The 56,180-nt window shown below is 72.5% G+C and carries 52 protein-coding genes, 2 rRNA genes and 1 pseudogene (2 of these 55 only partly in view); 16 read left to right on the forward strand and 39 right to left on the reverse strand.

The features are described from left to right. From AF335_RS10770 to AF335_RS10790, 4 genes are all read right to left on the reverse strand, one after another. A 23S ribosomal RNA gene (locus AF335_RS10770) occupies positions 1–470 on the reverse strand (it extends 2,654 nt beyond the left edge of the window). 274 nt (positions 471–744) lie between these two features. After that, positions 745–2,268, reverse strand: a 16S ribosomal RNA gene (locus tag AF335_RS10775). Together the 16S and 23S rRNA genes form the textbook arrangement of a ribosomal RNA operon. Before the next feature lie 691 nt (positions 2,269–2,959). Beyond that, a complete protein-coding gene (locus AF335_RS10785) occupies positions 2,960–3,460 on the reverse strand; it encodes a hypothetical protein (RefSeq protein WP_102918126.1) in 501 nt (166 codons plus the stop codon). A 96-nt stretch (positions 3,461–3,556) separates the two neighbouring features. After that, positions 3,557–3,904 carry an SH3 domain-containing protein gene (locus AF335_RS10790; protein WP_228773321.1) on the reverse strand — a complete coding sequence of 116 codons (348 nt, stop codon included), beginning with the start codon at positions 3,902–3,904 and terminating at the stop codon, positions 3,557–3,559. Between the two features lie 134 nt (positions 3,905–4,038). Here AF335_RS10790 and AF335_RS10795 point away from each other — a divergent pair, with 134 nt between their 5' ends. After that, complete coding sequence (locus AF335_RS10795; RefSeq protein ID WP_102918127.1) at positions 4,039–6,303, forward strand: serine/threonine-protein kinase; 2,265 nt, start codon at positions 4,039–4,041, stop codon at positions 6,301–6,303. A 127-nt stretch (positions 6,304–6,430) separates the two neighbouring features. Here the strand turns inward: AF335_RS10795 and ilvD are convergent, their stop codons facing one another. The 4 genes from ilvD to AF335_RS10815 form a co-directional block, all read right to left on the reverse strand. Beyond that, complete coding sequence (gene ilvD, locus AF335_RS10800) at positions 6,431–8,284, reverse strand: dihydroxy-acid dehydratase (RefSeq protein ID WP_102918128.1); 1,854 nt, start codon at positions 8,282–8,284, stop codon at positions 6,431–6,433. 289 nt (positions 8,285–8,573) lie between these two features. Continuing rightward, a complete protein-coding gene (locus AF335_RS10805; RefSeq protein ID WP_102918129.1) occupies positions 8,574–9,221 on the reverse strand; it encodes a TetR/AcrR family transcriptional regulator in 648 nt (215 codons plus the stop codon). After that, positions 9,218–10,042 (reverse strand): sugar phosphate isomerase/epimerase family protein, encoded by an 825-nt coding sequence (locus AF335_RS10810; protein ID WP_102918130.1) that lies wholly within the window; start codon positions 10,040–10,042, stop codon positions 9,218–9,220. Before AF335_RS10810 ends, AF335_RS10805 begins: the two co-directional genes overlap by 4 nt. A 178-nt stretch (positions 10,043–10,220) precedes the next feature. Further along, a complete protein-coding gene (locus AF335_RS10815) occupies positions 10,221–11,153 on the reverse strand; it encodes a Ppx/GppA family phosphatase (protein WP_102918131.1) in 933 nt (310 codons plus the stop codon). Positions 11,154–11,198: 45 nt separating this feature from the next. On the opposite strand from AF335_RS10815, the gene AF335_RS10820 reads away from it, so the two are divergent. Then, positions 11,199–12,035, forward strand: a complete 837-nt coding sequence (locus AF335_RS10820) for a DUF3109 family protein (RefSeq protein WP_102918132.1) — start codon at positions 11,199–11,201, stop codon at positions 12,033–12,035. A gap of 268 nt (positions 12,036–12,303) precedes the next feature. Here the strand turns inward: AF335_RS10820 and AF335_RS10825 are convergent, their stop codons facing one another. Further along, positions 12,304–13,923, reverse strand: coding sequence for a BACON domain-containing protein (locus tag AF335_RS10825; protein ID WP_102918133.1), 1,620 nt, complete (start codon positions 13,921–13,923; stop codon positions 12,304–12,306). A gap of 747 nt (positions 13,924–14,670) precedes the next feature. Here AF335_RS10825 and radA point away from each other — a divergent pair. Both radA and disA read left to right on the forward strand, forming a co-directional pair. Beyond that, positions 14,671–16,104: a DNA repair protein RadA gene (gene radA, locus AF335_RS10830; RefSeq protein ID WP_102918134.1), complete on the forward strand. Its 1,434-nt coding sequence runs from the start codon at positions 14,671–14,673 to the stop codon at positions 16,102–16,104. Between the two features lie 129 nt (positions 16,105–16,233). Beyond that, the gene (gene disA, locus AF335_RS10835; RefSeq protein ID WP_102918135.1) at positions 16,234–17,367 is read left to right on the forward strand and encodes a DNA integrity scanning diadenylate cyclase DisA; all 1,134 of its coding nucleotides are present in this window, start codon (positions 16,234–16,236) and stop codon (positions 17,365–17,367) included. A gap of 131 nt (positions 17,368–17,498) precedes the next feature. On the opposite strand, the gene AF335_RS34565 is transcribed toward disA, so the two are convergent. Beyond that, positions 17,499–18,182: a hypothetical protein gene (locus AF335_RS34565; RefSeq protein WP_170127662.1), complete on the reverse strand. Its 684-nt coding sequence runs from the start codon at positions 18,180–18,182 to the stop codon at positions 17,499–17,501. Between the two features lie 292 nt (positions 18,183–18,474). Between AF335_RS34565 and AF335_RS10845 the strand changes: the two genes are divergently transcribed. Further along, positions 18,475–19,056: a phosphatase PAP2 family protein gene (locus AF335_RS10845; RefSeq protein WP_102918137.1), complete on the forward strand. Its 582-nt coding sequence runs from the start codon at positions 18,475–18,477 to the stop codon at positions 19,054–19,056. 68 nt (positions 19,057–19,124) lie between these two features. Here AF335_RS10845 and AF335_RS10850 read toward each other — a convergent pair whose 3' ends face one another. The 3 genes from AF335_RS10850 to AF335_RS10860 are packed head-to-tail and all read right to left on the reverse strand — an operon-like array spanning position 19,125 to position 22,114. Continuing rightward, positions 19,125–19,706 (reverse strand): pyridoxamine 5'-phosphate oxidase, encoded by a 582-nt coding sequence (locus tag AF335_RS10850; RefSeq protein WP_102918138.1) that lies wholly within the window; start codon positions 19,704–19,706, stop codon positions 19,125–19,127. Positions 19,707–19,724: 18 nt separating this feature from the next. Beyond that, positions 19,725–20,381, reverse strand: coding sequence for a response regulator (locus tag AF335_RS10855; RefSeq protein WP_102918718.1), 657 nt, complete (start codon positions 20,379–20,381; stop codon positions 19,725–19,727). Continuing rightward, a complete protein-coding gene (locus tag AF335_RS10860; RefSeq protein ID WP_244926987.1) occupies positions 20,378–22,114 on the reverse strand; it encodes a sensor histidine kinase in 1,737 nt (578 codons plus the stop codon). Before AF335_RS10860 ends, AF335_RS10855 begins: the two co-directional genes overlap by 4 nt. Positions 22,115–22,394: 280 nt before the next feature. On the opposite strand from AF335_RS10860, the gene AF335_RS10870 reads away from it, so the two are divergent. The 5 genes from AF335_RS10870 (at position 22,395) to cseC (ending at position 26,908) form a co-directional block, all read left to right on the forward strand. Next, entirely contained in the window at positions 22,395–23,318 is a 924-nt protein-coding gene (locus AF335_RS10870; protein ID WP_102918140.1) for an HhH-GPD family protein, read from the forward strand. Between the two features lie 350 nt (positions 23,319–23,668). Beyond that, the gene (locus AF335_RS10875) at positions 23,669–24,217 is read left to right on the forward strand and encodes a SigE family RNA polymerase sigma factor (protein WP_102918141.1); all 549 of its coding nucleotides are present in this window, start codon (positions 23,669–23,671) and stop codon (positions 24,215–24,217) included. Next, entirely contained in the window at positions 24,205–24,861 is a 657-nt protein-coding gene (locus AF335_RS10880) for an LppP/LprE family lipoprotein (RefSeq protein WP_244926988.1), read from the forward strand. The genes AF335_RS10875 and AF335_RS10880 overlap by 13 nt, the downstream gene beginning before the upstream one ends. A gap of 7 nt (positions 24,862–24,868) precedes the next feature. Next, positions 24,869–25,576, forward strand: coding sequence for a two-component system response regulator CseB (cseB, locus tag AF335_RS10885; protein ID WP_102918142.1), 708 nt, complete (start codon positions 24,869–24,871; stop codon positions 25,574–25,576). A 30-nt stretch (positions 25,577–25,606) separates the two neighbouring features. Continuing rightward, on the forward strand, positions 25,607–26,908 hold the full coding sequence (gene cseC / locus AF335_RS10890) for a two-component system sensor histidine kinase CseC (protein WP_102918143.1): 1,302 nt from the start codon (positions 25,607–25,609) through the stop codon (positions 26,906–26,908). A 122-nt stretch (positions 26,909–27,030) separates the two neighbouring features. Here the strand turns inward: cseC and AF335_RS10895 are convergent, their stop codons facing one another. Together AF335_RS10895 and AF335_RS10900 are read right to left on the reverse strand one after the other, a co-directional pair. Beyond that, entirely contained in the window at positions 27,031–27,492 is a 462-nt protein-coding gene (locus tag AF335_RS10895; RefSeq protein ID WP_102918144.1) for a VOC family protein, read from the reverse strand. 152 nt (positions 27,493–27,644) lie between these two features. Next, complete coding sequence (locus AF335_RS10900) at positions 27,645–28,376, reverse strand: M23 family metallopeptidase (protein ID WP_102918145.1); 732 nt, start codon at positions 28,374–28,376, stop codon at positions 27,645–27,647. Positions 28,377–28,752: 376 nt separating this feature from the next. Between AF335_RS10900 and AF335_RS10905 the strand changes: the two genes are divergently transcribed. Continuing rightward, a complete protein-coding gene (locus AF335_RS10905; RefSeq protein ID WP_102918146.1) occupies positions 28,753–29,106 on the forward strand; it encodes a trypco2 family protein in 354 nt (117 codons plus the stop codon). 145 nt (positions 29,107–29,251) lie between these two features. On the opposite strand, the gene AF335_RS10910 is transcribed toward AF335_RS10905, so the two are convergent. Then, complete coding sequence (locus tag AF335_RS10910) at positions 29,252–31,777, reverse strand: ATP-dependent Clp protease ATP-binding subunit (protein ID WP_102918147.1); 2,526 nt, start codon at positions 31,775–31,777, stop codon at positions 29,252–29,254. A gap of 490 nt (positions 31,778–32,267) precedes the next feature. Between AF335_RS10910 and AF335_RS10920 the strand changes: the two genes are divergently transcribed. Next, positions 32,268–32,939, forward strand: a complete 672-nt coding sequence (locus AF335_RS10920; protein ID WP_102918148.1) for an SCO3374 family protein — start codon at positions 32,268–32,270, stop codon at positions 32,937–32,939. Here AF335_RS10920 and AF335_RS10925 read toward each other — a convergent pair. The 12 genes and pseudogenes from AF335_RS10925 to AF335_RS10975 form a co-directional block, all read right to left on the reverse strand. After that, on the reverse strand, positions 32,870–33,208 hold the full coding sequence (locus AF335_RS10925) for a histone-like nucleoid-structuring protein Lsr2 (RefSeq protein ID WP_102918149.1): 339 nt from the start codon (positions 33,206–33,208) through the stop codon (positions 32,870–32,872). The two genes, AF335_RS10920 and AF335_RS10925, sit on opposite strands and share 70 nt — an antisense overlap. Before the next feature lie 172 nt (positions 33,209–33,380). Continuing rightward, a complete protein-coding gene (locus AF335_RS10930; RefSeq protein WP_102918150.1) occupies positions 33,381–33,899 on the reverse strand; it encodes an amino-acid N-acetyltransferase in 519 nt (172 codons plus the stop codon). A 9-nt stretch (positions 33,900–33,908) separates the two neighbouring features. Then, positions 33,909–34,304 carry a BlaI/MecI/CopY family transcriptional regulator gene (locus tag AF335_RS10935; protein WP_087926917.1) on the reverse strand — a complete coding sequence of 132 codons (396 nt, stop codon included), beginning with the start codon at positions 34,302–34,304 and terminating at the stop codon, positions 33,909–33,911. Between the two features lie 151 nt (positions 34,305–34,455). Then, positions 34,456–34,635: a hypothetical protein gene (locus AF335_RS10940; RefSeq protein WP_102918151.1), complete on the reverse strand. Its 180-nt coding sequence runs from the start codon at positions 34,633–34,635 to the stop codon at positions 34,456–34,458. Positions 34,636–34,701: 66 nt separating this feature from the next. Beyond that, entirely contained in the window at positions 34,702–35,418 is a 717-nt protein-coding gene (locus AF335_RS10945) for a hypothetical protein (protein ID WP_102918152.1), read from the reverse strand. Positions 35,419–35,507: 89 nt separating this feature from the next. Then, positions 35,508–36,191, reverse strand: a complete 684-nt coding sequence (locus AF335_RS10950) for a hypothetical protein (protein WP_102918153.1) — start codon at positions 36,189–36,191, stop codon at positions 35,508–35,510. Between the two features lie 100 nt (positions 36,192–36,291). Continuing rightward, complete coding sequence (locus AF335_RS10955; RefSeq protein ID WP_102918154.1) at positions 36,292–37,089, reverse strand: type III pantothenate kinase; 798 nt, start codon at positions 37,087–37,089, stop codon at positions 36,292–36,294. Then, a complete protein-coding gene (gene nadC / locus AF335_RS35540; protein WP_170127689.1) occupies positions 37,089–37,985 on the reverse strand; it encodes a carboxylating nicotinate-nucleotide diphosphorylase in 897 nt (298 codons plus the stop codon). Before nadC ends, AF335_RS10955 begins: the two co-directional genes overlap by 1 nt. A gap of 185 nt (positions 37,986–38,170) precedes the next feature. Next, positions 38,171–39,821, reverse strand: a pseudogene (locus tag AF335_RS35545) (L-aspartate oxidase); the annotation flags it as partial. Continuing rightward, complete coding sequence (panC, locus tag AF335_RS10965; RefSeq protein ID WP_102918156.1) at positions 39,818–40,684, reverse strand: pantoate--beta-alanine ligase; 867 nt, start codon at positions 40,682–40,684, stop codon at positions 39,818–39,820. The pseudogene AF335_RS35545 and the gene panC, both read right to left, overlap by 4 nt. Next, on the reverse strand, positions 40,681–41,601 hold the full coding sequence (locus AF335_RS10970; protein ID WP_102918157.1) for a Rossmann-like and DUF2520 domain-containing protein: 921 nt from the start codon (positions 41,599–41,601) through the stop codon (positions 40,681–40,683). The genes panC and AF335_RS10970 overlap by 4 nt, the downstream gene beginning before the upstream one ends. 167 nt (positions 41,602–41,768) lie before the next feature. Continuing rightward, positions 41,769–42,107, reverse strand: coding sequence for a hypothetical protein (locus tag AF335_RS10975; RefSeq protein WP_102918158.1), 339 nt, complete (start codon positions 42,105–42,107; stop codon positions 41,769–41,771). Positions 42,108–42,206: 99 nt separating this feature from the next. Between AF335_RS10975 and AF335_RS10980 the strand changes: the two genes are divergently transcribed. Further along, on the forward strand, positions 42,207–43,289 hold the full coding sequence (locus AF335_RS10980) for a DUF5937 family protein (protein ID WP_102918159.1): 1,083 nt from the start codon (positions 42,207–42,209) through the stop codon (positions 43,287–43,289). Positions 43,290–43,547: 258 nt separating this feature from the next. Here the strand turns inward: AF335_RS10980 and AF335_RS10985 are convergent, their stop codons facing one another. Both AF335_RS10985 and AF335_RS10990 read right to left on the reverse strand, forming a co-directional pair. Continuing rightward, the gene (locus tag AF335_RS10985) at positions 43,548–44,225 is read right to left on the reverse strand and encodes a response regulator (RefSeq protein WP_087926925.1); all 678 of its coding nucleotides are present in this window, start codon (positions 44,223–44,225) and stop codon (positions 43,548–43,550) included. 185 nt (positions 44,226–44,410) lie between these two features. Then, positions 44,411–45,604 carry a sensor histidine kinase gene (locus tag AF335_RS10990; RefSeq protein ID WP_102918160.1) on the reverse strand — a complete coding sequence of 398 codons (1,194 nt, stop codon included), beginning with the start codon at positions 45,602–45,604 and terminating at the stop codon, positions 44,411–44,413. A 121-nt stretch (positions 45,605–45,725) separates the two neighbouring features. Between AF335_RS10990 and AF335_RS10995 the strand changes: the two genes are divergently transcribed. Together AF335_RS10995 and AF335_RS11000 are read left to right on the forward strand one after the other, a co-directional pair. Further along, positions 45,726–46,742, forward strand: coding sequence for an SAM-dependent methyltransferase (locus AF335_RS10995; protein WP_102918161.1), 1,017 nt, complete (start codon positions 45,726–45,728; stop codon positions 46,740–46,742). Positions 46,743–46,866: 124 nt separating this feature from the next. Beyond that, on the forward strand, positions 46,867–47,961 hold the full coding sequence (locus tag AF335_RS11000; protein ID WP_102918721.1) for an NADH-quinone oxidoreductase subunit D: 1,095 nt from the start codon (positions 46,867–46,869) through the stop codon (positions 47,959–47,961). A gap of 171 nt (positions 47,962–48,132) precedes the next feature. Here AF335_RS11000 and AF335_RS11005 read toward each other — a convergent pair whose 3' ends face one another. The 4 genes from AF335_RS11005 to AF335_RS11020 form a co-directional block, all read right to left on the reverse strand. Continuing rightward, positions 48,133–49,125 (reverse strand): hypothetical protein, encoded by a 993-nt coding sequence (locus tag AF335_RS11005; RefSeq protein ID WP_425329112.1) that lies wholly within the window; start codon positions 49,123–49,125, stop codon positions 48,133–48,135. A gap of 218 nt (positions 49,126–49,343) precedes the next feature. Further along, entirely contained in the window at positions 49,344–50,327 is a 984-nt protein-coding gene (locus AF335_RS11010) for an ABC transporter substrate-binding protein (protein ID WP_102918162.1), read from the reverse strand. 52 nt (positions 50,328–50,379) lie between these two features. Beyond that, entirely contained in the window at positions 50,380–51,093 is a 714-nt protein-coding gene (locus AF335_RS11015; protein ID WP_102918163.1) for an ABC transporter permease, read from the reverse strand. Beyond that, complete coding sequence (locus tag AF335_RS11020) at positions 51,093–51,818, reverse strand: ABC transporter permease (protein WP_102918164.1); 726 nt, start codon at positions 51,816–51,818, stop codon at positions 51,093–51,095. The genes AF335_RS11015 and AF335_RS11020 overlap by 1 nt, the downstream gene beginning before the upstream one ends. 128 nt (positions 51,819–51,946) lie before the next feature. Here AF335_RS11020 and AF335_RS11025 point away from each other — a divergent pair, with 128 nt between their 5' ends. Beyond that, positions 51,947–53,140 carry an ABC transporter ATP-binding protein gene (locus AF335_RS11025; RefSeq protein WP_102918165.1) on the forward strand — a complete coding sequence of 398 codons (1,194 nt, stop codon included), beginning with the start codon at positions 51,947–51,949 and terminating at the stop codon, positions 53,138–53,140. Positions 53,141–53,216: 76 nt separating this feature from the next. Here the strand turns inward: AF335_RS11025 and AF335_RS11030 are convergent, their stop codons facing one another. The 5 genes from AF335_RS11030 to folP form a co-directional block, all read right to left on the reverse strand. Beyond that, complete coding sequence (locus AF335_RS11030) at positions 53,217–53,711, reverse strand: DUF3180 domain-containing protein (RefSeq protein ID WP_102918722.1); 495 nt, start codon at positions 53,709–53,711, stop codon at positions 53,217–53,219. A 71-nt stretch (positions 53,712–53,782) separates the two neighbouring features. Continuing rightward, positions 53,783–54,376 carry a 2-amino-4-hydroxy-6-hydroxymethyldihydropteridine diphosphokinase gene (folK, locus tag AF335_RS11035; RefSeq protein WP_095578726.1) on the reverse strand — a complete coding sequence of 198 codons (594 nt, stop codon included), beginning with the start codon at positions 54,374–54,376 and terminating at the stop codon, positions 53,783–53,785. After that, positions 54,373–54,732, reverse strand: a complete 360-nt coding sequence (gene folB / locus AF335_RS11040) for a dihydroneopterin aldolase (protein ID WP_244926990.1) — start codon at positions 54,730–54,732, stop codon at positions 54,373–54,375. Before folB ends, folK begins: the two co-directional genes overlap by 4 nt. Positions 54,733–55,160: 428 nt before the next feature. Next, complete coding sequence (locus AF335_RS11045; protein ID WP_102918167.1) at positions 55,161–55,634, reverse strand: nuclear transport factor 2 family protein; 474 nt, start codon at positions 55,632–55,634, stop codon at positions 55,161–55,163. Beyond that, positions 55,631–56,180, reverse strand: the 3' portion of a protein-coding gene (gene folP / locus AF335_RS11050) for a dihydropteroate synthase (RefSeq protein ID WP_102918168.1). It continues 362 nt past the right edge of the window; the window shows 550 of its 912 coding nt (coding positions 363–912); its start codon lies beyond the right edge, outside the window; the stop codon is at positions 55,631–55,633. The genes AF335_RS11045 and folP overlap by 4 nt, the downstream gene beginning before the upstream one ends.

Below are 56,180 nucleotides of genomic sequence, written 5' to 3' on the forward strand. Positions count from 1 at the left end.
CCCCGTGCTACTTGGGTGTCTCTTAAACGAGCCGTTGATGTTTCAGCTACGGGGGTCTTACCCTCTACGCCGGACCTTTCGCATGTCCTTCGCCTACACCAACGGTTTCTGACTCGTCCTGTCGCCGGCAGACGACAGCAAAGAGATCCCACAACCCCGCATGCGCAACCCCTGCCGGGTATCACACACATACGGTTTGGCCTCATCCGGTTTCGCTCGCCACTACTCCCGGAATCACGGTTGTTTTCTCTTCCTGCGGGTACTGAGATGTTTCACTTCCCCGCGTTCCCTCCACACTGCCTATGTGTTCAGCAGCGGGTGACAGCCCATGACGACTGCCGGGTTTCCCCATTCGGACACCCCCGGATCAAAGCTTGGTTGACAGCTCCCCGGGGCCTATCGTGGCCTCCCACGTCCTTCATCGGTTCCTGGTGCCAAGGCATCCACCGTGCGCCCTTAAAAACTTGGCCACAGATGCTCGCGTCCACTGTGCAGTTCTCAAGCAACGACCAGCCACCCGTCACACCCTGCCAGAAGCAGACCTATACCGGGGCCGGCGCTAGAAGGTCAGACCGAAGTCCATACCCTCAGACACCCAACAGCGTGCCCGGCCCAGTCATTCAGGACCCACGTTCCACGCCGAAGCAGTACTAGTGATCCCTCACAACTGTGCCGAATAGTCAACGTTCCACCCATGAGCAACCGTGCGAGTCATTCGCTCGCAGTCGGCCATATGCTCCTTAGAAAGGAGGTGATCCAGCCGCACCTTCCGGTACGGCTACCTTGTTACGACTTCGTCCCAATCGCCAGTCCCACCTTCGACGGCTCCCTCCACAAGGGTTGGGCCACCGGCTTCGGGTGTTACCGACTTTCGTGACGTGACGGGCGGTGTGTACAAGGCCCGGGAACGTATTCACCGCAGCAATGCTGATCTGCGATTACTAGCAACTCCAACTTCATGGGGTCGAGTTGCAGACCCCAATCCGAACTGAGACCGGCTTTTTGAGATTCGCTCCACCTCACGGTATCGCAGCTCATTGTACCGGCCATTGTAGCACGTGTGCAGCCCAAGACATAAGGGGCATGATGACTTGACGTCGTCCCCACCTTCCTCCGAGTTGACCCCGGCAGTCTCCTGTGAGTCCCCATCACCCCGAAGGGCATGCTGGCAACACAGAACAAGGGTTGCGCTCGTTGCGGGACTTAACCCAACATCTCACGACACGAGCTGACGACAGCCATGCACCACCTGTATACCGACCACAAGGGGGCGACCATCTCTGGCCGTTTCCGGTATATGTCAAGCCTTGGTAAGGTTCTTCGCGTTGCGTCGAATTAAGCCACATGCTCCGCTGCTTGTGCGGGCCCCCGTCAATTCCTTTGAGTTTTAGCCTTGCGGCCGTACTCCCCAGGCGGGGAACTTAATGCGTTAGCTGCGGCACCGACGACGTGGAATGTCGCCAACACCTAGTTCCCAACGTTTACGGCGTGGACTACCAGGGTATCTAATCCTGTTCGCTCCCCACGCTTTCGCTCCTCAGCGTCAGTAATGGCCCAGAGATCCGCCTTCGCCACCGGTGTTCCTCCTGATATCTGCGCATTTCACCGCTACACCAGGAATTCCGATCTCCCCTACCACACTCTAGCCTGCCCGTATCGAATGCAGACCCGGGGTTAAGCCCCGGGCTTTCACATCCGACGCAACAAGCCGCCTACGAGCTCTTTACGCCCAATAATTCCGGACAACGCTTGCGCCCTACGTATTACCGCGGCTGCTGGCACGTAGTTAGCCGGCGCTTCTTCTGCAGGTACCGTCACTCTCGCTTCTTCCCTGCTGAAAGAGGTTTACAACCCGAAGGCCGTCATCCCTCACGCGGCGTCGCTGCATCAGGCTTTCGCCCATTGTGCAATATTCCCCACTGCTGCCTCCCGTAGGAGTCTGGGCCGTGTCTCAGTCCCAGTGTGGCCGGTCGCCCTCTCAGGCCGGCTACCCGTCGTCGCCTTGGTAGGCCATCACCCCACCAACAAGCTGATAGGCCGCGGGCTCATCCTGCACCGCCGGAGCTTTTAACCCACCGAGATGCCTCGGCAGGTATTATCCGGTATTAGACCCCGTTTCCAGGGCTTGTCCCAGAGTGCAGGGCAGATTGCCCACGTGTTACTCACCCGTTCGCCACTAATCCACCCCGAAAGGCTTCATCGTTCGACTTGCATGTGTTAAGCACGCCGCCAGCGTTCGTCCTGAGCCAGGATCAAACTCTCCGTGAATGTTTACCCGTAATCGGGTGCACACACACGAGAGCGGCACAACCGGTCGGAATAGGACCAGTCGTGCACAGCGTCCTCGCTGTGTTGTTGCCTGCCAGCCCCGAAAGGCTCACAGGACTTTTCAAAGGAACCGCGTCCCGGCCAGAAGGCCGGAGACGGGGTATTTTATAGTCTGGCGTTGACTTTTGGCACGCTGTTGAGTTCTCAAGGAACGGACGCTTCCTTTGTACTCACCCTCTCGGGCTTTCCTCCGGGCGCTTCCCTTCGTTGTTTCCAACCTTACCAGATCCGTTTCCGGCCCTGGCCCCCTGCTGGAGCGGGGTCCCACCGTCTCGCTTTCGCTTTCCGGCGGTTCCGACTCTATCAGATCCTTTTCCGTACCGTTTCCGGCCCGAATTCGTTTCCGATTCCCCGTCGGCGGGGATTTGTTTCGCGCCTTTCGGCGTGATCACTACTTTACCGGATTTCCCTCGCGACTCCTAATCGGAGTCCGTTCCGAATTCCGGACACGCCGAAATCCATCCCGTTCAAGGGCCGTGCAGTAGAGAGTGCCGCCAGTGAGGCGTGAAGTGCCGCCTCACCGTCCTCGCGGACGCCGTGGCAACTCGGAGAACTCTACACGACCCCCAGGGGTGCTCCGCCCCGGGTGGGCCCGGCTCCTGAGCCTGTCTCTTGGGCCTGTCTCTTGGGCCTAGCCCTTGCGCTTCTTCTTCCGGGCCGCCGGGTTTCCCGTACGAGTGGTCCGGCGACGCTCGTAGCGTGCGGTGGCCTCCTCGTACTCCTCGCGGCGCAGCTTCTCCCCAGGAGCCTCGGAGAGGATGCGGAGGGCGTACGCGAGCAGGGACCCGATGAAGCCGATCATCATCATGCTCTGCGTCGACCGCTCGGCCGCGGCGTCCGCCGGGCCGGCCGTGCGGCTGCCGAACCGCTCCCACGTGCGGCGGAACGCCAGCGCGCTGCACACGGCGAAGGCCACGACCACCAGCATGTTGACGAGGTTGCCGACCTCCGCGACCGCCAGGCCCTCGTAACCGAAGCGCAGGACGAACGCTCCCGCCGCCGCGGCGACCAGTGCGCCGAGCCCCGCGCCGACCCGGCGCAGCGCGTATCCGCCGTCGTGGTTCACCCAGGTCGTGCCGAAGAACCTGATCGGTTCCGGCTGCGGCCCGGCTGCCTCGTGCTCATCGCTCATACGTCGATTATCGTCACCGGCCCCGGACCGACCGGGCCGTATCCGCAGCCGCGGACGCCGCCGCAGCCACAGGCGCCGCCGTACAAGAACAGCGGATCAGGAGCAGCGGATGGCCACGAAGCCGTCGCTGCCGGTCTTCACATACGCGTCCGACACGTACTGCCCGGGCGCGATGCTGTCCCAGACGTCGGTGGTGCCGTACGGGCCGGAGATCGTCTCGCCGCGGGTCTGGCAGCGGATCGCCACCCGGGAGTTCTCGCCGAGCACCTTGACGATCTGGCTGCCGGTGTTCGGGCCGCGCCGGACGTTGACCTGGACGCCGGGGGCGACCGGGTAATAGATGGTGCCGGCGGACTGTACGGAGAGCGCGGCGGGCTGCTGCGCCTCGGCCGTCCCGGCGGACTCGCTGGACTCGTTCATCTCGTTGTTCTCGCCGACGGCCATCAGGCCCTCCCCCGCGCTTGGTCAATGTCATGTGCAGGCTAGCAAGGCACGGCATGCCTCCCCGGTTTCGACAGGCCCATCGATTAGGCTCCGGAAGCCGCCGCACGCGGCCGAAAACACACGGGGGTGGGGGAATGCCGCCGCTGCGCAGGACCGGGGCGGACCCGGAAGCGGAGGATCCGGGGCAGGCCGGCCAGTACCGGCTGGAGGGGCGGCTCGGCTCCGGCGGCATGGGCGTGGTGCACCTGGCCCGTTCCGCTTCCGGACTCCCCCTCGCGGTCAAGGTCGTACACGCCGAATACGCGGTGGACCCCGAGTTCAGGGCGCGTTTCCGGCAGGAGGTGGCGGCCGCCCGACTGGTCAGCGGGGCGTTCACCGCTCCTGTCGTGGACGCGGATCCGGACGGCGAGCGGCCCTGGATGGCGACGCTCTACATTCCCGGCCCCACCCTCTCCGAGCGAGTGAAGCGGAACGGTCCTCTCAGCGCGGACGAGGTGCGGCGGCTGGCGGCCGGGCTGGCCGAGGCCCTGCGGGACATCCACCGGGCCGGCGTGGTGCACCGGGACCTCAAGCCGAGCAATGTGCTGCTCGCCGAGGACGGCCCGAAGGTCATCGACTTCGGCATCTCCCGCCCTTACGACAGCGAGCTGCGCACCGAGACCGGGAAGCTGATCGGCACTCCGCCGTTCATGGCCCCCGAGCAGTTCCAGCGCCCGCGCGAGGTGGGTCCCGCGGCGGACGTGTTCGCGCTGGCGTCGCTGCTGGTGCACGCGGCGACGGGGCGCGGACCGTTCGAGTCGGAGAGCCCGTACATCGTGGCGTACCAGGTGGTGCACAACGAGCCGGATCTGACCGGGGTGCCCGAGGACCTCGTACCGCTGATCCGTGCCTGTCTGGCGAAGGACCCCGCGGAGCGGCCCACGCCGGACGCGATCATGGCGCGGCTGCCGTACGCCGCCCACGGCGTCGCCGGGGGTGCCGATACGTTCCCCCACGCCTCTCTTCTCTCTCCCCCTTCCCTCTCCCCTTCCTCTTCCTCTCCCGCGCCGCGTGACTCCGACCCCACTCACGTACGCGCCGCCTCCTCCCCCGTCCCGGCAGCCCCCGGGTCCGGCGGGCCCGCTCCGGCCGCCGGCCGGGCCCGGCGCCGTCGCGCGCCCTGGATCGTCGCGGCGGCCGTGGCCCTCTCCGCCCTGGGTGCCGGCGGGTACTGGCTGCTGCGCGGGGGCGACGACCCGCACGCGCCGCTGCGGACGCGTCCCACCGCGGCGGGCTCGGACTGGAGGCCGTGGGAGACCTCCGTCCCCGGGGACGGAGCGGGCGACGGCAGGGTGCGGGCCGGGTTCTGCGCGTACGGGGAGGCCGCGCTGTACTGCTCGGCGCCCGGGGTCCAGGCGGCCCGTATCGACACGGCGGGCGGCAAGGTCGCCTGGCGGCGGCCGGCCGAGGACGGGAAGCCCGGTCAGGGCGCCGCTCCGGCCGACGCCGAGCGGGCCGGCGGGCTCGCGCCGCCCGCCCCCGTCGTGTCGGGCGGCCTCGTGCACGTCACGACACCGGACGGCAGCCGGCTCACGGCGCTCGACCCGGCGACGGGCGAGCCGCGCTGGACACGGAACGTGTCGGTCTACGGCGGGCGGGTCTACCACGCGGGCGACACCGTGCTGCTGGTCTCCGCGGACGGCACCGTGACCGCCGTAGACGGCGCCACCGACCGGCAGCTCTGGAGCCATCGCCTGCCGGGCCATGCCAAGCCCGTCTTCTCCTCCTACGGCGGCGGGACCGCCTACGCCGTCTCCCCCGCGGGCGGCGGCGGGCACCGGACGCAGGTCCTCGCCCTCGACGCGCGGCGCGGTACGACGCTGTGGCAGCGGACGGTGGACGGTGATCTGACCGCCGTCGGCGCGGGCCCGCGCGACGCGCTGTATCTGACGGCCGCCGACTCCGACAACCGCGTCTCGGCCGTCGTCCGGTACGACCCGGCGGACCGGAGCGAGCGGCGGGTTCCGCTGGGCACGCCGCTGAACGCCACGAGCGCCGTCGCGTACGGGGACTCGGTCTATCTGCTGTCCACGGACGGCGGGCTCACGGCGGTGGGGACCGCGAAGGGCGCGAAGAGCCCCGGGCAGCTGTGGCGGCTGGACACGGCGGTGGCGAACGGTTCGGCGCTCGTCGCCACCGACCGGCGGCTGTACTTCTCCGCCGCCGACGGCCGGCTGCTGGCCGTGGACACGGGCCGCGGGGCGCTGCTCGGTCAGACGGCGCCCCGCCTGACCAAGGCCGGGCGTGGCTATCTCGATCTGCTGCCGGCGCCGGTCGCGGCGGACGGGAAGGTGTTCGGGGCGGCGCCGGACGGGACCGTGTTCGCGGTGAGCGACCACGATCCGGGCGCGTGGCGCTGACTCCAGCGCGGGTCCGGGGCCGGGCGCGGGCGCGGGTCCAAGCCCGGGTCCGAGCCCAGGCCCAGGCCCAGGTCCGAGTACGGGTCCGGGTCCAGGCCCGGGTCCCCGCTCCGGCCCCTCGGGCCTGTCAGCCGTCCAGGCGGCTGACGTCGCGCACCGCGCCCTTGTCCGCGCTGGTCGCCATCGCCGCGTAGGCCCGCAGCGCCGCCGAGACCTTGCGGTCGCGGTCGCGCGGCGCGTACGTACCGCCGAGCGCCTCGCGGCGGGCCGCCAGCTCCTCGTCGGGGACCAGGAGCTCGATGGAGCGGGCCGGGATGTCGATACGGATCCGGTCGCCGTCGTGGACCAGCGCGATCGTGCCGCCCGAGGCCGCCTCGGGCGAGGCGTGGCCGATGGAGAGGCCCGAGGTGCCGCCGGAGAACCGGCCGTCGGTGACCAGGGCGCAGGACTTGCCGAGGCCGCGGCCCTTCAGGAAGGACGTCGGGTAGAGCATCTCCTGCATGCCGGGGCCGCCCTTGGGGCCCTCGTAGCGGATGACGACGACATCGCCCTCCTTGATCTCCTTGCGGAGGATCTTGTCGACGGCCTCCTCCTGCGACTCGCAGACGACGGCCGGGCCCTCGAAGGTCCAGATCGACTCGTCGACGCCGGCCGTCTTCACGACGCAGCCGTCGACCGCCAGATTGCCCTTGAGGACGGCGAGGCCGCCGTCCTTGGAGTAGGCGTGGGCGGCGTCGCGGATGCAGCCGCCGGCGGCGTCCGTGTCCAGGGAGTCCCAGCGCTCGGACTGCGAGAAGGCGGTGGCGGAGCGGACGCAGCCGGGCGCCGCGTGCCACAGCTCGACGGCCTCGGCCGACGGCGAGCCGCCGCGCACGTCCCAGGTGCCCAGCCAGTCCTTGATGCCCCGCGAGTGGACGGTGTGCACATCCTCGTCGAGCAGCCCGGCGCGGTAGAGCTCGCCGAGGATCGCGGGGATGCCGCCGGCCCGGTGCACGTCCTCCATGTAGTACGTGCCGCCGGGGGCGACGTTGGGGGCGACCTTGGCCAGGCAGGGCACACGGCGCGAGACCGCGTCGATGTCCTTGAGGTCGTAGTCGAGCCCGGCCTCCTGGGCGGCGGCGAGGAGGTGGAGGATCGTGTTGGTCGAGCCGCCCATGGCGATGTCGAGGGCCATGGCGTTGTCGAAGGCGGCGCGGGTGGCGATGTTGCGCGGCAGGACCGACGCGTCGTCCTGCTCGTAGTAGCGCTTGGTGATCTCGACGACCGTGCGGGCCGCGTTCTCGTACAGCGCCTTGCGGGCGGTGTGGGTGGCGAGGACGGAGCCGTTGCCCGGGAGGGAGAGGCCGATGGCCTCGGTCAGGCAGTTCATGGAGTTGGCCGTGAACATGCCGGAGCAGGAGCCGCAGGTCGGGCAGGCGTTCTCCTCGATGCGGAGGACGTCCTCGTCCGAGACGTTCTCGTCGACCGCGTCCACGATGGCGTTGATCAGGTCGAGCTTGCGGACGGTGCCGTCGACGAGGGTGGCCTGGCCGGCCTCCATCGGGCCGCCGGAGACGAAGACGACGGGGATGTTGAGGCGCAGGGCGGCCATCAGCATGCCCGGGGTGATCTTGTCGCAGTTGGAGATGCAGATCAGGGCGTCCGCGCAGTGGGCCTCGACCATGTACTCGACGGAGTCGGCGATCAGGTCGCGGGAGGGCAGGCTGTAGAGCATGCCGGCGTGGCCCATGGCGATGCCGTCGTCGACCGCGATGGTGTTGAACTCGCGGGGCACCGCGCCCGCCGCCAGGATCGCTTCGGAGACGATCCGGCCGACCGGGGCGAGGTGGGTGTGGCCGGGGACGAACTCGGTGAAGGAGTTGGCGACCGCGATGATCGGCTTGCCGATGTCGCCGCTCGCTACGCCCGAGGCGCGCATCAGGGCGCGGGCGCCCGCCATGTTGCGGCCGTGGGTGACGGTGCGGGACCTCAGCTCGGGCATCCTGCTCGACTCCTCGAAGTGTGTCGGCGCCGTGTATGGCGTCTTTCGAGCCTACGCCCGTGACTCAGGGGGCGGACGGAATTTCCGCGATGTGAGACGTGGGGGTGCGGGCGGTGCCGCTGCGCGGGGCTTTGTCCCCGCCCCGCCCCGCCGCTTCCCGAACCGGGGCGCCGGACGGGCTGAATTGTCGCCCCGAAGCCGACATCGGACGGGCGGAAAATGCAGACCGTCCGGCGCTTGAGGACACCGCGCGGAGCGCGGAAAGGGGGCCCGGGGGCGCGGCCCCCGGTTACGGGAAGGGGCGGGTAGGGGAAGGATCCGCCCCCGCCAGATGCCGCTGCACCGCCGGCGCCACTATCCCCACCACCCGCTCCAGATCCGCCGACGCCAGCGGCTCCACCTTGATCACGTGCCGCAGCATCGCGACGCCGACCAGATGCGCCGCCGCCAGCTCGGCCCGCAGCCGCGGATCCGGCAGTTCGAGCTCGTCGGCGATGCGGGCCACCAGCTGGGCGGTGACGAGTTCGCGGAAGACCGTCGCGGCGGTGTCGTTGGCGACGGCGGAGCGGACGATCGCGAGGAGGGGTTCGCGGGTGGCCGGGTTCTCCCAGATGCCGAGCGTGAAGCGGGTGAGCCGCTCGCCCAGGGTGTCGTGTTCGCCCTTACGGAGGATGTCGGCCGCTTCGAGCGCGGGCGCGAAGTCCGTCTCGACGGCGGCGGCGAAGATCTTCTCCTTGGGGCCGTAGTAGTGGTGGACGAGCGCCGGGTCGACGTCCGCGCCCCTGGCGATGGCGCGGATGGACGCCTTGTCGTAGCCGCGCTCGGCGAATTCCGCGCGGGCCGCCGTAAGGATGCGCTCACGGGCGCCGGGGCCGCCGGTGTCCTTACGGACGGGACGGCCGCGCTTCTTCGGGGCGCCGGCGGCGGGGGCGGTCATGCGCGCGGCACACCGGTCGGGGAAGCGAGGTGCAGACGGGTGAAGGCCAGGGCCTCGGCCAGATCGGCCTCGCGCTCCGCGGTGGACATCGCGCGGCGGGTGTTGACCTCGATGACCACATGACCGTCGAAGCCGCTGACCGCGAGGCGCTCCAGCAGCTCGGCGCACGGCTGCCGGCCCCGGCCGGGCACGAGGTGCTCGTCCTTGGCGGAGCCGTTGCCGTCGGCGAGGTGGATGTGGGCGAGCCGGTCGCCCATCCGGTCGATCATCTGGAGGGCGTCCGTGCGGGCGGTCGCCGTGTGCGAGAGGTCGACGGTGAAGTGGCGGTAGTCGTCCTTGGTGACGTCCCAGTCGGGGGCGTAGGCGAGCATCTCGCGGTCGCGGTAGCGCCAGGGGTACATGTTCTCGACGGCGAAGCGGACGTCGGTCTCGTCGGCCATCCGCCACAGGCCGCGGACGAACTCCCGCGCGTACCCCCGCTGCCAGCGGAAGGGCGGGTGGACGACGACGGTGCTCGCGCCGAGCTTCTCGGCGGCCGCGCGGGCGCGCTGGAGCTTGACCCAGGGGTCCGTGGACCAGACCCGCTGGGTGATCAGCAGGCAGGGCGCGTGCACGGCCAGGATCGGCACCTGGTGGTAGTCGGACAGCCGGCGGAGCGCCTCGATGTCCTGGCTGACGGGGTCGGTCCACACCATGACCTCGACGCCGTCGTAGCCCAGGCGCGCGGCGATCTCGAAGGCCGCCGCCGTCGACTCCGGGTAGACCGAGGCGGTGGACAGCGCGACCTTCGCATCCGGGATGCGCACCACTGGCTCTGTCACGAGGGACAGCGTACGACCGCCTTCCGCGCCGCGTGGCGGGTGCCTCCCATGTGGCGGAACCGCCACGGGTCGTCCTTACGGACGCCCGGGACGGTTCACGGCGTGGCCGGGGACGACCGTAAGGCGGCTCGGCCGGTTCACCGGGCGGCCACGGGGGCGGGGCCCGGGCCGTACGCCGCTAGCCGACGGGCAGGTGGTCGAGCCTGCGCAGGATGACGCCCTCGCGCAGCGCCCAGGGGCAGATGTCCAGCTCGTCGACGCCGAAGAGATCCATCGCCGCCTCGGCGACGAGCGCCCCGGCCAGCAGCTGGGGGGCGCGGCCCGCCGACACTCCGGGCAGCGCGCCGCGCCGCTGGGCGGTCATCCCGGCGAGCCTGGGCACCCACTCCTCCAGGGCCTCGCGGGTGAGCGAGCGCGAGGCGTAGACCCCTTCGACGGAGCGGGGGGCGCCCGCGATCCGGGCCAGCTGTTTGAAGGTCTTGGAGGTGGCCACGGTCCGGTCGGGCGCGCCGAGCCGGGCGAAGTCGCCGACGATCCGGGCGATCTGCGCCCGTACGTGCCGGCGCAGGGCCCGTACGTCGGTGGGGTCGGGCGGGTCGCCGGGGAGCCAGGCGGAGGTGAGCCGGCCGGCGCCCAGGGGCAGCGAGGCGGCCGTGTCGGGTTCCTCGTCGAGGCCGTAGGCGATCTCCAGGGAGCCGCCGCCGATGTCCAGGACGAGGAGCTTCCCCGCCGACCAGCCGAACCACCGGCGGGCGGCCAGGAACGTCAGCCGTGCCTCCTCCTCGCCGCTCAGGACGGTGAGGGTGACCCCGGTCTCCTTCTCGACGCGGGCCAGGACGGTGTCGGCGTTGGCGGCCTCGCGGACGGCGGAGGTGGCGAAGGGGAGGACATCCTCGCAGCCCTTGTCCTCGGCGGCCTGAAGCGCACCCTGGACCACGTCGACGAGGCGGTCTATGCCCGCGTCGCTGATCGCGCCGCCCTCGTCGAGGAGCTCCGCGAGGCGCAGCTCGGCCTTGTGGGAGTAGGCGGGCAGCGGGCAGGCCCCGGGATGCGCGTCCACCACCAGCAGGTGGACCGTGTTCGAACCCACGTCAAGGACACCGAGTCTCATGGCCTGAACGCTACTGCGGCGCCCGGGGGCGCATAGTCTTGAGGGGTGGCAAAGACGAAGAAGGCGAAGCCGGGCAAAAAGCGCGAGAAGGCCGTCGAGATCTCCCGTGACCGGGTCGCCGGGGACCAGGCGCGGGTCTCGGACGAGGTCGGGCTCGACTTCGCGCGCGCCTGGGTCGAGTTTCCCGACCCCGCCGACGACGAGCAGGTCTTCCGCTGCGACCTGACCTGGCTCACCTCCCGCTGGAGCTGCATCTTCGGCAGCGGCTGCCAGGGCATCCAGGCGGGCCGCGCCGACGACGGCTGCTGCACGCTGGGCGCGCACTTCTCGGACGAGGACGACGAGCGGCGCGTCGCCGGGTACGTGGCGCGCCTCACCCCCGAGATGTGGCAGTTCCACGAGGTGGGGACGGACAGCGGCTGGACCCAGCTCGACGAGGACGGCGAGCGGCAGACGCGCCGCTGGCAGGGCTCGTGCATCTTCCAGAACCGGCCGGGCTTCGCGGGCGGCGCGGGCTGCTCGCTGCACATCCTGGCGCTCAAGGAGGGCCGGGAGCCGCTGGAGACGAAGCCGGACGTCTGCTGGCAGCTGCCCGTGCGCCGCACGTACGACTGGATCGACCGGCCGGACGACACCCGGATCCTCCAGGTCTCGATCGGTGAGTACGACCGCCGTGGGTGGGGTCCGGGCGGGCACGACCTGCACTGGTGGTGCACGTCGGCGACGTCCGCGCACGGCGCGGGCGACCCGGTGTACGTCACGTACCGGCCGGAGCTGACCGAGCTGATGGGCAAGAAGGCGTACGCCCGCCTGGTCGAGCTCTGCGAGGAGCGGATGGCTTCGCTGCTGCCGATGGCGCCGCACCCGGCCGACGCGCGCTGACGCGGTCCGGCCTCCGGCGGACGCGCGGCGGCCTCCCGGGGGCGGGCGCGGGCGGGCGCTGAACCCGTCCCCCGTCCCCCGTCCCCCGTCCGCACGGGAACGTCCCGTGTCCGGCCGGGACCTGCCGCGACCGCCCCTGCCAGGGCTACGGGTCTACCGCCGCTGCCCCGTCCCGGACTCCCACTGCCCTGTCCCGGACTCCCGCGCGGGACCGCCTCCCGGCCCCGGCCACCGGCACCGCGCCCCTTGACCGCCGACCGCACTCCCGTCACGACGCCGGGGTCGGCCCCGGTGGCTGTGGTGTCGGGTCCGGCGGGGGCGGTGACGGGCGTGGTGGGCTCGGGGAGGGCTCCGGGGCCCTGCCCTGACCCTCGATCGTGACCACCCCGCCGCCCGGCGCCACGGCCACGCGGGCGCTCCAGCGGCCGACGGGCTCGCTCGCGTGGTCGACGGTGACGACGACCGTAAGGGACTGCCCGGGGCGCAGCACGCCTCCGGTGCGGCTCAGGCGCAGCCAGGGCGCGTCGGTCGTCATCGACCAGACGACGGGCTCGCCGCCGCTCGCCCTGAGGGTGATCAGTGTGGTGGTGCCGCTCGGCTGCGCCTCGATCGTGAGCCTGCCGGGGCCCGGCGCGGGCGCGGGCGGCGGACCGCCGGGCGCCGGGGCCGCGCTCGCCCCGGCCGAGGGCGTGGCGCTGCCGGAGGGCGGGGCGGGCACGGGTCTGCCGTCCGGTCCGACCACGGTGACGGAGACGTCGGCCGCCCGGGGCGCGGTCAGCGCCCGCGAATCGAACGTCTTCCGGGCCGGGCCCCGCCCGTCGAACGGATACTGCGCCGTGCCACCGGTCTCCTCGGCGGAGACCGCGGCGGGTTCCTGGCTCTCGCCGGTCTCCGGCGCACCCCGGTAGGCGGCCCACAGGGCCAGTACGGGCGCGGCGACGACGGTGGCGACGACGGTGGTCGTGAGGGCCCGGCTGCGCAGCCGCCCACGCCGGGCCACCCGGTCCTTGGGGTCCTGGGGGAAGCCCCGGCGGTCGAAGCGCGGGGTGGGCGGGGCGGCGGAGCCGCGCTGCCGGTAAGCGGCCAGGGCGTCCAGCATGGCGGCGTGCACGGCGGCGACGGGCGCCTCGGCGACGGGCAGGGCGGCGGACGACGCGGGTGTTCCGGGCCAGGGTTCGCCGGCGGTGGCGCGCTCGGCGGTGCGCCGGCAGTCGGCGCAGTCGTCGACATGGCGCACGAGCTCGCGGCGGAGGGCGGCGCCCAGCAGGATCTGGGCGTCGCCGGAGAAGCGGGAGACGACCGGGCAGTGGCCCGACTCCACGACGGCCAGCGCCGTCCGGGTCCGCTCGACCTCGCAGGCCGCGCTGGAGAGCAGGGCGCGGGCGGCGTCCGGCTCCAGTCTGAGGACGGCCGCGACCTCCTGGGGGGAGAGGCCGTGGCGCACGGCCAGTTCGAGGGCCTCGCGCTGCTCGGCGGTGGTCCCGGCGGCCTCGGGCCAGGCGAGCAGGGCGAGCTCCTCGCGCCGGGCCCGGGGGACGCCGGTGTCGGCGGGGGCGGCGGCTCCGGCGCCCTGGGCCATGAGGCGGCGCAGGCAGGCCCAGCGGGCGAGGGCGTAGAGCCAGGAGCGGCGGAGGTCGGCGCCCGCGGGGGAACGGTCGGCGCGCCGCTCGGCGAGGGCGAGGACCTCGCCGAGCGCGGCGATGGCCGCGTCGTGCTCGCACAGCACCGAGAGGCAGTAGGTGAACAGGCCGTCGACATGGGATTCGTACGGGACAGGCGGCCGCTGGACGAGCGTTTCCTGGTCCGTGCGGACGGCGCGCGGCGCACCGCGCTGGGCACGGTGCGCGCCGGTGGCGTGCGTAGGGTGCTCGGGCCTCCTGGTCATCATCCCGGCGACGGTAGGCGGGTGAGGGGTGCCCGCTCGCGCCGCAGACACAGGATTAACCCGTTCGGGTGGTCTTCTCGCTCAAAGGGGGACAGGAGGAGGTCATTCCGCATGCGCCTGGGCCCGGCGTGGAAGCGGCGGCGACTCGTACGCGCGCACGAGTCGCCTGGTCCGGGGGCCGCGGGGGCAGGCGGGGCCTGCCGGGGGCCTGCGAGGGTCGGCAGGCGGGGGGCCGCCGGGCTTTGAGGGATCCGCCGAGGCCGATCAGCAACCTGCGGCGAACCCTGCCGGGGCCACGCAGCCCCGGCCGGGCCCGCGCGGGACCGACGGGACCTGCCGGACCTTGAGGGACCCGCCGAAACCGATCAGCAACCTGCGGCGAACCCTGCCGGGCCACGTAGACCCGGCAGGGCCCGCGCGGGACCGACACGACCTACCGGACCTTGAGGGACCCACCGAAACTGATCAGCAACCTGCGGCGAACCCTGCCGGGCCCGCAAGGCCCGACGGGCCAGGCAGAACCTGAAGGAACTCGCCGACGCCGACCGGCGGCCGGTCCCGGATCTCGCCGGGCCACGCAGCCTCCCTCCCACGCCCGAGCCGCCCAGGCCGCCAGAGGGGCCCGGGCCGCCCGCCCCGCCCGAGGGGCGCAGGAGGGGCCCGGCCGGGCCCCTCCTGCGCCCGTCCCCGCCGGGGCCCGCACAAGATCCGCACCCCCACCTGTCAGTGCCCCCCGCTACGGTGACCCCCATGGCTGCCCGTACCCGCACGTCCGCCAAGGACCGGCCCTCCTACCGCTGCACCGAGTGCGGCTGGACCACCGCCAAGTGGCTCGGCCGCTGCCCCGAGTGCCAGGCGTGGGGCACGGTCGAGGAGTCCGGCGCGCCCGCCGTCCGTACGACGGCGCCCGGCCGGGTCACGTCGGCCGCGCTGCCCATCGCGCAGGTGGACGGCCGACAGGCCACCGCGCGCAGCACCGGCGTGGCCGAGCTGGACCGTGTGCTGGGCGGCGGCCTGGTGCCGGGGGCCGTCGTGCTGCTCGCGGGCGAGCCCGGTGTCGGCAAGTCGACGCTCCTGCTGGACGTCGCCGCCAAGGCCGCCTCCGACGAGCACCGCACGCTCTATGTGACGGGCGAGGAGTCCGCGAGCCAGGTCAGAATGCGCGCCGACCGCATCGGGGCGCTCTCCGACCACCTCTACCTCGCCGCGGAGACCGACCTCTCCGCCGTCCTCGGACACCTCGACTCCGTCAAGCCGTCCCTGCTGATCATGGACTCGGTGCAGACGGTGGCCTCCCCGGAGATCGACGGCGCGCCCGGCGGGATGGCCCAGGTGCGTGAGGTCGCCGGCGCCCTGATCCGCGCCTCGAAGGAGCGCGGCATGGCGACGCTCCTGGTCGGCCACGTCACCAAGGACGGTGCCATCGCGGGCCCCCGGCTGCTGGAGCACCTGGTCGACGTGGTGCTGAGCTTCGAGGGCGACCGGCACGCCCGGCTGCGCCTGGTGCGCGGTGTGAAGAACCGCTACGGCGCGACGGACGAGGTCGGCTGCTTCGAGCTGCACGACGAGGGCATCGTCGGGCTGACCGACCCCAGCGGCCTGTTCCTGACCCGGCGCGCCGAGCCCGTCCCCGGCACCTGCCTCACGGTGACCCTGGAGGGCCGCCGCCCCCTGGTGGCCGAGGTGCAGGCACTCACGGTCGACTCGCAGATCCCCTCGCCCCGCCGCACCACCTCCGGCCTGGAGACGTCCCGGGTGTCGATGATGCTCGCCGTCCTGGAGCAGCGCGGCAAGATCAGCGCCCTCGGCAAGCGCGACATCTACAGCGCCACGGTGGGCGGGGTGAAGCTGTCCGAGCCCGCCGCCGACCTGGCCGTGGCGCTCGCCCTGGCCAGCGCCGCCAGCGACACCCCGCTGCCGAAGAACCTGGTGGCCATCGGCGAGGTCGGGCTCGCGGGCGAGGTCCGGCGCGTCACGGGCGTGCAGCGGCGACTGGCCGAGGCGGCCCGGCTGGGGTTCACCCACGCGCTGGTGCCGGGCGACCCCGGGAAGGTGCCGAGCGGGATGCGGGTCCTGGAGGTGGCCGACATAGGCGAGGCGCTTCGAGTGCTTCCCAAGCGGGTACCCCGGGAGAACCGGCGCAAAGCCGGGGCGGACGCACCGCCCGAGGAGAGCCCTCTCTGAACCGGAAGGGAGCCCTCTTTAATAGGCTGGGCGCCGGAATACGCCAGTAGACTTCGCCCTGGTCTCGCCCGTACGTACGGACAGCAGGGCGGCCTGCGGCACCGTTGACCTTGCGACCGGAGGAGTGCAGTGGCAGCCAACGACCGGGCATCGGGCCCCGGCAGGGCCGGGGGTGGCTCCGCTGGCTCCGCCGTCGAAGGGCTGATGCGCGCCTCGCTGAGCGCCGTCGCGCCCGGCACGGCCCTGCGCGACGGCCTGGAGCGCATCCTTCGCGGGAACACCGGCGGTCTCATCGTCCTGGGCATGGACAAGACCGTCGAATCGATGTGCACGGGCGGTTTCGTCCTCGACGTGGAATTCACCGCCACCCGGCTGCGCGAGCTGTGCAAGCTGGACGGCGCGCTGATCCTCGACAAGGACATCACCAAGATCGTGCGGGCGGGCGTCCAGCTCCTGCCGGACGCCTCGATCCCCACCGAGGAGACCGGCACCCGCCACCGGACGGCGCAGCGCGTGTCCATCCAGTGCGGGTTCCCGGTGGTCTCGGTCAGCCAGTCGATGCGGCTGATCGCGCTCTACGTGGGCGGCGAGCGGCGCGTCCTGGAGGAGTCGGGCGCCATCCTCTCCCGTGCCAACCAGGCACTGGCCACCCTGGAGCGCTACAAGCTCCGGCTGGACGAGGTCGCGGGCACCCTCTCCGCGCTGGAGATCGAGGACCTGGTCACGGTCCGCGACGTGACGGCGGTGTGCCAGCGCCTGGAGCTGGTCCGCCGGATCGCCACGGAGATCGCGGAGTATGTCGTCGAGCTCGGCACCGACGGCCGTCTCCTCTCCCTCCAGCTGGACGAGCTGATCGCCGGCGTCGAGCCGGAGCGCGACCTGGTAGTGCGGGACTACGTCCCCGAGCCGACCGCCAAGCGCACCCGCACGGTCGCCGAGGCCCTCTCCGAGCTGGACGCCCTCACCCACCCCGAGCTGCTCGAACTGCCCATCGTGGCGCGCGCCCTGGGTTACAGCGGCTCCCCGGAGACGCTGGACTCCGCGGTCTCCCCGCGCGGCTACCGCCTGCTGGCGAAGGTGCCGCGGCTGCCCGGTGCGATCATCGACCGGCTGGTGGACCACTTCGGCGGCCTGCAGAAGCTGCTCGCCGCGAGCGTCGACGACCTCCAGACCGTGGACGGCGTGGGCGAGGCACGGGCCCGCTCGGTCCGCGAGGGCCTCTCGCGCCTCGCGGAGTCCTCGATCCTCGAGCGGTATGTGTAAGTACGCGTAAGCGCATGTAGGTACGCGTAACGGACGTACCTCGCGAGAACGGGCGAGATGCGAACGAGGCGGCCCCTGTGGGCCGCCTCGCGCGTTTCCGGGTCAGGGCCCGCCCGGCCCTCTCGCACCCGTCACGCCTTCTCCAGCTTGAACTCCAGCCGCTCGGTGACGCCCGCCACCTTGACCTCGACCCGGTAGGTGCCGGAGCCCGCCACGGCGTCGCCGGCCGGCGTCGCGCACTGCGGGGCGGTGCGCTTGCGGTCCCACTCCACCGTGCGCTTGGTCTCGCCCGAGCCGGGCAGCTCGACCAGCAGAGCGCCCGCGCCACGGGCGCAGTCGTCGGAGGACCAGATGTGGTCGCTACCGCTGGTGATCTTCATAAAGGCCGCGGGGGCCCCGAAGTTCACCTTGCAGGCGCCGCTGCCGGCGTTCTTCACCACGATCTCGAACTTGGGCTTCTCGTCCGGGCCGTAGGCTTCCTTGACGCTGCGGACCGTCAGCCGCACCGTGCCTGACGCGCAGTCGGGCACCGAGGAGCCGGCCGGGACGGTCCTGCCGTCACCGCTGCCGAGGACGCCGGAGCCGCCCGTACCCGAGCCGCCTGTCCCACCGCCCGCGTGGTCACCACCGGCACCACCGGTCCCACTGGACCCACCGGTGCCGGTGCTCGAGTCGCCCCGGCCGCCGGGACGTTGGCTGATGTGCGGGCCCGAGGGCGTCGGGCCGGGCGTGATGGTGCTGTCGGCCGGCCCCTTGCCGGGCGAGCCCTTGCCCTGCTCGCTCCCGGAACCGTCATCACCCCCAAGGGTGACCATCCACAACACCACCAGGACGGTAAGGCCGAGCAGGCCAAGCGCAACTGCCCTCCGCCGCCAATAGATGGAGGAGGGAAGCGGCCCGATCGGATTGCGCAGTGATCCCACGCGAAGACTCTACGAGAGATCGGCCCGGGCACCAGCCCATACCCGCCGCATGGGTGCCTACTTTTCTCATCATCTGCCCAGCGGGGGCGGCCGTTCCGTTGTCGGCACCTGACGAAAGTCAGGGTCGCCTTATGCCTATCGCCCGGTGTGGTGGCGAGGTGACGGTCCGTACGGTCCTGTGCCCATGGACAACGATCTCTACCTCGACATCACCGACTTCGCCCGCTCCACACCCGGCTGGTTCCAGGACCTCGCGGAAGTGGGGACGGAGGCCGGGCTGTTGCTCCTGATGGCGGTGTCCGTCGCCGTCTGGTGGTGGGCCCGGCGCGGCCGGGCCCGTCAGGTCGCGCTGGCGCTGCTGGTCCCGGTCACCACGGCGCTGGCGTACGGGATCAGCGAGATCGTCAAGAGCGTCGTCGAGGAGGACCGGCCGTGCCGGGCGGTGGCGGGCGCGGTCACCTCCCTCGCGCCCTGCCCGGCGCCGGGCGACTGGTCCTTCCCCAGCAACCACGCCACGCTCGCCGCGGCGCTCGCGGCCGGGGTCACGCTGGCCCTGCGCCTGGTGGCGTGGCTGGTGCTGCCGCTGGCCCTGCTGATCGCCTTCTCCCGGGTCTTCCTCGGCGTCCACTACCCGCACGACGCCGCCGTGGGCCTGCTGCTGGGCACGGCCGTCGCGCTGCTGGGCGCCCGGCTGCTCGTGGGACGCGGTACGGCCCTGGTCGAGCGGGCGCGCGAGGGGCGGCTGCGGGTGCTCGTACAGGCGTGAGCACACGGGCTTCCCGGGGCGGACCGCCCCGGGAAGCCGCATCCTGGATCACCTGTCCGGACGGCCCGTCAGGCGCGGACCCACTCCGTCTTGTGCCCGAAGCCCTGGCCGTTGTCGATCAGCCGCAGCCAGTCCGGGCGCAGTTCCCACAGGTCCGTGCGCTCCATGGCCTGGCGAAGGCGGTCGTTGCGTTCCACATACGGGTAGCGCGTGGCGTACGCGCGCCAGCGCGCCTCACGCTCCGCGCCCTCCAGGCGGCGGCACGCGCCCCGGCCCTGCACACCCGTCAGGGCGGTCCACACCTGGCCCTCGCGCTGGGCGGTGAACGCGGCCCGCCCGTCGCCGGCGAGGAGCGCGCGGCCGTGACGGGTGGTGGCCGAGGTGACGAAGAGCAGGGCGGGACCCGCCGGACGCACGCTCTCCGCCGCGTCGGCGGCATCGGACGCGCCGGCGGTGTCCCCCGAAGGCCCGCTCGGCGGCCCGCCGAACGCCCCGCCCGACGGCCCGCCACCGGCCAAGGGCTCCGCGACCGCGTAGAGCACGGCGCACGCCTGCGGCCCGTCCTCGTCCACATAGGCCAGGGTCATGGTCGTGTGCGCGTCGAGGGCGGCGAGGATCTCACGCGGCACTCTGCTCTCCGTCTCGCTCATGGGCCCATTCCACCCCGCTCAGTCGCCGGTCACCAGTCCGGCCTCGTACGCGAGGATCGCGGCCTGCACACGGTTGTCGACCTCCAGGTGGTCCAGGACCGCGCTGACGTACCCCTTGACCGTGCCCTCGACGAGGTGCAGGCGGCGGGCGATCCCGGCGTTGGAGAGGCCCTCGCCCAGGAGAGCGAGGACCTCGCGCTCGCGGGCGGTGAGCCCGGCCGTACGGGCGCGGGCGGCGGTACCGCGCGTCAGGCGCGTGCCGCCCAGCTCGGCGATGACGTGCCGGGCGACCTTCGGCGAGAGGTAGGCGCCGCCGTCCGCCACGGCGCGCACCCCGGCCATCAGCTCGTACGGGTCGCCGGACTTGAGGAGGAAGCCCGTGGCGCCGCCGCCGAGGGCGCGGGAGACATAGTCGTCCTCGGAGAAGGTGGTGAGGATCGCGACCGCCGTGCCGGGGACGGTGCGCCGGATCTCCTCGCAGGCGGCGAGGCCGTCCATGACCGGCATGCGGATGTCCAGCAGCGCCACGTCGGGGCGGTGCGCGCGGGTCGCCTCCACGGCCTGCCGGCCGTCGGCGGCCTCGGCGACCACCTCCACGGCCGGGTCGGCCGCGAGGACAGCCCGTACGCCCGCCCGGATCATCGCCTCGTCGTCCGCGAGGAGAACCCTGATCACCCTGCCCACTCCCTTTCCTCCTGCTCCACGATCTCCGCCGGGCCGACCCTGGGGACGCGGTCCTTCGCCACCAGACGGCCGTCGCGGAAGCAGAGCCGGTAGTGGTCGACGCCGACGAAGAGTTCACCGGTGGCCCGGTAGTAGCGGCAGTCCGCCCCGGCGGGCGGCGCCGGAGCCCGGTCGGACGGCGGGTCGGCGACCTTACGGTCCGGCAGTACGGGCTCGACCGCGGCGTACGGGGCGCCGACGCGCAGCCCGGCGTAGTCGGCGGGGGTGAGCACCGAGTGCGCCTTCACATACGCGTACCAGCCGAAGGCCGCGGTCATGAAGACGGCGGCGCCCGCGCCGGCCACGGCGAACGGCACGACGATCCCGCGCCGGGTGGCCCGGCGCGCGCGGGCGAAGGCGTCGTGCGGAGTGGTGCCGGACGCCCCGCCCTCCTCGCCGGACAGCGGCCCGTCCGGTACGTGGGGATCCGGGAGCGGCCGGGCGGACGGCCCGGTGCGGGCTCCCGGCGCGCGGGCGTCCGGCTCGTACGTCACCCGGGTGCGGGTCCCCGGGCCGTCGGCCCCGGGCGCCGTGTGCGGGAGCCGCGCGCGGACCCGGAAGCCCCCGTCGCGCGGGCCCGCCGCGAAGTCGCCTCCGGCCAGCGCGACCCGTTCGCGCAGCCCGAGCAGCCCGGTGCCGCCGTGCGGCGCGGCGGCGCGGCCCGGGGCGGGGAGCGGGTACTCGTGCGGCGCCGGGCCGTTGGCCACCGTCACCACGGTCTCGCCCGGCCGCTCCTCGACGTCCACGGTCACCTCGGCGCCGGGCGCGTGCTTGGCGGCGTTGGTCAGCGCCTCCTGGACGACCCGGTAGGCGGCGCGGGCCGCCATGGAGGGCGCCCTGTCCGCTCCCTCGCGCGGGGCGCGCAGGCGCACGCGCAGGCCCGAGGCGGCCGCCCGCGCGACCAGTGCCGCGATCGTCTCGTCCACGGGGGTGAGCGGGGGCGGCGACGGGTCGCGAAGGATGCCGATGATCTCGCGGAGCCGGTCGGTCGCGTCGGCGGCCGCCCCGCGCAGCTCGGCGGCGGCCTCGCGGTGCCGCGCGGCGAGATCCGGCGCCACCTGGAGGGCGCCGGCGCGCAGCGCGATGAGGCTGAGCTCGTGCCCGAGCGAGTCGTGCATGTCCTGGGCGATGCGGGCGCGCTCCCGCAGCCGGACCCGGTCGGCGACGATCTCCTGTTCGCGCTCCAGTTGCGCGGCCCGGCTCCAGCCCGCGGCCACCAGCGCGCGGTGCTGGCGCCCGTAGCGGCCGATCAGCCAGGGGAAGACGGCGCCGAAGAGCAGGGTGCCGATCAGAACCAGCCATTCGACGACCGGGTCGGCGCCGCGCAGGACGACGAGCGGCGTGCCCACGGCGGCGATGCCGGCGAAGGCGTACAGCGCGGGGCGGGGCCCGGTCGCACGGCGGCCCAGGAGGTAGCCGAGGGCGGCCAGGGCGGGCCCGTAGGCCAGCGTGAACAGGGACGGCGAGAGGGCGAGGCCGAGACCGGCCACCAGCAGCAGGGCCGGGACGGGACGGGCCCGGGAGACGGCGACGGCCAGCGCGAGCACGGCGTACCCGGCGATGTGCTGCCACCAGGGCCGGGGCTCGGTCAGCCCGAGCGGGCCCACGACGAGCGCGGGCGCGGCGAGCGCCGCCCACAGCAGGGCGTCGGGCAGGGCCCCGCGCGGGGTGACTGTGCGTCTCACCGGGTCGACGGTACAAGTGGGCGGGGGTGCGGCGCCTCTGACGAAAGTCAGGGATACGGGGGGGTGGGTGCGGGGGTGCGCCTGCGGCGGGCTTGTTCCCCACCCCGCCCCTTCCCGTAACCGGGGGCTGCGCCCCCGGGCCCCCTTTCCGCGCTCCGCGCGGCGTCCTCAAACGCCGGACGGGCTGATTTTCGCCCCACCCGCCCCTTGACGAAAGTCAGGCCCACGGGGCCCGGCGCGTTTCCCGCTCGTGCGGGTCCGTGTCAGGATCGGGGACGCCATGACTGCCATGACTGCACCGCCCGAGACGCCGGCCCTCCTGCACGACCCCGTCATCGACTGGTTCGGCGACCATGCCCGTGATCTCCCCTGGCGCCGCCCGGAGGCGGGGCCGTGGGGGGTGATGGTCAGCGAGTTCATGCTCCAGCAGACCCCGGTCAGCCGGGTGCTGCCGGTGTACGAGCAGTGGCTGGCCCGCTGGCCGCGCCCGGCCGATCTGGCCGCCGAGCCGCCCGGCGAGGCGGTCCGCGCGTGGGGCCGGCTCGGCTATCCGCGGCGCGCGCTGCGGCTGCACGCGGCCGCGTCGGCGATCACCGAGCTGCACGGCGGCGAGGTGCCGCGCGACCACGCCAGGCTGCTGGCGCTGCCGGGCGTCGGCGAGTACACGGCGGCGGCCGTGGCGTCGTTCGCGTACGGGCAGCGGCACGCGGTCCTCGACACCAATGTGCGCCGGGTCTTCGCACGGGCCGTGAGCGGCGCGCAGTACCCGCCGAACGCGACGACCGCCGCCGAGCGGAAGCTGGCCCGCGCGCTGCTGCCCGAGAGCGAGCCGGTGGCCGCCCGCTGGGCCGCCGCGACCATGGAGCTGGGCGCGCTGGTGTGCACGGCGCGCACGCCCGAGTGCGCCCGCTGCCCGATCTCGGCCCACTGCGCGTGGCGGGCGGCAGGCTCGCCGGAGCACGACGGCCCGCCGCGCCGGACGCAGAGCTACGCCGGTACGGACCGGCAGGTGCGCGGCAAGCTGCTGGCCGTGCTGCGGGAGGCGATCGACCCCGTGCCGCAGGCGGTGCTGGACACCGTGTGGGACGAGCCGGTGCAGCGGGCCCGCGCGCTGGACGGGCTGGTGGCGGACGGCCTGGTGGAGCCGCTGGCGGACGGCTGGTACCGGCTGCCGCTCAGCACCCCGGCGCCCGCGTCCGGGTGAGCCCGGGGCCCGCGTCGGGTGAGCCCGGGGCCGGGTTCCGGGTGAGCCCGGGGCCGGCGCGCCGGAGCGGCCCGCGCGCCTCACGATGACGCACCCGTCACCGTGCTGCGCCCCCGCCCCGCACTGTGCCGCCGGCGCCCGCATCACGGTGATGAAGTGAAGGCCCTGAGGCCGCTTTGCGCCCCATTTCTTCGTCTTTAACGTTCCGCTGTTACACAACCTATGGACAGCTGTGTATCAGCCGAAGGGCTGCTGCACATGGCGTCGCAACAGCGCCTCCGTAGCGTCCTACCCGTGCTGGAGGACCACCAGCGTGACGCGGGGAACGCAAGCGGAATGGAGGCTGCACGATGGCCAGCAGCGGCAAGGTTCTGGACTTCGAAGAGTACGTGCGCAACCGTCAGGACGCCCTCCTGCGCAGCGCCCGCCGCCTCGTGCCCGACCCCATCGACGCGCAGGACCTCCTCCAGACCGCGCTGGTGCGCACGTACGGCCGCTGGGAAGGCATAGCGGACAAGTCGCTGGCCGACGCCTACCTCCGGCGTGTCATGATCAACACTCGTACGGAGTGGTGGCGCGCCCGAAAGCTGGACGAGGTCCCCACCGAGCAGCTCCCCGACGCGAGCGTCGAGGACGGCACGGAGCAGCACGCCGATCGCGCCCTGCTGATGGACATCCTCGGAGTCCTGGCACCCAAGCAGCGCAGCGTCGTCGTGCTGCGACACTGGGAGCAGATGAGCACCGAGGAGACCGCGGAGGCGCTCGGCATGTCGACGGGCACCGTCAAGAGCACGCTGCACAGGGCGCTCGCCCGGCTGCGTCAGGAGCTGGAGAGCCGCGACCTGGACTTCCGCGCCCTGGAGCGCAACGAGCGGGGGCAGGAACGGTGCGCAGCCTGAGACAGGCGGCTCCCGCACGGCCGGCACTGATCACCGGCGGCACGGTCACAGCGTTGGCCGCGGCCGCCGGTCTTCTGCTTGCCGGGTGCGACGCGGGCAGCGAGGGCGTCCGCAAGGAGGGCACCGCGCAGACCCAGTCGGCGGCGAAGCCCAGCCATGTGGCCTCGGCGTCCGCCGTGCCCACGCAGGAGAAGGTCGACGCGATCAAGCTGATCAAGGGCGATCCCAAGGTCAGCGATCAGGTCAAGAAGAACCTCAAGCCCTGCACGAAGAACGAGTACCCCGTGGACGTGATCTACGGGCAGCTGACCGACGGCTCCCGCAACGACGTGGTGATCAACGTGATGACCTGCGCGGATTCCATCGGTGTCGGTTCCTATGTGTACCGTGCCAAGGGCGACTCGTACGTGAACGTGTTCGCGGCCGAGCAGCCGCCCGTCTACGCCGACATCGACCGCCGCGACCTCCAGGTCACCAGGGAGGTCTACGGTCCGGGGGACGCGGCGTGCTGCGCGTCGGGCAGGGATGTCATGACGTACCACTGGTCGGGGAACGAGTTCCGGGAGACCGGTCGCACCCATACCGACTTCAGCAAGGTCGGTAACAACGACAAGGAACTCCCGAGCGTGGGAACGGAGGGCTGAGAGCGGCGTGGCCGATACCCATGTGCTCTTCGTCGAGGACGACGACGTCATTCGCGAGGCGACCCAGCTGGCACTGGAGCGCGACGGCTTCGAGGTGACCGCGGTGCCGGACGGGCTGCTGGGACTGGAGCGGTTCCGGGCCCGTAAGCCCGACATCGCGCTCCTCGACGTCATGGTGCCCGGCCTGGACGGCGTCAGCCTGTGCCGCCGGATCCGCGACGAGTCCACCGTCCCCGTGATCATGCTGTCCGCGCGCGCGGACAGCATCGACGTCGTGCTCGGCCTGGAGGCCGGCGCCGACGACTATGTGACCAAGCCCTTCGACGGCGCCGTGCTCGTCGCCCGGATAAGAGCCGTGCTGCGCCGCTTCGGCCACGCCAGCGGCCCCAACGGCTCGCCGGGCGCCGAGCAGCCGGAGCCGCTCGCGAGCGGCGTGCTGAGCTTCGGCGACCTGGAGGTCGACACGGAGGGCATGGAGGTCCGCAAGGCGGGCGAGCCCGTCGCCCTCACGCCCACCGAGATGCGGCTGCTGCTGGAGTTCTCGGCGGCGCCCGGCACCGTGCTCTCCCGCGACCGGCTGCTGGAGCGGGTCTGGGACTACGGCTGGGGCGGCGACACCCGGGTCGTGGACGTCCATGTGCAGCGGCTGCGCGGCAAGATCGGCCAGGACCGGATCGAGACGGTCCGTGGCTTCGGCTACAAGCTCAGAGGCTGAGCACCCGATGCTGAACCCCCGGACCCCCTCGTGGTGAAGCTCGCCCTCCGCTCGGGCCTGCGCTGGAAGGTCAGCCTGGCCATCGCCGGGGTCAGCGCGCTCGTGGCCGTCGCGCTCAGCCTCGTCGTCCACAACGCGGCCCGGCTGTCGATGCTCGACAACAGCCGGGACGTGATGGACGAGCGCGTCCAGATCGCCCAGAGGTACTACGAGAACACCGGCCGGCTGATGCTCCACGCCAAGGTCGACGACCCCACGCTGCCCAAGCAGCTCCGGGACGCGGCCGCGGTGGGGCTGCGCGCCACCTACCTCCAGGACTCCGCCGGCAACGGCACCCCCGAGGTCTGGGCCTCGGTGCCGCTCCGCAACGGCAAGATCCTCTCGATCCACACCAAGTTCAAGGACCGCTTCTCGATCATCGACACCCTGGACCGGGTGCTGATCATCGGGTCGGTCTCCGTGGTGCTCGGCGGCACCGCCCTGGGCATCCTCATCGGCGGCCAGCTCTCCCGGCGGCTGCGCAAGGCCGCCACCGCCGCCCGCAAGGTCGCCGACGGCGACCCCGAGGTGCGGGTGCGCGACGCCATCGGCGGCCGGGTGCGCGACGAGACGGACGACCTGGCGCGCGCCGTCGACGGCATGGCGGAGGCGCTCCAGGACCGCCTGGAGGCCGAGCGGCGCGTCACGGCCGACATCGCCCACGAGCTGCGCACGCCCGTCACCGGCCTGCTCACCGCCGCCGAGCTGCTGCCGCCGGGCCGCCCCACCGAGCTCGTAAGGGACCGGGCGCAGGCCATGCGCACCCTGGTCGAGGACGTGCTGGAGGTCGCCCGGCTGGACGGCTTCGCGGAGCGCGCCGAGATGCAGGACATCCGGCTCGGGGAGTTCGTGGTGCGCCGGGTGCGGATAGTGGAGCCGGACGCCCGGGTCAAGGTCGTCCGCGACGCCTACGTCTCCACCGACCCGCGCCGCCTGGAGCGCATCCTCGGCAACCTCCTCGCCAACGCCGCCAAACACGGCCGGGGCCCGTTCGAGGTCACGGTCGAGGGGCGGGTGCTGCGCGTGCGCGACCACGGCCCGGGGTTCCCGGAGGACCTCCTGGAGAAGGGCCCGAGCCGCTTCCGCACGGGCAGCAAGGACCGCGCGGGCAAGGGCCACGGCCTGGGCCTGACCATCGCGGCCGGCCAGGCCCGCGTCCTGGGGGCGCGGCTCACGTTCCGCAACGCGGATCCGGAGGTGGAGGGCGGTACGGGCGCGATCGCGGTGCTGTGGCTGCCGGAGTCCGCGCCGACGAGCACGGGGAGCTTCCCGATCATCAGGGTGCCGGACTGAGGATCCCGGACCGGATTTCCCTCCCGTCCGCCGCCGCGCAGATTACGGAAAGGGGGCGCCGACGGGGCGTTACATCACCCCGGACCGGCAGCCGTTCGGGAATTCCCGGCCCCGGCGACCGCTCACATCGGGTCCACGCATTCCCTCCATTCCTTCGCCGGGTCCAGTTGTTCCCGCCGTTCCGTGAGCGAGAACCAGTTACCCGAGTCGTCCCGCAGAATCGCCTCCGTTCCATAAGGCCGTTCCTGCGGTTCCCGGAGGAATTCCACGCCCTTGGCCCGGAGCGTCTCGTAATCCCGCCGGACGTCGTCCGTGCTCAGCACGCCCGCCCCCAGCGCCCCCTTCCCGACCAGGGTCCGCACGGCCTCGGCCGCCTCCGGGTCCAGTCCGGGCGGGCCCGGGACCATCAGGGTGAGCTCGACGTCCGGCTGGCTCCGGGCGCCGACCGTCAGCCAGCGCATGCCCCCGTCGCCGCCCATGGTCATGTCGGTGCGGACCTCCAGACCGAGCTTCTCGGTGTAGAACTCCTTCGCCCGGTCCTGGTCGAGGACCCAGACGGTGCTGATGGCGATGCCCTTGATCATGGCGCGCTCCCGGGGGTTCGTACGGCCGGGCGTTCGTACCGCCGCACGACCACCGTAGGCACGGCCCGCGCCGCCCGCTCCCCGGGAACGACGAAGCCGGCGCACCGCACGGGGGCGGTGCGCCGGCTCGTGGCCGACCGGTGTCCTACGGGTCAGAGGGTCTCGCCGTGGGCCTTCAGGAAGCCGACCGGCTCGACGGCGGTGCCGTAGTTCGGGGTCGTACGGATCTCGAAGTGCAGGTGGGGACCGGAGGAATTGCCGGTGGAGCCCGACAGGCCGATCTCCTGGCCGGTGGTCACGGTCTGGCCGACCGAGACCTTCACCAGCGAGAGGTGCGCGTACTGCGAGTACGTGTTGTCGTCGTGCTTGATCACGATGGCGTTGCCGTACGCGGGACCGTCGCCGCCACCGTTGGGGCCGGCCTTCACGACCGTACCGCCGTGCACGGCCTTCACGGACGTACCGGTGTCCACGACCAGGTCCTGGCCGCTGTGCTTGCTGGCCCACATGGCGCCGGCCTTACCGAAGGGCTGGCCGATCTGGTAGCCCTCGACGGGCGAGACCCAGGCGTCCGCACGCTTGCGGCTGGCCTCGGCGGCGCTGCGGGCGTCGGCGGCGCGCTTCTCGGCGTCCTTCTCGGCCTGCTCCTGCGCGGCCTTGTCCTTGGCCGCGGCCTTCAGCTGCGTCTCGGCCTGGGCGTGCAGGGCGTCGTCCAGCGCCGCGACGGACGCGAAGGCCGGGATCTCCGCCTGCGAGGTGGTGTCGGCCGCCAGCGCCACACCGGTTCCGAGCGCGAGCGATGCTCCGAGGCCGGCGGCCACGACGGCGGCACGGTTACGGAGAACGGACGTGCCGGAATTACGGAAAGTGGCGAGCTTCGACATAAACAAATACCTCCAGGCAGGAATGGGTCCCGGCTGCGAACTGCCGCGAACCGGGATCGCCATACCTTGGTAACCCGCATTCGCCGCCCTGCCAAGGACGGCCACTACTAGCGAATGCCGTAGCAGGAGGGGCGCCGTGGAACGCTTCGCCCAAGAGGGTTTCCGGCCCGGCGCAAGGGCCTCCGAAGCTTTTCCGAGCCCATTCGGCCCGGAATTGTTCTGCTATTCGCCGTAGTATGTGACCCACGCCCTATGGGCCGTATCACCGCCGATGGACTTTCGGCCTGCCCCGTTCCGGGACCAAAGGCCCGCCCCCGGCGGTACGCTCCCGGCAGCAGACGTACGGACGCACGGACGCAGCCGGGGGGCCGCCACGATGGGCAACGATTCCCGCTTCTCCCACCTCGAGGACGTCGAGCTGGCGGACGCCGTGCAGGCGGTCCGCGAGGGCCTCACGACCGCCGCCGCGCGCGGCCGGGGCGAGGAGATCGTCTTCGACGTCGGTGAGATCTCCATGGAGTTCACCGTCGAGATCCGCCGGGATGTCACGGGCAAGGGCGGGGTGAAAGCCTGGGTCGTCAGCGCGGACGCCGAGGCGTCCCGGGGCTCCACCCGGACCCACAGGGTCGCCTTCACCCTCACCCCGAAGGACGCCCGCACGGGCGGCGGCCTGCGCGTGGGCAACGAGCGCCCGGGCGGCGTCTCGCGCTTCGGCTCCACGGGGCAGTGACGCCGCCCGCGGTGCCCGCGGGTGCCGTCGGCGGCCCGGGAGGCCCAGCGGCGCTTCCACGGGTGCCCTGGAGCGCGAAAAGGGCCGGCCCCGGAACCGCTGAACGGTTCCGGGGCCGGCCCAGGTCCTTACGGACCTGATTCGCTTACGCGTCCTTCGACAGGTTCGGGCCTGCGCCGCCCGCCGTGGACTCGATCGGCGGGGTGTCCGGCAGGGCCGACTTCTCCTCGCCGCGGAAGGTGAACTTCTTCTCCTCACCCTCGCCCTCTGTGCCCACGACCACGATGTGGCCCGAGCGCAGCTCACCGAAGAGGATCTTCTCCGAGAGGATGTCCTCGATCTCGCGCTGGATCGTGCGGCGCAGCGGGCGGGCGCCCAGGATCGGGTCGTAGCCGCGCTTGGCGAGGAGCGACTTGGCCTCCGAGCTCAGCTCGATGCCCATGTCGCGGTCCTTCAGCCGCTCGTCCACCTTGGCGATCATGAGGTCGACGATCTGGATGATGTCTTCCTCGGTGAGCTGATGGAAGACGACCGTGTCGTCGACGCGGTTGAGGAACTCGGGGCGGAAGTGCTGCTTGAGCTCTTCGTTGACCTTGGCCTTCATCCGCTCGTACCCGGTCTTGACGTCGCCCTGGGCGGCGAAGCCCAGGTTGAAGCCCTTGGAGATGTCCCGGGTGCCGAGGTTGGTCGTCATGATGATGACGGTGTTCTTGAAGTCGACGACCCGGCCCTGGGAGTCGGTCAGGCGACCGTCCTCCAGGATCTGGAGCAGCGAGTTGAAGATGTCCGGGTGGGCCTTCTCGACCTCGTCGAAGAGGACGACGGAGAACGGCTTGCGGCGCACCTTCTCGGTGAGCTGGCCGCCCTCTTCGTAACCCACGTATCCGGGCGGGGAGCCGAAGAGGCGCGAGACGGTGTGCTTCTCGCTGAACTCCGACATGTCGAGGGAGATCAGGGCGTCCTCGTCACCGAAGAGGAATTCGGCGAGCGTCTTGGACAGCTCCGTCTTACCGACGCCGGACGGGCCGGCGAAGATGAAGGAGCCGCCGGGGCGCTTCGGGTCCTTGAGGCCCGCACGCGTGCGCCGGATGGCCTGGGAGAGCGCCTTGATGGCGTCCTTCTGGCCGATGACGCGCTTGTGCAGCTCGTCCTCCATGCGCAGCAGGCGGGAGGACTCCTCCTCCGTCAGCTTGAAGACCGGGATGCCGGTGGCCGTGGCGAGGACCTCGGCGATCAGATCGCCGTCGACCTCGGCGACGACGTCCATGTCGCCGGCCTTCCACTCCTTCTCGCGCTTCGCCTTCGCGGCGAGGAGCTGCTTCTCCTTGTCGCGCAGCGAGGCGGCCTTCTCGAAGTCCTGCGAGTCGATCGCGGACTCCTTGTCCCGGCGCACGTCGGCGATCTTCTCGTCGAACTCGCGGAGGTCCGGCGGCGCGGTCATCCGGCGGATGCGCATTCGGGAGCCGGCCTCGTCGATCAGGTCGATCGCCTTGTCCGGCAGGAAGCGGTCGGAGATGTAGCGGTCGGCCAGCTGGGCGGCCTGGACCAGGGCCTCGTCCGTGATGGAGACGCGGTGGTGCGCCTCGTAACGGTCGCGGAGACCCTTGAGGATCTCGATGGTGTGCGGCAGCGAGGGCTCGGCGACCTGGATGGGCTGGAAGCGGCGCTCGAGGGCGGCGTCCTTCTCCAGGTGCTTGCGGTACTCGTCCAGCGTGGTGGCGCCGATGGTCTGGAGCTCGCCCCGGGCCAGCATGGGCTTGAGGATGCTCGCGGCGTCGATCGCGCCCTCGGCGGCGCCCGCACCCACCAGGGTGTGGAGCTCGTCGATGAACAGGATGATGTCGCCGCGGGTGCGGATCTCCTTGAGGACCTTCTTCAGGCGCTCCTCGAAGTCACCGCGGTAGCGGCTGCCGGCGACCAGGGCGCCGAGGTCGAGGGTGTAGAGGTGCTTGTCCTTGAGGGTCTCGGGCACCTCGCCCTTGACGATGGCCTGGGCCAGTCCCTCGACGACGGCGGTCTTGCCGACGCCGGGCTCGCCGATGAGGACCGGGTTGTTCTTGGTACGGCGGGACAGCACCTGCATGACCCGCTCGATCTCCTTCTCGCGCCCGATGACCGGGTCGAGCTTGGATTCGCGGGCGGCCTGCGTAAGGTTGCGGCCGAACTGGTCCAGGACGAGCGAGGTCGAGGGGGTGCCCTCGGCCGGGCCGCCGGCGGTGGCGGCCTCCTTGCCCTGGTAGCCGGAGAGCAGCTGGATGACCTGCTGCCGCACCCGGTTCAGATCGGCGCCCAGCTTCACGAGGACCTGGGCGGCGACGCCCTCGCCCTCGCGGATCAGGCCGAGCAGGATGTGCTCCGTACCGATGTAGTTGTGGCCGAGCTGGAGGGCCTCGCGGAGCGACAGCTCCAGGACCTTCTTGGCACGGGGAGTGAAGGGAATGTGCCCGGACGGGGCCTGCTGGCCCTGCCCGATGATCTCCTCCACCTGCTGGCGGACCGCCTCGAGCGAAATCCCGAGGCTCTCCAGGGCCTTAGCGGCGACACCCTCACCCTCATGGATCAGGCCCAGGAGAATGTGCTCGGTGCCGATGTAGTTGTGGTTGAGCATCCGGGCTTCTTCCTGAGCCAGGACGACAACCCGCCGCGCGCGGTCGGTGAACCTCTCGAACATCGTTAATCGCTCCTCAGAGCGGTCAGGCAGTTAGGGGTCGGTCCCCTCCCTGTCCTTCCGCATGCTAGTCCCGTGGGACGGGACAGCTCATTCCAACTGCCGACATCCGTCCGGATCACCCCCGCGGTGGCGGGAGAAACCTGCTGCCGAACAGCCGACATCTCCTCCAACCCGATGGTGGGAGACGATGTTCCCGCAGGCCAGGGATATACGCCCACCACCACTACGCCCATGGCGAACGCCCGCTCGGCCCGACACGCCCGCCCGCGGCCCGGGTGGAGCGCTCCGCGCGCTGCTATACCGCCTCTTCCCACTGGGAATGTCCTACCCGCAAGCATTGACAATCCATGCGGCGCGAACACCCTCCATCCGCTACGGGCGAACACCCCCGCGCCGTCCGGAGCCCCCGCGCGCCCCTCACTCCTTATACGGAGCGTGCCCAACTATCAACCCTGCGTAACCTCTTGGGAGTTTCACAGTTGCACCGCGTATGACCGCAACCCTCCCGGGCCCCTGTGTTCCCCCGTGCCCATGGTGCCAGGCGCGCCGGTGGTACGAGCACGGGCTGCGGTGGCCCACCGCCGGTCCCTGCTCCCGGGCGCCCCTGTCCCTGCTCACCGGGGTGCGGTTCGACGTCCTGGACCTACCCGTGGACGCCGGCTTCGCGGTGCTGCGGCGCGTCGGGCGGACCGGACCGGTCACGCTCGACGGTCGGGCGCGCAGGCTGCGCTTCCTGGTCGCCGCGGGCAGCGCGGACGAGCTGCCCGGGCTGCTCGACTGGCTGGAGTGGGGCGGGGTGGCCCTGGATCTGACCGCGCTGGGTGCGGGCGGCCGGATCGTCGCGCCCTTGCCGCGCTCCGCCGGGGACCGCGCGGGCCGCGGGCACCAGGGGGCGCTCGGCGCGGGGAGGGCCGTATGGGTACGGCCTCCCGAGCCGGGGTGCGAGGTCGAGCCGACGCTTCCGGTGACCGGACTCGGGGGCGAGGGGGGCGCCCCCGATCTCGTACGGCTCGTGAGCGCGGCGGCGACGGAGTGCCACCGGGCCCGATTGCTGCGCGCCGGGCAGGCGCGCACACGTCGGCCGACGGGAGATCAGCCGTTGGCCTTCTCGTACGCCTCACGGATGTCGGCGGGGACACGGCCGCGGTCGTTGACGCTGTAGCCGTTCTTCTTGGCCCAGGCGCGGATCTTCGCGGTGTCGGGGCTGCCGCCCGTGGCACCCGCGCGCACCTTGCTGCGACCGGCCGCGGCGCGGCCACCCGTGCGACGACCGCTCTTGGTGTACGGCTCCAGCAGACCGCGGAGCTTGTCGGCGTTGGCCGTCGTGAGGTCGATCTCGTAGCTCTTGCCGTCGAGCGCGAACGTCACGGTCTCGTCCGCCTCGCCACCGTCGAGGTCATCGACAAGAAGGACCTGAACCTTCTGTGCCACGGGGAATCCTTTCAGTGGAAAATGGGATTACGGAGGAATAGCAAACCGCCTTTGCCGGAAAAACACAAACCCCCCGGGAAGGTTCAGCCCGCCTTCCGCGTGGGAACCATCCCTTCCGGAGGCATGTGATAGGGGCGCGATTCGGACATAGGGACCGCGATAGGGGTCGCGATCACAGATGCAGAAGCATCCGGCTGTTGCCAAGGGTGTTCGGCTTCACCCGTTCGAGACCCAGGAACTCGGCAACGCCCTCGTCATAGGAACGCAGCAGCTCGCTGTAGACATCACCGTCCACCGGCGTCTCACCGATCTCCACGAAGCCGTGCTTCGCGAAGAAGTCGACTTCGAAGGTGAGGCAGAAAATGCGCCGTACGCCCAGCCAGCGCGCCGTCTGCAGCAGCTTGTCCAGTACGGCGTGGCCGACGCCCGAGCCCCGGGCGGCCGGGTCGACGGCGAGAGTGCGCACCTCCGCGAGGTCTTCCCACATCACATGGAGAGCGCCGCAGGCGATGACGCTGCCGTCCGCGTCCCGCTCCGCCACCCAGAACTCCTGGATGTCCTCGTAAAGCGTGACGGTGGCTTTGTCGAGGAGGATGCGCTCGCGAACGTACGTGTTGAGGATGCGACGGAGCGCGGGAACATCGCTGGTCCGGGCGCGGCGGACGGTGACGACATTAGATAGTGCGGGCATGGCGGGACGCTATCGCCCCGGAGGGCCCCCCGGCTCGCCGGGCCCGTCGAGTTGGACGACCCGGATCGCGTCGCGCAGGGCTTCGCGTTGTTCGGCTGACATCATGCCGAAGAAGGCCACGAGAGCCGCTGCGGGGTTGTCGCTGAGGGACCACGCTTCGTTCATCAGTGCGGCCGAGTAGGCGGCCCGGTTGGAGACCGCCTCATATCGATAGGCACGGCCTTCCGCTTCCCGGCGCAGCCAGCCCTTCTGATACAGGTTGTCCATTACGGTCATCACGGTCGTGTACGCGATGGACCGTTCCTGTTGAAGGTCTTCCAGCACTTCTCGAACAGTGACCGGCCGGTTCCAGTCCCACACGCGCGTCATGACGGCGTCTTCCAGATCACCCAGGCGTCGAACCACACGCGAATAATAGTGGGAGATGCCTGGAATGCCGGTTTATCGGGGCGGGATAGGGGCAGCAAAAAGGGCGCACGGCCGAGAATTGCGGTCTCGGTCCGTACGCCCTGGGGACGTGCCGCGCCCTCGGGGCGTCGCACGACCCGGCGACGCCTCAGGCTTCGCCGGCCTTGACCGGCCGCCCGGCACTCTCGGCGCGGGCGAGGGCGGCGTCCACGAAGGCGTCTTCCTTGGCCTTGTTCGCGCCACCCTGACTCTTGACGATCGTCACGACCAGAGCGGTGAATGCGACCGCCATCACCACGGGCGGCACCAGTGCGGCGACATAATCCATGGCCGTCGGCTCCTTCTGGGTCGGTATTGCGCGGCTTGTGAGCGACCCGTCCAGATTACGCGCGCCTCAGGCGGGTCTGGCCTCGGGTCCCCGCACCGCGCCGGGCGGAGCGGCCTTACGGCGGGGCGGGAACACCTCGCCGGGGGTGGGAATGGGGCGCTCGGGCGTTCCCGGCCCTTTCGGCGCCCCGGGATCCGGTTTCGGGGCCGCCGGGTCCGGCTTGGGCGCGGGTTTCGGCTTCGGATCGGGTCCCGCCGCGCCGGGACCGGCCGACGCGCGGCCGCCGGGCAGGGCCAGCAGCCGGCAGGGGCCCGTCAGGGCGCCACCGGGGGCGGCACCGCGGTCCGCGAGCCTGGCCCGTACGTCCTGCTCGGCCAGGCGCTCGCAGCGGGCCAGCAGGGCGTGCCGGCGGCCGGCCTCCACCCTGCCCGCGGGCGCCGCGCACAGGCGGCGGAGGGCGGTCAGGTCCTCCGGCCCGGGGCGGTAGCCCGCCGCGAGGGCGGCCTGGAGCCGCTCCGCGTAGCCGGTGGCGGCGCCGGGCAGGGCGGCGCGGTAGCGGGCGAGGTCGGCGAGGAGGAAGGCGCGCAGCCTGCCGCCCTCGGCCGTGGCCTCGTCCACCGCCTCCGCGAGCCGGAGGCACTCGCGCACCTCTTCGTCGCGCTCGGGGCCGGGACGCGGGGGGACGGACTCGGGATGAAGGGCGATGGCGAGGGCTCGGCGCAGCACGCGCAGTTCGTCCGCGCTGAACGCCATGCCGCCGCGGGATCCATAGGGCGTGGGCATGGGCCGACTTTAAGTGCTAAGCGGACAAATTTCGCTGAGCTGCCATTTCCGGGCGTGGCATCGCCGGAGAGGGGCGCGCGGACGGACGCTCAGCGCTGCTTGCGGCGGACGCCCAGGGCGATGGCGCCGGCCGAGAGGGCGGTACCGGAGGCGGTGGCGAGCAGCAGCGTGCCGTTGGTGTCGGGCTCCACGAGGGCCGGCGGGGCGTGGTCCACGACCTCCACCCGGATCGGCGCGGTGTCGTTGTCCGGATCCGGGTCGGGGGCGGCCGAGCCGTCGTGGTCGAGGACGCGCACCCGCCCCTCGGCGCCCTCGACCTTCCTGTCGATGCGTACCTGGAACCGGAGCGTCTCGCGGTCGCCGGGCGGGAAGTCGTCACCGATCGCGCAGCGGTAGCGGACGGGCCCGGCGCCGGGCGAGGGCGTCGCGATGCAGGGCAGCCGGCCGCCGGCGCCCGGCGGCGGCGTCGCGGTGATCGTGGTGCCCTCGGGGGCCGTCACCTCGTACGTGCCCGCGCCCCGGCCCGCGCGGGCGCCGTGCCCGCCGGCCGGGCCGGGGCCGCCGTTCCTGACGCCCAGCTCGACCCCGACGGTCTGGCCGACCCGGCCCACGACGGGCTGGGCGACGGCCTGGTAGTCGGCGCCCTGCGGCGCCCCCGCCCATGCCGGGACCGCGGCCAGGACCAGCCCCGCCGCCCCCGAGGCGGCGAGGGAGACCAGCCGCACCGTCCGTCTTCTGCCCATGAACCCCACGCCCATCATGTACACGATCATGCTCCGCAGCTGACAGGACCGTCGGAGCGGGGGGTCGGTTGCGTCCGGACCCGGGGAATTCCCGGGCCCGGACGCGGGCCGTACCGGCCGGGGCCGCGCGTCAGGACCGGGCGACGTTGCGCTCGTAGACCAGGCGCAGGCCGATCAGCGTGAGCCACGGCTCGTGTTCGTCGATCACCGAAGCCTCGCCGAGGACCAGCGGCGACAGGCCACCCGTGGCGATCACCGTGACGTCGTCGGGGTCGTCGGCGAGCTCGCGCGCCATGCGGTTGACGACGCCGTCGACCTGGCCCGCGAAGCCGTAGAGGATGCCGGACTGCATGGCCTCGACGGTGTTCTTGCCGATGACGCTGCGCGGCCGGGCCAGCTCGATCTTGCGGAGCTGGGCGCCCTTGACGCCCAGCGCCTCGACGGAGATCTCGATGCCCGGGGCGATCACGCCGCCGGTGTACTCGCCCCGGGCGCTGACCGCGTCGAAGGTGGTCGCCGTGCCGAAGTCGACGACGACGCACGGGCCGCCGTAGAGCTCGACGGCCGCGACGGCGTTGACGATGCGGTCGGCGCCGACCTCCTTGGGGTTGTCCATGAGGATCGGCACGCCGGTCTTGACGCCCGGCTCGACCAGGACGGCGGGGACGTCGCCGTAATAGCGGCGGGTGACCTCGCGGAGCTCGTGCAGGACGGAGGGGACCGTGGAGCAGATGGCGATGCCGTCGATGCCGTCACCCAGCTCCTCGCCGAGCAGCGGGTGCATGCCCATCAGGCCCTGGAGCAGGACGGCCAGCTCGTCGGCGGTGCGCCGGGCGTCGGTGGACACCCTCCAGTGCTCGACGATGTCCTCGCCGTCGAACAGGCCGAGGACGGTGTGGGTGTTGCCGACATCGATGGTGAGCAGCATCAGGCGCCCTCCTCCCGGAGGTCCAGGCCGATGTCGAGGATCGGGGCGGAGTGGGTGAGCGCGCCCACCGCGAGGTAGTCGACGCCGGCCTCGGCGTAGGCGCGGGCGTTGACGAGGGTCAGACGGCCGGAGGACTCCAGCAGCGCGCGGCCCGCGACGAGCTCCACGGCCTCGCGGGTCTGCTCGGGGGTGAAGTTGTCGAGCAGGATCAGGTCGGCGCCCTCGGCGAGGACCGGGGGGATCTGGTCGAGGCGGTCCACCTCGACCTCGACGGGGACGTCCGGGAAGCGGGCGCGGACGGCCCGGAACGCCTCGGCCACGCCGCCCGCCGCGACGACGTGGTTGTCCTTGACGAGCGCCGCGTCCGAGAGGGACATCCGGTGGTTGACGCCGCCGCCGCAGCGCACCGCGTACTTCTCCAGGGCGCGCAGGCCGACCGTGGTCTTGCGGGTGTCGCGGACGGCGGCCTTGGTGCCCTTGAGGATGTCGCTCCACTCGCGGGTGACGGTGGCGATGCCGGAGAGGCGGCACAGCAGGTTGAGGGCGCCGCGCTCGGCCGTGAGCAGGTCCCGGGTGAGGGTCCGCACGGACAGCAGCTTCTGGCCGGCCGTCACCCGGTCGCCGTCCTCGACGTGCCGCTCGACCTCGAACTCGTCGGTGCAGACGACGGAGAGGATCGCCTCGGCGACGCGCAGCCCGGCGACGGTGCCGTCCTCGCGGGCGGTGAAGTCGGCGGTGGCGACGGCGTCCTCGGGGATGGTGGCGACGGTGGTGACGTCCTCGCCGCCGTCGAGGTCCTCCTCGATCGCGAGGTGGGCGAGGTCCTCGACCTGGAGGGGGTTCAGACCGGCTTCGGTGAGGAGCGCGGCGAGGGCGGGGTCGAGCCCGCACTCCATGGCGTCCTCGACGAAGGTCTCGCCGCAGCCGCAGCCGTCCCCGCAGCCGCCGGCCGTGGCGGGTTCCTCCCCGGGCAGGGCGATCCGGTGCAGGGCGAGGTCTTCGGGGGTGCTCACGCTGGTCTCCTTGGGGGCGGAGGGGATGACGGGCGGGAATGCGGCCGAGTCCGTACGGGAGACGGCGAGCGTACGGTCCGGGCGGAGGGTCAGCCGGAGGTGGTGGCGCCAGGCGGTGTCGTCGCGGTCCGGGAAGTCCTCGCGCCAGTGGCAGCCGCGGGTCTCCTCGCGGCGCAGGGCGGCGGCGACCAGGACGCGGGAGACGAGGAGGAGGTTGGTGGCCTCCCAGCTCTCGGTGCCGGGCGCTTCCAGGGTGCTCGACCGCTCGGTGTCGATCCGGTCCAGCTCGGCGGCGGCGCGCCGGAGGCTCGCGGCGGAGCGGAGGACGCCGGCGCCCGCGGTCATGACGCGCTGGATCTCCAGGCGCGCCTTGGGCGGTACGAGGAACCCGGCGGTCTCGGCCACGGCGGAGGTGCCGGGGAGCGCGTCGGCGGTGCCCCCGGGGGGCGCGGGCAGCGGGTCGGGGGCGTGCCGCAGGGCGGCGATGTCCGCCGCGATGCGCTCGGCGAAGACCAGGCCCTCCAGGAGGGAGTTCGAGGCGAGCCGGTTCGCGCCGTGGACGCCCGTGCAGGCGACCTCGCCGCAGGCGTAGAGGCCCTCGATGGTGGTACGGCCGCGCAGGTCCGTACGGACGCCGCCGGAGGCGTAGTGGGCGGCGGGCGCGACGGGGATCGGCTCGGTCACGGGGTCGATGCCGTGGGCGCGGCAGGCGGCGAGGATGGTGGGGAAGCGGCTCGCCCACATCTCGGCGCCGAAGTGCCGGCCGTCGAGGTACATGTGCTCGGTGCCGGTCTCCTGCATCCTGCGCATGATGCCCTTGGCGACGATGTCGCGGGGGGCGAGCTCGGCGAGCTCGTGGGCGCCGACCATGAAGCGGTGGCCGTCGGCGTCGACGAGGTGGGCGCCCTCGCCGCGGACCGCCTCGGAGACCAGGGGCTGCTGGCCCTCGGCGTCGGGGCCCAGCCACAGGACGGTGGGGTGGAACTGGACGAACTCCAGGTCGGAGACCTCCGCCCCGGCGCGCAGGGCCAGGGCGACGCCGTCGCCGGTGGAGACCGCGGGGTTGGTGGTCGCGGAGAACACCTGGCCCATGCCCCCGGTGGCCAGGACGACGGCCCGGGCGTGGACGGCACCGACGCCGTCGACCCGGCCCTCGCCCATGACGTGCAGGGTGACACCGGCGGCGCGGCCCTCGTCGTCCTTGAGGAGGTCGAGGACGAGGGCGTGCTCGATGGTCTCGATACCGGCGGCGCGGACGGCCTCGACGAGCGCGCGGGAGATCTCGGCGCCGGTGGCGTCGCCGCCGGCGTGGGCGATCCGGCGGCGGTGGTGGCCGCCCTCGCGGGTCAGCAGGATCTCGCCGGTGCCGGCGTCGGTGTCGAAGCGGGCACCGGTGGCGATGAGCCGGCGCACCGCGTCGGGTCCCTCGGTGACCAGGGCGCGGACGGCCTCCTCGGAGCAGAGGCCCGCACCGGCGACGAGGGTGTCGTCGAGATGCTGCCCGGGGGTGTCGCCCTCGCCGAGCGCCGCCGCTATGCCGCCCTGGGCCCAACGGGTGGAGCCGTCGTCCAGGCGGGCCTTGGTGACGACGGTGACCTTACGGCCGGCGGCGGCGCAGCGCAGCGCGACCGTCAGCCCGGCGACGCCGGAGCCGATGACGACGACGTCGGCCCGGGTGGCCCAGCCGGGGTGCGGCGCGTGCAGGCGTATCCCGGTCATCGCCGGCCTCCGAGGGTCAGGGGGATGTTGTCGATGAGGCGGGTGGCGCCCACCCGGGCGGCCACGGCGAGGACGGCGTCACCGGTGTGGTCGTCGGCGACCTCGGTGAAGTCGGCGGGGTCGATGAGGGCCACGTAGTCGAGGACGAGCGGGGGCTCCAGCTCCGCGGCGGCGTCGAGGATCGCCCGGGCGGAGCGGCGGACCGGCCCGGCGCCGAGCTCCTCGGCCGCCCCGGCCGTCAGCAGGGCGCGGGAGATCTCCAGCGCGGTGGCCCGGTCGGCCTCGGAGAGATAGCGGTTGCGGCTGGAGAGGGCGAGGTTGTCGCCCTGTCTGACGGTGGGGACGCCGACGACCTCGACCGGGAAGTTGAGGTCGCGGACCATGCGGCGGATCAGCGCGAGCTGCTGGGCGTCCTTCTGCCCGAAGAGCGCGACGTCCGGCCGGGTGAGATGGAGGAGCTTGGCGACGACGGTGAGCACGCCGTCGAAGTGGCCGGGGCGCGAGGCGCCCTCGAACCGCTCGCCCATGGGGCCCGCGGTGATCCGGACCTGGGGCTCACCGCCGGGGTAGACCTCGTCGGCGGACGGGGCGAAGACGGCGTCGGCGCCGGACTCCCCGGCGAGCGCGACATCCGCGTCGAGGGTGCGCGGATAGCGGTCGAGGTCCTCGCCGGCGCCGAACTGGAGCGGGTTGACGAAGACCGTGACGACGACCTGGCCTTCGGGCCCGACCAGCCGGCGGGCGGAGCGGATCAGGGTGGCGTGGCCCTCGTGGAGGGCGCCCATCGTCATCACGACGGCCCGGCGGCCTTCGCGCGGGAGGGCGTGGAGCTCCTCCGCGGTGCGCGGAAGCTGGGTGATCATGCGAGGTCTCCGTCCGCGAGGACGCCGAGCAGGTCCTCCGCAAGTTCGGGCTTGAGCAGGCCGTGCGCGAGGGCGCGGTCCGCGGTCGTACGGGCCATGGCCAGGTAACCGGCGACGGACCGGGGGGCGTGGGCGCGCAGCTCCGCGATGTGCGCGGCCACGGTGCCGGCGTCGCCGCGCGACACCGGGCCGGTGAGGGCGGCGTCGCCGGAGCGCAGGACGTTGTCCAGCGCGGCGCCCAGGAGGGGGCCGAGCATACGGTCGGGGGCCGAGACCCCGGCGGTCCGCAGCAGCTCCATGGCCTGGGCGACCAGGGTGATCAGGTGGTTGGAGCTCATGGCGAGGGCCGCGTGGTAGAGCGGGCGGGCTTCCTCCGCCACCCACTCGGGCTCGCCGCCCATCTCGATGACCAGGGCCTCCGCGGCGAGCCGCAGCTGGTCGGGGGCGGTGACGCCGAAGGAGCAGCCGGCCAGCCGCTCGACGTCGACCGGGGTGCCGGTGAAGGTCATGGCCGGGTGCAGGGCGAGCGGCAGGGCGCCGGCCCGGCGCGCCGGGTCGAGGACGGCCGTGCCGTGGCGGCCCGAGGTGTGCACGAGGAGCTGGCCGGGGCGGACGGCACCGGTCTCGGCGAGCCCGGCGACGAGACCGGGCAGGACGTCGTCGGGGACGGTGAGGAGGACCAGCTCGGCACGGGCGAGCACTTCGGCGGGCGGGACGAGCGGGACGTCCGGGAGCAGGGCTGCGGCCCGGCGCACGGAGGCGTCCGAGACACCGGAGGCGGCTACCGGGCGGTGCCCGGCCAGTTTGAGCGCGGCGGCGAGCGAGGGGCCGACACGGCCCGCGCCGACGACGCCGACGGTGAGCCTGGCGGGTCGGTCCTGGGGGCTCGGGTGCTCCGGGAGGGGATGTGCGTTCACGCGGCGATGGCCTTCCGTTCCAGTCCGCGGGGGGTACCGGACGATTCCCTCGTCATGCTACGCGAGTGGAAGAAGGCCGCTTCTGAACGTCCCCAGCCCTGTGGAAAACCTGTCGGCGCGGGCCCCGGCCCGCCTGTGGACAACTCGGGGGAGGTCCGCCGGATGCGTCATGCTCGGCGCATGGGCGGGGTCGAGCACGTGGAGAGCGGGGCCGCGGTCCGCTGCGAAGCCTGGGGGCGCGGCGCGGGAGCGGCGGGGGCGGCGGGGGTCATGGGGGCGGCGGCCGTACGGGCGGCGGTGCGGGCGCCCGGCCGCAGGAAGGCGAGGAGGGTCCTCCGGCGGGCCCGACGCTCGGCGGCCCGCCGGTCGACGACGGCCCGGAAGTCCCACCAGGTGCGTACCTCACGGGCGAGGGCCCGCTCTCCCGTGCCCGGGGCGGGCGGGGCGGGGTCCTGGTGCTGTGCGGCGCGGTAGAGGTCGAGGAGGTGCTGCTGTGTGGCGTCCATGCGGCCCACCTTGCGCCGTCGGCGCACCGACCGCCCCGTCGATTGACGAGGACCGTCAAATGACGTCCCGACCTGCGAAAAGGAAGCGAGGATGAGGCCATGAGCGTGGACATCGACATCACCGGCCTGCCGCACGAGCGCGTCGGCTTCCACCTGTCGCCGCTGGCCGAGCTGGGAGCGATGCTGCACGCGCTGTCCGAGCCCGCTCACCACCCCGGACTGCACGGCTGGGCCACGGCCACCGCCTCCGCCCTTGAGCCGGACCTCGCCGACCGGCTGACCGAGGCCGACTTCCTGTGGCGCTCGATGCGCTCGGACATCCTGCTGCCGGCCGTCCCCCGGGCCACGCTCGCGGAGGAGCTGGACGACCTCGACCGGATGGACGACGACACCTTCGTCTCCGCCGCCTTCGAGATCACCTGCTCGGGGGACTACGACCGGCCGGCCGCCTCCCCGCTGGTCGATCCCCGGCAGCGGGCGCGGGTCCGGGAGCTGTCCGCCGCCCGGGGTCCGCGCCAGGCGGAGTTCACCGAACGGATGATGAAGGACCCCTCGGCGCTGCGGGCCTGGCTGCGTCGTCTCTTCGAGGACTGCGAGGAGGCGTTCTTCGCCGACAACTGGCAGCGCGTCCGGGTGCAGCTCGCCGCCGACGCGCGGCACAAGGCGGAGTTGCTGCGCCGTAAGGGGCTCGGCGAGGCCCTTACGGCCGTCTCCCCCGCCGTGTCGCTCAGCGAGGACGGGTCCCGCATCGTCGTCGACAAGCTGGCCAACGGCCGGACGAGGGCGCACGGCGGCTCGGTGACGTTCCTGCCGACGGCCTTCGGCTGGCCCCACCTGCTCCTCGTCTACCGCCCCGGCTGGCGGCCGGTGGTGCAGTATCCGATCACCAGCCCGGACCTCCCCCAGGTCACCGCCCCACGGCTGGTCCAGCAGCGCATGGAGGCGCTCGCCCACCCGGTGCGGATGCGGCTGTGCCGCACCCTGGCGCGCGGCCCGCACACCACGGGCGAGCTGGCCGCCGCCTACGACCTGACGCCGCCGGAGGTGTCCCGGCACATAGCCGTGCTGAAGAAGGCGGGGCTGCTGAGCACTCGGCGGCGGGGGCGGTATGTGCTGCACCAGCTGGATCTGACGGTGGTGGCGCGGATCGGGAGCGACTTTCTGGAGACGGTGCTGCGGTAGCCCTCGCGGGCGGCCGCGGCTACGGCCGGGCAGGGTCTTTCGGGCCGCTGCGCGGGGCTTTGTCCCCTACCCGCCCCTTCCCGAACCGGGGCTCCGCCCCGGACCCCGGTCCTCAATCGCCGGACGGGCTGAAATTCAGCCCGTCCGGCGATTGAGGACATTCGGGAAGGGGCGGGGCTGGGGAAAGACCGCCGGAGGCACCCGCCGCACCCGGCCCACCCACCCCACGCCCCCTCACCGCGCCGCTCACCGCCCCCCTTACTGCCCCGCGCCGCCCCCCGCCCGGACCAAGCCGCTCTCATACGCGAGGACAACCACCTGCACCCGGTCCCGCAGCCCCAGCTTGGTGAGGATCCGTCCCACATGGGTCTTGACCGTGGCCTCCGACAGCACCAGCCGGGCCGCGATCTCGCCGTTGGACAACCCTTGCGCCACGAGCAGCATGACCTCGCGCTCCCGCCCGGTGAGCCGGGCCAGCTCGGCGCTCGCCGGTTCCTTCGTGGTGCTGGGGAGCATGGGAGTGAAACGATCCAGCAGGCGGCGCGTCGTACTGGGCGCCACGACCGCGTCACCGCTGTGCACGGCCCGGATCGCGCCCAGCAGCTCGGCCGGGGGCACGTCCTTGAGCATGAAGCCGCTGGCCCCGACCTTCAGCGCGGAGAAGGCGTACTCGTCGAGGTCGAAGGTGGTCAGGATCAGCACCTTCGGGGCGTTCTCCTGGAGGCAGATGCGGCGGGTCGCCTCCACCCCGTCCAGCCGCGGCATGCGCACGTCCATCAGGACGACGTCCACCTCCGTGCCGGCCAGCACCTCCAGGGCCTCCGCGCCGTCCCCGGCCTCGGCGACGACCTCCATGTCCGGCTGGGCGGCCAGCACCATGCGGAACCCGGTGCGCAGGAGCACCTGGTCGTCGACGAGCATCACGCGGATCGACATGCGGTCGTCCCTTTCCTAGCGGTTCGGATCGTGGCTGTTCGGATCGTAGGCGGTCGGCGGGGTGCTGGAGCGGAACGGTCCGGTCAGTGGCCCGGAAGCGGCCGGTCGGTGGTCCGGCGACGGACCGGTCAGCAGTCCGGCGACGGACCGGCAGCCGTCGGAGATCCGGTAGGCGGGTCTGCCGGTCAGCGGCCGCCCGGCTTGATCGGCAGCAGCACGCTGATCCGGAAGCCGCCCCCGGGCCGCGGTCCCGCGTCCAGCGTGCCCCCGACCATTCCGACGCGCTCGCGCATCCCGATCAGGCCGTGCCCCATGCCGTCCGCACCACCCGACTCGTACAGCTCGTGCTGCGCGCCCCGGCCGTCGTCCTCGACCAGCAGGCCCAGCCCGTCGTCGAAGAACGTCAGCCGGACGCTGGCACCGGCCTCCGGACCGCCGTGCTTGCGGGTGTTGGTGAGGGCCTCCTGGACGATGCGGTACGCGGTCAGCTCCACACCGCTCGGCAGCGGCCGGGGCGCGCCCTCCACCCGGAACTCCACCGGCAGCCCGGCCCCGCGCACCTCCTCCACCAGATCGCCGATCTGCTCCACGTCGGGCTGCGGGACGTACTCACCGCCCTCGGCGCCTTCCTCGGTGCGCAGCACGCCCAGCAGCCGGCGCATCTCGGCCAGCGCCTGACGGCCGGTGCCGGAGATCGTCTCCAGGGCCTGTTTGGCCTGCTCGGGCGAGGCGTCCAGGACATACGCGGCGCCGTCCGCCTGCACCACCATCACCGAGACGTTGTGCGCGACGACGTCGTGCAGCTCCCGCGCGATGCGCGCCCGCTCGGCCGTCACCGCCATCCGCGCCTGCTGCTCGCGGTCCTTCTCCAGCCGGCTGGCGCGCTCCTCCAGCTGCGCCCAGTACGCGCGGCGGGTGCGCATCGAGTCGCCGAGGACCCACGCGAGGACGAACGGGACGGTCACGAAGACCGTGCCGATGATGTGCTGGTTGACCCCCTGCTCGGGATTGCCCCAGCGGAGGGTGGCGATCAGCGGCGCGAGCAGCCCTCCGATCAGGGCGAACCGCGACGCCCAGCGGACCGGCCCGGACGCCACGGTGTAGATGATCACCAGCATCGCGAAGTCGGCCAGCTGCTGCGGCGAGTCGATGATCAGCTGCAACACCCCGGCCGCCGTCGCCAGCAGCAGCATCTTCGCCGGGGCGCGCCGCCGCAGGGCGACCACCAGGCACAGCACTGCCGCGACGCCCAGGTTCGCGAAGGCTTCCCGGTCGCTCTCCTCGGCGATCACCAGGGCGCTGAGGCCGAACAGCAGCACGGCCCAGAAGGTGTCCACACCCGTCGGGTGCCTGCGGAGGAAGTCGTAGAGGCGCTGCACGTCACCCAGCGTAGGCACGTCGCGTACGTGCTGGGGTCAATCGGACGATCGATCCGGCGACGCCCCGCCTACTCCCCAAGGTGGAGGCGGTGCGCCCACGAAGGGCGCATAGCGTGTGCGTATGGCAAGCGGAACAAGAACGTGGCGGGCCGCCACCGAGGCCGCGCTGTACGGCCCGAACGGCTTCTACCTGCGCCCGGAGGGACCCGCCGGGCACTTCCGTACCTCCGTGCACGCCTCCCCGCGGTACGCCGGGGCCGTCGCCGAGCTGCTGTGCCGCGTCGACGACGCGCTCGGGCGCCCGGCGGAGCTGGCGTTCACCGACGTCGGGGCGGGCCGGGGCGAGCTGCTGACCGGGGTGCTGGCCGCCGTGCCGGCCGGAACGGCCGCGCGGCTGCGCCCGTACGCCGTGGAGCGGGCCGCGCGCCCGCCGGGGCTGGACCCGCGCATCACCTGGCTGAGTGACGTCCCGGACGGCGTCGAGGGGCTGCTCTTCGCCAACGAATGGCTCGACAACGTCCCCGTGGACGTCGCCGAGGCGGACGCGGACGGCACCGCCCGCCAGGTGCTGGTGCAGGAGGACGGCGAGGAGCTGCTCGGCGAGCCGGTGTCCGGCGCGGACGCCGACTGGCTCGCCCGCTGGTGGCCGCTGGACGGCGCGCCCCCCGGCAGCCGCGCCGAGATCGGCCGGCCGCGGGACGCCGCCTGGGCGCGGGCCGTGGGCAGCCTGCGGGCGGGGCTCGCGGTCGCCGTGGACTACGCGCACCGGCGCGACACGCGCCCGCCCTTCGGGACGCTCGCCGGCTTCCGCGAGGGCCGTGAGGTGCGGCCGGTGCCGGACGGCTCGTGCGACATCACCGCCCACGTCGCCCTGGACGCGTGCGCCGGGCCCGGCGCCGCCCTGCTCACCCAGCGGGTGGCGCTGCGCGCGCTGGGCGTCGACGGGACCCGCCCCCCGCTGTCCCTGGCCTCCTCCGACCCGGCCGGCTACGTACGGGCCCTCGGGGCGGCCGGCGAGGCGGCGGAGCTGACGGCCCCGGCGGGGCTGGGCGGCTTCGGCTGGCTGGTCCAGCCGGTCGGCGACGCCTGCGCGGACCTGCTGCGGACCGGCGGGGACCACCCGGCGGCGGAGGGCTGACAAACTACTCCCCATGGCCCCTTCTCCCGGTTCCCCTGGTTCTCCCGGCACCACCGGTACCGCCGGCCTCACCGGTCTCTCAGAGACGACCGTGGGCGTGGGCGGCGCGGCGGAGAGCACCGACATGGTGCTCAACATCGGGCCGCAGCACCCGTCCACGCACGGCGTGCTGCGGCTCCGGCTCGTGCTGGACGGCGAGCGGATCCAGCACGCCGAGCCGATCGTCGGCTATATGCACCGCGGCGCGGAGAAGCTCTTCGAGGCGCGCGACTACCGGCAGATCATCATGCTGGCCAACCGCCACGACTGGCTGTCGGCGTTCTCCAACGAGCTCGGCGTCGTCCTCGCCGTCGAGCGGATGCTCGGCATGGAGGTGCCGGAGCGCGCGGTGTGGACGCGGACGCTGCTGGCCGAGCTCAACCGGGTGCTCAACCATCTGATGTTCCTCGGCTCCTACCCCCTGGAGCTGGGCGGCATCACCCCCGTCTTCCACGCGTTCCACGAGCGCGAGGAGCTCCAGACGGTGATGGAGGAGGTCTCCGGCGGCCGGATGCACTACATGTTCAACCGCGTCGGCGGCCTGAAGGAGGACCTGCCGGCCGGCTGGCTCGGCCGGGCCCGGCACGCGGTGGCCCAGGTCCGCTCCCGGATGGACGTCTACGACCGGCTGGTCCTCGGCAACGAGATCTTCCGCGGCCGGACCCGCGGCGTCGGCGTGCTGTCGCGGGAGGCCGTGCACGCGTACGGGGTCAGCGGGCCGATCGCCCGCGCGTCCGGCGTCGACTTCGACCTGCGCCGCGACGAGCCGTACCTCGCGTACGGGGAGCTCCAGGACACCCTGCGGGTCGTCACCCGCGAGGACGGGGACTGCCTGGCCCGCTTCGAGGTCCTGCTGGAGCAGACGCACAACGCGCTGGAGCTGGCGGAGGCGTGCCTGGACCGGATCGGGGAGCTCGCGCCGGGCCCGATCAACCAGCGGCTGCCGAAGGTGCTGAAGGCGCCGGAGGGCGCGACGTACGCGTGGACCGAGAACCCGCTGGGGCTCAACGGCTACTACCTGGTCTCCAAGGGCGACAAGACGCCGTACCGGCTGAAGCTGCGGTCGGCCTCGTTCAACAACATCCAGGCGCTGACCGAGCTGCTGCCCGGCACGCTGGTCGCCGACATGGTCGCGATCCTGGGCTCGCTCTTCTTCGTCGTCGGCGACATCGACAAGTGACCGGCGGCTGAACCGGACGCGGCCGGATCGAATACCGCGGTGCCGTGCGAACGGCCCCCGGCGGACTTCCGCCGGGGGCCGTTCGCGGTGCGGGCCGCGTCGCGACGCTCCGTCAGGAGATGGCGGTGCGCAGCTCCGCGATGTCTATCTGCTCGGTCTCGTCGTGCGCGGTCAGGTCGATGACGTCGCCCTCGGCCTCGGCGTCGGCACCGGCCTCGACCTCGGCGAGGGCCTCCTCGCCGACGACGTCCGCGAGGTCGGTCTCCTCGACGGGGCGCGGGGGCGGGGACTGCTGGGTGCCGAAGAAGTCGAAGCCGCCCTGGGCGCGGGACGCGGGGCGGCGCGCGGCGGGCTGCTGCGGGACGACGGTCTTCGGCCCGGCGGGCGCCGGGCCGGCCGGGGCCGCGGCGGGCCGAGGGCCCGGGGCGCCTTGCCGGTCCCGGCGGACCCGCCCGCCGCCTTGTCCGTCCGGTCCGCCTTGTCCGTCCGGTCCGCCTTGTCCACCGGCTCGGTGGTCGCGGCCCGCGCGGCCGTCCCGGCCGGGGACTCGGCGGTGGCGTCGGAGCGCGCGGACTCGGAGGACGCCGGGGCGTCCGGCGTCCCAGAGGTCAGGTCATCCGGAGCGGCCGCGTCCGCACCCGTCTCCTCAGCGGCCTCAGCGGCCTCCGCTTCCTCCTCCGCCTGCTGGAGGGCGGCGTTGCGCTCCAGGTCGCGGAGGGCCTCGGCGGCCTTGCGGTAGGCGGCCGCGGCGACGATCGAGCCGGGCGTGCCCGCGGGCGCGGTGGACTCCAGGGCCTTCGCGGGCCGGGGCACGGAGCCCCGGGCGACCCGGCGGCCCTCCAGCGCGCTGGCCCGCTCGGTCTCGGCGGTGGCGTAACGGCGCAGCAGGTCGGCGTGTTCGGTACGGAGCCGGGCGAGCTCGGCGCGCTTGCCGCGCAGCTTGCCCTCCAGCTTGGCCCGGATCGCGCGGGCCTCCTCCAGCTCCGTCTCGAGCTCGGCTATGCGCTCCTCGGTCTTCCACTCGTCCCGCACCCGGGCGGCGGTGAGCTGGGCGACCCGCTTTCCGGCGGAGCGGTCCCAACGGCGCATCAGCACGGCACCGACCACCGCGGCGGCGGCGGCCGCCGCGGCGAGGCCCCGGATGACGACCGTTTCACCCACCACCCAGGCACCGGCGGCGCAGGCGACCGATGTCGCGGCGACCGTCGATGGGGGAAGAAGCCTGTGCAGGGGCGGCGAATGGCGGTGGCGTCCTCGTGGCATGGCCTGAAACTTACCGTGCGTCGCCTCGGGTGTGTGACTCCACCACCAAACTCTTCCCTTGATCTTACTTCTCCCCTACGCCACTACTCCCTCTGCTCTCCCTACTCCCTCTGCTTCCTCTACTTCGTCAACAGTCCCTTGTCCTTGAGGTATCCGGCGGCGACATCCGCGGGCTTGAGCCGCAGCGCGTCCACCTTCTTGTTGAGTTCCGTGAGATCTTCCGTGGTCAACACCCTGGTGAGCTTGGCGAGAGCGTCCGTGATCTTCTGCGAACCCGCCTTCTTCGCATTCACCACGGGAAGAACGTTGTCGGAGTTCTGGAGCTTCTTGTCGTCCTCCAGCAGGACCAGACCGAACTGTTCGAGCGTCGCGTCCGTGGTCGTGGTCAGCAGCAGCTGGTCCTTGCCCTGCTTGACCGCCTGCTTGGCCTGGGTGCTGCCGACCTCCAGCGGGTCGATGCCCGTGATGTCGATGCCGTAGGTCTTCTCCAGACCGGGCTGGCAGAAGGGCCGCTCAGGGCATTCGTCGCCCGCCGCGAGCTTGATCCGCTCCTTCGACTTCCCCAGCTCGGAAAGCGTCTTGAGCTGGTGTTTCTCCGCGAACTCCTTGGTCACAGCGAAGGCGTTCTGATCGACGGCGCGACCGGGGTCCAGCACCTTGAGACCACGCGGCTCGGCGAGTTTCCGGAGCGCCTTCACGGTGGCACCGGCATCGGCGGAGGCGACGGGCGGCGCGTCCTTGCCGTTCTGCTTCTTGTTCAGGAATTCGGCGAGCGTCGCGGCATACTCCGGGACGACATCGATCTCGCCCTTCTCCAGCGCCGGTTCATACAGCTCACGGGCGTCCACTGTCTTGATCGACACCGAATATCCGGCGTCCTTCAACAGGCCCGCGTATATCTCCGCGAGCACCTTGGACTCGGTGAAGGAGGCCGAGCCGATCACCAGCGAACCCTGGCCCGGCTTCGCGGAGCCGCCGCCCTCGCCCCCGGACTTCTCCAGGCTGTCGCCTCCGCAGGCCGCGAGGCCCGCGGTCAGGGCGGCGACGGCACCCGCCGCCAGGAGGGCACGGCCGGTCCGTGCGCGACGCGAGGTCCTGCTCATGGGAACTCCGTTCATTTCGGTGGCACGTCCGGCGGTCCGGGGCGCCCCTTGATCAGACGTCGGATACGGGGGTGGGCACCACTTTCGCCGCCGCCCGCCCCGAACGGCGGCGCACCGGGTCCAGCAGCCGCGCCAGCAGGACGAAGACGCCCTCCACCAGCAGCGCGAACACGGCCACCAGCAGCGCCCCGGCCACCACCTGCGCGGTGTCGGTGAGCCGGAAGCCGGCCGTGATGACCCGGCCGAGGCCACCGCCGCCGGCCAGCGCGGCGAGCGTGGCCGTGGCCACGATCTGCACTGCGGCGGACCGCACACCGGTCATGATCAGCGGAAAGGCGAGCGGCAGCTCCACCCGGGCGACCACCTGAGGGCCGGTCATCCCCATACCCCGCGCGGCCTCGACCATGTCCCGGTCGACCTCGCGCATGCCCACATAGGCGTTGGTCAGCACCGGGGGAATCGCGAAGAGCACCAGCGCGATGACGGTCGGCCAGGAGCCGTACTGCCCCAGCGGGCTCAGCAGCAACAGCACCAGCACCGCGAACGTGGGCACCGCCCGGCCCACGTTGGAGAGGTTCACCGCCAGCGCGCCGCCCCGGCCCAGGTGGCCGAGGACCACCGCGACGGGCAGCGCGATCGCACAGGAGATCAGCAGGCTCACGGCCGTGAGATAGAGGTGCTGGTCGAGGCGGTGCCAGACACCGTCCCCACCGGTCCAGTGGGCGCCGGTGGCCAGCCACGTCCACGTCCGCTCGACGACGTCCATCAGGCCACAGCCTCCCCGGCCGGGGACTGCGCCGCTCCCACGCGCGGCGCACGCCGCCGGGGGGTCCGCGTCCAGGGCGTCAGCAGCCGCTGGAGGAGCAGCAGGGCGACGTCGGCGACGATCGCCAGGAGCACGCACAGCACGGAGGCGGTCAGCACCTCCGCCTTGAAGTAGCTGCGCAGGCCGCCCAGGACGAGATTGCCCAGGCCGCCGTAGCCGATGATGGATCCGATGGTGGTGAGCGAGACCGTGGAGACCGTGGCGATCCGCAGACCGGCCATCAGGGCGGGCAGCGCCAGCGGGAGTTCGACCCCGAACAGCAGCCGCACCGGTCCGTACCCCATGCCCCGGGCCGCCTCACGGGCCTCCTCGGGCACCGCGGCAAGGCCCGCCAGGATGTTCCGCACGAGGATGGTGAGGGAGTAGAGCACCAGGCCGGTGACCACGACGGACACCGAGAGGCCGAGGACCGGCACCAGCAGCGAGAACATGGCGAGCGACGGGATCGCGTAGAACACCGTGGTCAGCCCGAGGACCGGGCCGCGCACGCTCCGCCGGGCGCGGGCCAGCAGCGCCAGCGGGAACGCGACGAGCAGCCCGATCGCGACCGACGCGAGCGTGATGCCGATGTGCTGGAGCGTGGCGTCCACCAGCTCCTGGCCGCGGGTGCTCAGATACTCGCCGCAGATCCAGTCGTTGCTGACCAGACAGCTCTGCTCCGCCATACGCTCTCACCTCCCCCTGGGCCTTGACCGTCGGTTACTGGCGACCCTAACCCCGGGCACTGACATTCGAGTCCGTCGCCACACAACGGCAACAATGTCCGGAGGCAGAACGGCAAGAATGGGGAACCATGATCCGCTTCGAGCACGTCACCAAGCGCTACGCCGACGGCACCACCGCCGTCGACGACCTGTCCTTCGAGGTGGCGGAGGGCGAGCTGGTCACGCTCGTCGGACCTTCGGGCTGCGGCAAGACCACCACGATGAAGATGGTCAACCGGCTGATCGAGCCCACCGAGGGGCGGATCCTCCTCGGCGGCGAGGACATCTCCACGGTCGACCCCGTCGAACTCCGCCGCCGCATCGGCTACGTCATCCAGCAGGTCGGCCTCTTCCCGCACAAGACGGTGCTCGACAACACCGCGACCGTCCCGCACCTGCTGGGCTGGCAGCGGAAGAAGGCCCGCGCCCGCGCGGCCGAACTCCTCGACCTCGTCGGACTCGACCCCTCCGTCTACGGCGACCGCTACCCCGACCAGCTCTCCGGCGGGCAGCGCCAGCGCGTCGGGGTGGCCCGGGCGCTGGCCGCCGACCCGCCCGTCCTGCTGATGGACGAGCCCTTCGGCGCGGTCGACCCGGTGGTCCGGGAGCGCCTCCAGAACGAATTCCTGCGGCTCCAGTCCCAGGTCCGCAAGACCGTCCTCTTCGTCACGCACGACATCGAGGAGGCCGTCCGGCTCGGGGACCGCATCGCGGTGTACGGCGAGGGCCGCATCGAACAGTTCGACCCGCCGGCCGCGGTGCTGGGCTCCCCGGCCACGCCGTACGTCGCCGACTTCGTCGGGGCCGACCGGGGGCTGAAGCGGCTCTCGGTCACCTCCATCGAGGCCGGCGACCTCGAACAGCCGCCGGTCGTCCACCTCGACGACACCGTGGGCCGTGCGGCGGCCCGGCTCGCCGCGGAGGGCGCCCGCTGGGCCGTCGTCCTGGACGACGCCGAGCACCTCCACGGCTGGGTCTCCGCGGACGCCCTCACCGGCGCGGGCACCGCCGGCGGTGTGCGGAAGGGCGAGGCGACGGTCCGCGACCACGCCCGCCACATGGACGCCTGGCTGCCGGTGGGCGCCTCGCTGAAGCAGGCGTTCAGCACCATGCTCCAGCACGACGCGGGCTGGATCGCCGTCCTGGACGGAGCCGGCGCGGACCACTTCCTGGGCGTCCTCACCCCGGCGCGCCTGCACGAGGCGCTGCGCCGCTCTACGGCCGCCGAGGCGGTGGGTGCCGCCCGCGCGGAGGTCGAGGTGGAGACGGTCGCCGACGTGTAGGAACACGGCGGCCCGGCCGGGGCCGGTGCGGGTGGGGCGGGCTTTGTCCCCTACCCGCTCACAGCCCACACAACGCCTACGCCGGAGCCGCCCCCGGGCCACCATGGTCCTCGTCGTCGTCCTCGGGCAGCTTGCAGACCCGCTCCAGGAAGAACGCGGCGGCGACCACACAGGCGCCCGCCAGCACCGACACCCCGGCGTAGATGACCTGGTCCCGGCGGGCCGTGGTGTCCACGCCCTCGATGAGCAGGAAGACCCCTACCCCGCCGTACATCCCGGCCACCAGCGCCGCGACCAGCGCGCTCGCCTGGCCGAAGACGACCGCGCGGGCGGCCAGCAGCGGATCGACGCCCTTCGCGCCGGGGCGGCGCTCGCGCTGGGCGCGCAGCCGGGCGCGCAGCGGGAAGGCCGTGGCCACCAGGACCACGGCGATGACCGCGAGCACGATGGGCGCCGCCACCGGCACGCTCGGCAGCGTGCCGAAGGAGTCCCACAGCCTGGCGCCCGCCCAGGACACGATCCCGGCCGCGGCGAACAGCCCGACCAGCACCCCGATCCGAAGTTGCTTCACCGAGCCGTCGCCCCTCGTCTCATCCGTCCGTCGGCGCACCGGGGCGCGCCGGAATTCCATGGGACCAACGCCTACTCCGGCAGCCGGAGTTCCAGGTCCACCCGCGGGGCCACGCTGTCGAGACCCACCTCGGCCAGCAGTTCGACGACCGCGCCCCGGCCCGGGACCACGGCCTCCGGGTCCACGTCGTGCCACGGCGCCAGCACGAAGGCGCGCTCGTGCGCCCGCGGGTGCGGCAGGGTCAGCACCGGGTCGTCCGAGACCACGTCCTGGTAGGCGACGATGTCGACATCGAGCGTCCGGGGGCCCCAGCGCTCGTCCCGGACCCGCTCGAACGCCTCCTCGATCGCGTGCCCGCGCTCCAGCAGCGAGTCCGGCGGAAGGGTCGTCTTCACCAGCACCACGGCGTTGAAGTACGAGGGCTGGGTGCCCGGCTCGACGCCCCACGGCTCCGTCTCGTAGACCGGGGACACGGCCTTGACCCGCAGGCCCGGGGTGTCCTCCAGCGCGTCGATCGCACCCTGCAGGGTCTCCAGGCGGTTGCCGAGATTGCTACCCAGGGAGATCACGGCTCGTTTGGGGTTGCTCAGGGTCACGTCGGCCGCGTCCACCTGTGCCACCACGGAGGCGGGCACCGGCTGCACGGTCGGGTCGCTGCTGCTCATACTCGGCTCCGGGTAATAGTGATCGTCACATCGTCGAAAGGCACGGTGATCGGGGCGTCGGGCTTGTGCACGACCACCTCGACCTCCCGCACCGCGTCGTGCTTCAGACACTGCTGGGCGATCCGCTCGGCAAGGGTCTCGATCAGGTCGACGGGCTCGCCCTGGACGATGTCGACGACCTCCTCCGCCACGATGCCGTAGTGCACGGTCTTCGCGAGGTCGTCGTCGGCCGCGGCGGGCCGGGTGTCCAGGCTCAGCACCAGGTCCACGATGAAGGTCTGGCCCTCCTCGCGCTCCCGGGGGAACACCCCGTGGTGCCCGCGAGCCTTCAAGCCGCGCAGCGCGACACGATCCACACGAATCACTCCTGCTGGTCGTCGGTACGGCGAGTGCGCTCCGGCCGCGGCCGGGGCGTCGCCCGTCCCCCGCCGTCGGCCGGGGTACCCACTTCGAATCTACCTGCGAGCGCCGACAGCGCTCGCACGTGGACGCCGGGGGCGCTGCGGATATCTGGGGACATCGGGGGTGTTTACGGATATTCAATGACGGCTCGGGCGTCCGGGGCAAAGAATCTCACGAGGCGGGTCGGGGTGGGGATTTTGGCCGCGCTTACCCGCTGGGCGGGGGGTTACGCGCGAGTGCGGGCGGTGATTTTTCCCCTACCCGCCCCTTCCCGAATGTCCTCAAGCGCCGGACGGGCTGAAAATCAGCCCGCCCGGCGCTTGAGGACCGGGGTCCGGGGGCGGAAGCCCCGGCTGCGGGAAGGCGCACCCACCACCCCCCGCTACGCCCCCTCGTCCTCCTCCGCCTCCGGCCCGTCCTCCTCCTCGCGGCCCGCGAGCACCGGGGACCCGTGGTGCGACCAGACCTTCCACTCCTCGCCGACCCGGCGGAACACATTCGTCGCCACGACAAGCTGGCCCACCAGCGGCCCCAGCTCCCCCTCGGACTCCGCCGGTCCGCCGCTGAGGATGTTCTCGGTGCAGGTCACCAGCGCCGTGTCACCGGTCACGGACACCTCGACGTCCGTCAGGAAGAACTGGATGTAGTCCGTGCTCGCCATGATCAGCGCATACGAGCGGAGCACCTCGTTCCGTCCACGCAGCACCGGCCACCCGGGGTGCACGCACGACACCACGACGTCCGGATCGTCCAGCCACAGCTCGCCCATGGCCGAGGTGTCGCCACGCTCCACCGCCTCGTAGAGGGCGGTGTTCGCCAGCTCCACCCGCTCGCTGTCCGTACGAGCGGCGCTCACCCGGCCTCCCCGGCGCGGGTCGCGCCCGCGGTACCCACCGGCCCGGCCGCCGCCTGCGCCACGGCCCGCACCACCCGCACCGCGTCCGCGCTCGCCCGGACCTCGTGTACCCGGACGGCCCACGCGCCCTCGCGCGCCGCGATCGTCGTGACGGCCGCCGTCGCCGCGTCCCGCTCCCGGGCCGGCGGCGGGCTGCCCTCGTCCCCGGCCAGCACCCGGCCCAGGAACCGCTTACGCGAGGCCGCCACCAGCATCGGGCGGCCCAGCTCACGGCCCAGCCGGTCCAGCCCGGCGACCAGCGCGAGGTCGTGGTCGGCGTTCTTCGCGAAGCCCAGGCCCGGGTCGACCACCAGCCGGTCCGGGGACACCCCTCCGTCGACCACGGCGTCCAGCCGCTGCCGCAGCTCGTCGAGGACCTCGCCGACCACGTCCCCGTAGACCGCCCGGCTGTTCATGTCCGCGCTGAACCCGCGCCAGTGCATCACCACGAACGGCACCCCGGCCGTGGCCACCACCGGCACCATCGCCGGGTCCGCCAGACCGCCG

The organism is Streptomyces eurocidicus, from assembly GCF_002891295.1.
GTDB classification, from domain to species: Bacteria; Actinomycetota; Actinomycetes; order Streptomycetales; family Streptomycetaceae; genus Streptomyces; species Streptomyces eurocidicus.

What these genes read in the sequence shown, in the direction of transcription:
- AF335_RS34565 (WP_170127662.1), bottom strand. Translation starts at nt 18,182, where the DNA reads ATGGTCACCCTTGGGGGTGATGACGGTTCCGGGAGCGAGCAGGGCAAG.
- AF335_RS10950 (WP_102918153.1), bottom strand. Translation starts at nt 36,191, where the DNA reads ATGATCGTGTACATGATGGGCGTGGGGTTCATGGGCAGAAGACGGACG.
- AF335_RS10930 (WP_102918150.1), bottom strand. Translation starts at nt 33,899, where the DNA reads ATGCCCGCACTATCTAATGTCGTCACCGTCCGCCGCGCCCGGACCAGC.
- AF335_RS10920 (WP_102918148.1), top strand. Translation starts at nt 32,268, where the DNA reads ATGACCGCAACCCTCCCGGGCCCCTGTGTTCCCCCGTGCCCATGGTGC.
- AF335_RS10945 (WP_102918152.1), bottom strand. Translation starts at nt 35,418, where the DNA reads ATGCCCACGCCCTATGGATCCCGCGGCGGCATGGCGTTCAGCGCGGAC.
- radA (WP_102918134.1), top strand. Translation starts at nt 14,671, where the DNA reads ATGGCTGCCCGTACCCGCACGTCCGCCAAGGACCGGCCCTCCTACCGC.
- AF335_RS11020 (WP_102918164.1), bottom strand. Translation starts at nt 51,818, where the DNA reads ATGGCGGAGCAGAGCTGTCTGGTCAGCAACGACTGGATCTGCGGCGAG.
- AF335_RS10790 (WP_228773321.1), bottom strand. Translation starts at nt 3,904, where the DNA reads ATGGCCGTCGGCGAGAACAACGAGATGAACGAGTCCAGCGAGTCCGCC.
- AF335_RS10985 (WP_087926925.1), bottom strand. Translation starts at nt 44,225, where the DNA reads ATGTCGATCCGCGTGATGCTCGTCGACGACCAGGTGCTCCTGCGCACC.
- AF335_RS10980 (WP_102918159.1), top strand. Translation starts at nt 42,207, where the DNA reads ATGAGCGTGGACATCGACATCACCGGCCTGCCGCACGAGCGCGTCGGC.
- AF335_RS10845 (WP_102918137.1), top strand. Translation starts at nt 18,475, where the DNA reads ATGGACAACGATCTCTACCTCGACATCACCGACTTCGCCCGCTCCACA.
- AF335_RS10825 (WP_102918133.1), bottom strand. Translation starts at nt 13,923, where the DNA reads ATGATGACCAGGAGGCCCGAGCACCCTACGCACGCCACCGGCGCGCAC.
- AF335_RS10795 (WP_102918127.1), top strand. Translation starts at nt 4,039, where the DNA reads ATGCCGCCGCTGCGCAGGACCGGGGCGGACCCGGAAGCGGAGGATCCG.
- AF335_RS10900 (WP_102918145.1), bottom strand. Translation starts at nt 28,376, where the DNA reads ATGTCGAAGCTCGCCACTTTCCGTAATTCCGGCACGTCCGTTCTCCGT.
- AF335_RS10875 (WP_102918141.1), top strand. Translation starts at nt 23,669, where the DNA reads ATGGCCAGCAGCGGCAAGGTTCTGGACTTCGAAGAGTACGTGCGCAAC.
- folK (WP_095578726.1), bottom strand. Translation starts at nt 54,376, where the DNA reads ATGAGCAGCAGCGACCCGACCGTGCAGCCGGTGCCCGCCTCCGTGGTG.
- AF335_RS11015 (WP_102918163.1), bottom strand. Translation starts at nt 51,093, where the DNA reads ATGGACGTCGTCGAGCGGACGTGGACGTGGCTGGCCACCGGCGCCCAC.
- AF335_RS10895 (WP_102918144.1), bottom strand. Translation starts at nt 27,492, where the DNA reads ATGATCAAGGGCATCGCCATCAGCACCGTCTGGGTCCTCGACCAGGAC.
- AF335_RS10910 (WP_102918147.1), bottom strand. Translation starts at nt 31,777, where the DNA reads ATGTTCGAGAGGTTCACCGACCGCGCGCGGCGGGTTGTCGTCCTGGCT.
- nadC (WP_170127689.1), bottom strand. Translation starts at nt 37,985, where the DNA reads ATGGAGTGCGGGCTCGACCCCGCCCTCGCCGCGCTCCTCACCGAAGCC.
- AF335_RS11010 (WP_102918162.1), bottom strand. Translation starts at nt 50,327, where the DNA reads ATGAGCAGGACCTCGCGTCGCGCACGGACCGGCCGTGCCCTCCTGGCG.
- AF335_RS10905 (WP_102918146.1), top strand. Translation starts at nt 28,753, where the DNA reads ATGGGCAACGATTCCCGCTTCTCCCACCTCGAGGACGTCGAGCTGGCG.
- AF335_RS10805 (WP_102918129.1), bottom strand. Translation starts at nt 9,221, where the DNA reads ATGACCGCCCCCGCCGCCGGCGCCCCGAAGAAGCGCGGCCGTCCCGTC.
- AF335_RS10815 (WP_102918131.1), bottom strand. Translation starts at nt 11,153, where the DNA reads ATGAGACTCGGTGTCCTTGACGTGGGTTCGAACACGGTCCACCTGCTG.
- ilvD (WP_102918128.1), bottom strand. Translation starts at nt 8,284, where the DNA reads ATGCCCGAGCTGAGGTCCCGCACCGTCACCCACGGCCGCAACATGGCG.
- AF335_RS10995 (WP_102918161.1), top strand. Translation starts at nt 45,726, where the DNA reads ATGGCAAGCGGAACAAGAACGTGGCGGGCCGCCACCGAGGCCGCGCTG.
- AF335_RS10870 (WP_102918140.1), top strand. Translation starts at nt 22,395, where the DNA reads ATGACTGCCATGACTGCACCGCCCGAGACGCCGGCCCTCCTGCACGAC.
- AF335_RS10955 (WP_102918154.1), bottom strand. Translation starts at nt 37,089, where the DNA reads ATGCTGCTCACCATCGATGTCGGCAACACCCACACCGTCCTCGGCCTG.
- AF335_RS10850 (WP_102918138.1), bottom strand. Translation starts at nt 19,706, where the DNA reads ATGAGCGAGACGGAGAGCAGAGTGCCGCGTGAGATCCTCGCCGCCCTC.
- AF335_RS10785 (WP_102918126.1), bottom strand. Translation starts at nt 3,460, where the DNA reads ATGAGCGATGAGCACGAGGCAGCCGGGCCGCAGCCGGAACCGATCAGG.
- panC (WP_102918156.1), bottom strand. Translation starts at nt 40,684, where the DNA reads ATGATCACCCAGCTTCCGCGCACCGCGGAGGAGCTCCACGCCCTCCCG.
- AF335_RS11025 (WP_102918165.1), top strand. Translation starts at nt 51,947, where the DNA reads ATGATCCGCTTCGAGCACGTCACCAAGCGCTACGCCGACGGCACCACC.
- AF335_RS10940 (WP_102918151.1), bottom strand. Translation starts at nt 34,635, where the DNA reads ATGGATTATGTCGCCGCACTGGTGCCGCCCGTGGTGATGGCGGTCGCA.
- AF335_RS11000 (WP_102918721.1), top strand. Translation starts at nt 46,867, where the DNA reads ATGGTGCTCAACATCGGGCCGCAGCACCCGTCCACGCACGGCGTGCTG.
- AF335_RS10975 (WP_102918158.1), bottom strand. Translation starts at nt 42,107, where the DNA reads ATGGACGCCACACAGCAGCACCTCCTCGACCTCTACCGCGCCGCACAG.